42 protein-coding genes and 1 pseudogene (1 of these 43 only partly in view) are annotated in these 41366 nt (G+C 40.2%); 16 read left to right on the top strand and 27 right to left on the bottom strand.

Going from position 1 to position 41366, the window contains the following annotated elements; translation table 11 throughout:
* Positions 1-135: pseudogene (locus H6G18_RS13115) on the top strand (photosystem II D2 protein (photosystem q(a) protein)); the annotation flags it as partial.
* Positions 136-725: 590 nt separating this feature from the next.
* On the top strand, positions 726-1007 hold the full coding sequence (locus tag H6G18_RS13110; protein ID WP_190407542.1) for a 4a-hydroxytetrahydrobiopterin dehydratase: 282 nt from the start codon (positions 726-728) through the stop codon (positions 1005-1007).
* Positions 1008-1068: 61 nt separating this feature from the next.
* On the opposite strand, the gene H6G18_RS25035 is transcribed toward H6G18_RS13110, so the two are convergent.
* Complete coding sequence (locus H6G18_RS25035; protein ID WP_277875587.1) at positions 1069-1200, bottom strand: hypothetical protein; 132 nt, start codon at positions 1198-1200, stop codon at positions 1069-1071.
* Positions 1201-1376: 176 nt separating this feature from the next.
* On the opposite strand from H6G18_RS25035, the gene H6G18_RS13105 reads away from it, so the two are divergent.
* From H6G18_RS13105 to H6G18_RS13085, 5 genes are all read left to right on the top strand, one after another.
* On the top strand, positions 1377-3083 hold the full coding sequence (locus tag H6G18_RS13105) for an iron uptake porin (RefSeq protein ID WP_190407541.1): 1707 nt from the start codon (positions 1377-1379) through the stop codon (positions 3081-3083).
* 180 nt (positions 3084-3263) lie between these two features.
* A complete protein-coding gene (locus H6G18_RS13100; protein ID WP_190407540.1) occupies positions 3264-3701 on the top strand; it encodes an RrF2 family transcriptional regulator in 438 nt (145 codons plus the stop codon).
* A 137-nt stretch (positions 3702-3838) separates the two neighbouring features.
* Positions 3839-4801 (top strand): cysteine synthase A, encoded by a 963-nt coding sequence (gene cysK / locus H6G18_RS13095; RefSeq protein ID WP_190407539.1) that lies wholly within the window; start codon positions 3839-3841, stop codon positions 4799-4801.
* Positions 4802-4816: 15 nt separating this feature from the next.
* Positions 4817-5524 (top strand): J domain-containing protein, encoded by a 708-nt coding sequence (locus H6G18_RS13090; RefSeq protein ID WP_190407538.1) that lies wholly within the window; start codon positions 4817-4819, stop codon positions 5522-5524.
* A gap of 113 nt (positions 5525-5637) precedes the next feature.
* Positions 5638-6510, top strand: a complete 873-nt coding sequence (locus H6G18_RS13085) for a 6-carboxytetrahydropterin synthase (RefSeq protein ID WP_190407537.1) — start codon at positions 5638-5640, stop codon at positions 6508-6510.
* Positions 6511-6623: 113 nt separating this feature from the next.
* Here the strand turns inward: H6G18_RS13085 and H6G18_RS13080 are convergent, their stop codons facing one another.
* Together H6G18_RS13080 and H6G18_RS13075 are read right to left on the bottom strand one after the other, a co-directional pair.
* Positions 6624-6902, bottom strand: coding sequence for a LapA family protein (locus H6G18_RS13080; protein WP_190407536.1), 279 nt, complete (start codon positions 6900-6902; stop codon positions 6624-6626).
* A 65-nt stretch (positions 6903-6967) separates the two neighbouring features.
* Positions 6968-8395 (bottom strand): phosphoglucomutase/phosphomannomutase family protein, encoded by a 1428-nt coding sequence (locus H6G18_RS13075; RefSeq protein ID WP_190407535.1) that lies wholly within the window; start codon positions 8393-8395, stop codon positions 6968-6970.
* A 105-nt stretch (positions 8396-8500) separates the two neighbouring features.
* Between H6G18_RS13075 and H6G18_RS13070 the strand changes: the two genes are divergently transcribed.
* A complete protein-coding gene (locus H6G18_RS13070; protein WP_190407534.1) occupies positions 8501-9376 on the top strand; it encodes a PD-(D/E)XK nuclease family protein in 876 nt (291 codons plus the stop codon).
* Positions 9377-9404: 28 nt separating this feature from the next.
* Here H6G18_RS13070 and H6G18_RS13065 read toward each other — a convergent pair whose 3' ends face one another.
* A complete protein-coding gene (locus H6G18_RS13065; RefSeq protein WP_190407533.1) occupies positions 9405-9644 on the bottom strand; it encodes a hypothetical protein in 240 nt (79 codons plus the stop codon).
* A 119-nt stretch (positions 9645-9763) separates the two neighbouring features.
* Positions 9764-10339: a leucyl/phenylalanyl-tRNA--protein transferase gene (gene aat / locus H6G18_RS13060; protein ID WP_190407532.1), complete on the bottom strand. Its 576-nt coding sequence runs from the start codon at positions 10337-10339 to the stop codon at positions 9764-9766.
* 107 nt (positions 10340-10446) lie between these two features.
* On the opposite strand from aat, the gene H6G18_RS13055 reads away from it, so the two are divergent.
* Entirely contained in the window at positions 10447-10776 is a 330-nt protein-coding gene (locus tag H6G18_RS13055; protein ID WP_190407531.1) for a hypothetical protein, read from the top strand.
* 77 nt (positions 10777-10853) lie between these two features.
* Here the strand turns inward: H6G18_RS13055 and rpsN are convergent, their stop codons facing one another.
* The 8 genes from rpsN to H6G18_RS13015 form a co-directional block, all read right to left on the bottom strand.
* Positions 10854-11156 carry a 30S ribosomal protein S14 gene (gene rpsN, locus H6G18_RS13050; protein WP_190407530.1) on the bottom strand — a complete coding sequence of 101 codons (303 nt, stop codon included), beginning with the start codon at positions 11154-11156 and terminating at the stop codon, positions 10854-10856.
* A 77-nt stretch (positions 11157-11233) separates the two neighbouring features.
* The gene (gene nth, locus H6G18_RS13045; protein ID WP_313954434.1) at positions 11234-11905 is read right to left on the bottom strand and encodes an endonuclease III; all 672 of its coding nucleotides are present in this window, start codon (positions 11903-11905) and stop codon (positions 11234-11236) included.
* The gene (gene rseP / locus H6G18_RS13040; RefSeq protein ID WP_190407528.1) at positions 11902-12996 is read right to left on the bottom strand and encodes an RIP metalloprotease RseP; all 1095 of its coding nucleotides are present in this window, start codon (positions 12994-12996) and stop codon (positions 11902-11904) included. The genes nth and rseP overlap by 4 nt, the downstream gene beginning before the upstream one ends.
* Before the next feature lie 118 nt (positions 12997-13114).
* Positions 13115-13516 carry a type II toxin-antitoxin system VapC family toxin gene (locus tag H6G18_RS13035; RefSeq protein WP_190407527.1) on the bottom strand — a complete coding sequence of 134 codons (402 nt, stop codon included), beginning with the start codon at positions 13514-13516 and terminating at the stop codon, positions 13115-13117.
* On the bottom strand, positions 13504-13725 hold the full coding sequence (locus tag H6G18_RS13030; RefSeq protein WP_190407526.1) for a hypothetical protein: 222 nt from the start codon (positions 13723-13725) through the stop codon (positions 13504-13506). The genes H6G18_RS13035 and H6G18_RS13030 overlap by 13 nt, the downstream gene beginning before the upstream one ends.
* A gap of 74 nt (positions 13726-13799) precedes the next feature.
* Entirely contained in the window at positions 13800-15530 is a 1731-nt protein-coding gene (locus H6G18_RS13025; RefSeq protein WP_190407525.1) for a DUF262 domain-containing protein, read from the bottom strand.
* 171 nt (positions 15531-15701) lie between these two features.
* Positions 15702-16982: a serine--tRNA ligase gene (gene serS, locus H6G18_RS13020; RefSeq protein WP_190407524.1), complete on the bottom strand. Its 1281-nt coding sequence runs from the start codon at positions 16980-16982 to the stop codon at positions 15702-15704.
* Between the two features lie 101 nt (positions 16983-17083).
* Complete coding sequence (locus H6G18_RS13015; RefSeq protein WP_190407523.1) at positions 17084-17662, bottom strand: DUF3611 family protein; 579 nt, start codon at positions 17660-17662, stop codon at positions 17084-17086.
* Between the two features lie 704 nt (positions 17663-18366).
* On the opposite strand from H6G18_RS13015, the gene H6G18_RS13010 reads away from it, so the two are divergent.
* Both H6G18_RS13010 and H6G18_RS13005 read left to right on the top strand, forming a co-directional pair.
* Positions 18367-18714, top strand: a complete 348-nt coding sequence (locus H6G18_RS13010; protein WP_190407522.1) for a PadR family transcriptional regulator — start codon at positions 18367-18369, stop codon at positions 18712-18714.
* Positions 18715-18767: 53 nt separating this feature from the next.
* The gene (locus H6G18_RS13005; protein WP_190407521.1) at positions 18768-19298 is read left to right on the top strand and encodes a cofactor assembly of complex C subunit B; all 531 of its coding nucleotides are present in this window, start codon (positions 18768-18770) and stop codon (positions 19296-19298) included.
* Positions 19299-19922: 624 nt separating this feature from the next.
* Here H6G18_RS13005 and H6G18_RS13000 read toward each other — a convergent pair.
* The gene (locus H6G18_RS13000; protein ID WP_190407520.1) at positions 19923-20240 is read right to left on the bottom strand and encodes a DUF3155 domain-containing protein; all 318 of its coding nucleotides are present in this window, start codon (positions 20238-20240) and stop codon (positions 19923-19925) included.
* A gap of 280 nt (positions 20241-20520) precedes the next feature.
* On the opposite strand from H6G18_RS13000, the gene H6G18_RS12995 reads away from it, so the two are divergent.
* On the top strand, positions 20521-21942 hold the full coding sequence (locus H6G18_RS12995; protein ID WP_190407519.1) for a GAF domain-containing sensor histidine kinase: 1422 nt from the start codon (positions 20521-20523) through the stop codon (positions 21940-21942).
* Positions 21943-21949: 7 nt separating this feature from the next.
* Here the strand turns inward: H6G18_RS12995 and H6G18_RS12990 are convergent, their stop codons facing one another.
* Complete coding sequence (locus H6G18_RS12990) at positions 21950-23194, bottom strand: S-layer homology domain-containing protein (protein WP_190407518.1); 1245 nt, start codon at positions 23192-23194, stop codon at positions 21950-21952.
* Between the two features lie 553 nt (positions 23195-23747).
* Entirely contained in the window at positions 23748-24443 is a 696-nt protein-coding gene (locus H6G18_RS12985; protein ID WP_190407545.1) for a conjugal transfer protein TrbI, read from the bottom strand.
* Between the two features lie 523 nt (positions 24444-24966).
* Here H6G18_RS12985 and sbcC point away from each other — a divergent pair.
* Positions 24967-27993: an exonuclease subunit SbcC gene (gene sbcC, locus H6G18_RS12980; RefSeq protein ID WP_190407517.1), complete on the top strand. Its 3027-nt coding sequence runs from the start codon at positions 24967-24969 to the stop codon at positions 27991-27993.
* Positions 27994-28033: 40 nt separating this feature from the next.
* Here sbcC and H6G18_RS12975 read toward each other — a convergent pair whose 3' ends face one another.
* The 6 genes from H6G18_RS12975 to H6G18_RS12950 form a co-directional block, all read right to left on the bottom strand.
* On the bottom strand, positions 28034-29560 hold the full coding sequence (locus H6G18_RS12975; RefSeq protein WP_190407516.1) for a peptidoglycan-binding domain-containing protein: 1527 nt from the start codon (positions 29558-29560) through the stop codon (positions 28034-28036).
* 545 nt (positions 29561-30105) lie between these two features.
* Positions 30106-30597: an SH3 domain-containing protein gene (locus H6G18_RS12970; RefSeq protein WP_190407515.1), complete on the bottom strand. Its 492-nt coding sequence runs from the start codon at positions 30595-30597 to the stop codon at positions 30106-30108.
* Between the two features lie 126 nt (positions 30598-30723).
* The gene (locus H6G18_RS12965; RefSeq protein ID WP_190407514.1) at positions 30724-32235 is read right to left on the bottom strand and encodes an AAA family ATPase; all 1512 of its coding nucleotides are present in this window, start codon (positions 32233-32235) and stop codon (positions 30724-30726) included.
* A 256-nt stretch (positions 32236-32491) separates the two neighbouring features.
* Positions 32492-33148 (bottom strand): Nif11-like leader peptide family natural product precursor, encoded by a 657-nt coding sequence (locus H6G18_RS12960; RefSeq protein WP_190407513.1) that lies wholly within the window; start codon positions 33146-33148, stop codon positions 32492-32494.
* Between the two features lie 479 nt (positions 33149-33627).
* A complete protein-coding gene (locus H6G18_RS12955) occupies positions 33628-34728 on the bottom strand; it encodes a reverse transcriptase domain-containing protein (RefSeq protein WP_190407512.1) in 1101 nt (366 codons plus the stop codon).
* Positions 34729-35032: 304 nt separating this feature from the next.
* Entirely contained in the window at positions 35033-36076 is a 1044-nt protein-coding gene (locus H6G18_RS12950; protein ID WP_190407511.1) for an ATP-binding protein, read from the bottom strand.
* A gap of 259 nt (positions 36077-36335) precedes the next feature.
* Here H6G18_RS12950 and H6G18_RS12945 point away from each other — a divergent pair, with 259 nt between their 5' ends.
* The gene (locus H6G18_RS12945; RefSeq protein ID WP_190407510.1) at positions 36336-36539 is read left to right on the top strand and encodes a hypothetical protein; all 204 of its coding nucleotides are present in this window, start codon (positions 36336-36338) and stop codon (positions 36537-36539) included.
* A 123-nt stretch (positions 36540-36662) separates the two neighbouring features.
* On the opposite strand, the gene mdh is transcribed toward H6G18_RS12945, so the two are convergent.
* The 5 genes from mdh to H6G18_RS12920 form a co-directional block, all read right to left on the bottom strand.
* Positions 36663-37625, bottom strand: coding sequence for a malate dehydrogenase (mdh, locus tag H6G18_RS12940; RefSeq protein WP_190407509.1), 963 nt, complete (start codon positions 37623-37625; stop codon positions 36663-36665).
* A gap of 157 nt (positions 37626-37782) precedes the next feature.
* Positions 37783-37995 (bottom strand): NAD(P)H-quinone oxidoreductase subunit O, encoded by a 213-nt coding sequence (gene ndhO / locus H6G18_RS12935; protein ID WP_190407508.1) that lies wholly within the window; start codon positions 37993-37995, stop codon positions 37783-37785.
* 168 nt (positions 37996-38163) lie between these two features.
* The gene (locus H6G18_RS12930; RefSeq protein WP_190407507.1) at positions 38164-39015 is read right to left on the bottom strand and encodes a DNA-formamidopyrimidine glycosylase; all 852 of its coding nucleotides are present in this window, start codon (positions 39013-39015) and stop codon (positions 38164-38166) included.
* A gap of 237 nt (positions 39016-39252) precedes the next feature.
* Positions 39253-39465: a photosystem I reaction center subunit IV gene (locus tag H6G18_RS12925; RefSeq protein ID WP_190407506.1), complete on the bottom strand. Its 213-nt coding sequence runs from the start codon at positions 39463-39465 to the stop codon at positions 39253-39255.
* A 278-nt stretch (positions 39466-39743) separates the two neighbouring features.
* Positions 39744-40328 carry a PAP/fibrillin family protein gene (locus H6G18_RS12920; protein WP_190407544.1) on the bottom strand — a complete coding sequence of 195 codons (585 nt, stop codon included), beginning with the start codon at positions 40326-40328 and terminating at the stop codon, positions 39744-39746.
* Positions 40329-40569: 241 nt separating this feature from the next.
* Here H6G18_RS12920 and H6G18_RS12915 point away from each other — a divergent pair, with 241 nt between their 5' ends.
* On the top strand, positions 40570-40806 hold the full coding sequence (locus H6G18_RS12915) for a DUF3134 domain-containing protein (protein ID WP_190407505.1): 237 nt from the start codon (positions 40570-40572) through the stop codon (positions 40804-40806).
* A 78-nt stretch (positions 40807-40884) separates the two neighbouring features.
* Positions 40885-41366 carry the start of a phospho-N-acetylmuramoyl-pentapeptide-transferase gene (gene mraY / locus H6G18_RS12910; RefSeq protein ID WP_190407504.1) on the top strand. Its footprint extends 622 nt past the window's final position, so only the first 482 of its 1104 coding nucleotides appear in the window; it begins with the start codon at positions 40885-40887; its stop codon lies beyond the right edge, outside the window.

The raw sequence follows: 41366 nt of genomic DNA, 5'->3' as shown, positions 1-41366 counted from the left end.
CCAGAGTTTGAAACTTTCTATACCAAGAACATTTTGCTCAACGAGGGTATCCGCGCTTGGATGGCTCCTCAAGATCAGCCTCACGAAAAATTTGTATTCCCCGAAGAAGTATTACCACGCGGTAATGCTCTCTAAGCATGATTTAAGAAACATTGCTTGCCATTGTGTTAAGAACCTCCGCCGAAACGCGGAGGTTTTTCTTGTTTATGGTTAATATCTCTAAATTTGTATGCTATAGTAACTCAAGGTGTAAGCCCAGAGATTTTATCTCTGCCTTTTTGAGACTAAGACCGTTTAGGCAACAAGGAGGTGATGCCCATGATAGAAAGTAGTAAAAGCATGGGTCATCAGGTTGCAGTTAGCCGGCTGTGTGCCGGGGCTGTTCTCTAAAAGTTAGCCTTAGTCTTTTCGAGACTAAGTTAGCTCCAAAAGCTAGGCTAAAGCACGGAGTTCCTTCCGGCAGTCTGGTTGCAACCTGAAGACCCGCTAGACCGCTCTGACTTAGATTATCTGATCTAAATCAGAGCGGATAGTTTTTATGGGTAACATTTAGTATATTTATGGTTACTGCTGAAAACTCAGAGGTTCACTACGTTAAATTCGTGTAAAAGCAAAATAATAAACAAACACTCTTGCTTTTCTTAATTCAGATTTTATATACGAAATGCAAGATAAATTAATATAAGTAAAAATACACGGGTATATAAATGTAGGAGATTTTGGCAATGGCACAACTACTAAGTGATGCAGAAATTCAAGCACAAGCTAGCAACCTATCTGGATGGACAGTAGAGGGTTCTAAGTTGCAGATTACTCGCAAATTTAAAGATTTTATTGCGGCAATCGAGTTTGTAAATAAGTTAGTGGAGCCTGCGGAGTCAGCCGGACATCATCCAGATATAGAAATTTCTTATAACAAAGTCAAAATTACATTGACAACCCATGATGCAGGTGGTTTGACACAAAAGGATTTTGATGTTGCGGGGACAATTTCCCAAATCAACTAATCATTTTTTAGTAGCGTATTTAGGCTATATAAATAAATACAGAATTTTCTGTACACAAAGGCTAGAGTATTGAATACTCCCTTTTGGCATATCTTTTACTATTAAGTGTGACAGTTGATGAGGCGATCGCTACTATCTTGCCATAAGCTTGAAATGCTCTATAATAATCAGCTATATGGGTACGTTTTTGCATAAGTGAATAGCATTAATTTTTAATATATTAAGTTAATTAGTTATTAGCTTTGCAAAAACTAAAATTGTAACAGTGGCAACTATGCCTCATCAGGAGATTTCAAAAAGATGTCGCATTTTTGAGAATAGGTGCAACAAAAACAATTATCTATACAAGGTGTGAGGAGAAAAGTAAAAATGTCTAATCTATTGTGGAAATCCCTCGTGGTTAGCCCTGCTGTTTTAGGCGCAACATTATTAGTGTCGTCAACAGCGATCGCAGCTACAAATGCAACCACAGAAGTATCAACATCTGAAACAGTAGTACCTACTGAATTAGCTCAACAGCCAGAAATTGTGGCTCAAGCAGCCCCAACAACTATTGACCAAGTTAACCGCTACAGCAACGAAGGTAGAGCAAATAATTCTCTATCCCAAGTCACATCGGTTTCTCAGTTTTCTGACGTACAACCAACCGACTGGGCATTCCAAGCATTACAATCTTTGGTTGAGCGCTATGGCTGTATTGCTGGTTATCCCAACGGCACTTATCGTGGGAACCGTGCTTTAACACGTTATGAATTTGCTGCTGGTTTAAACGCCTGTTTGGATCGCGTCAACGAATTGATTGCTACAGCAACAGCAGACCTAGTAACCAAAGAAGATTTAGCTACTTTACAACGATTACAAGAAGAATTTTCTGCTGAACTGGCAACCCTGCGTGGTCGTGTAGATGCACTAGAAGCACGCACTGCGGAATTGGAAGCTAACCAGTTCTCCACAACCACAAAACTAGTTGGTGAAGCTATTTTTGCTGTTACTGATGTTTTTGGCGACAATACTGGCGACGCTAACAATACTGTCTTCCAAAATAGAGTTCGTTTAGGCTTGCAAACCAGCTTCACCGGTAGAGACGTTTTAACTACCCGTCTAGCGGCTGGTAATGCAAATAGTTTTGATTTTAGAGACAACAATAACATCCCTGTTGACGCTGGTGGTCAAGGGCTACAAACTTTCCAAGTTGGTGCCGGAGGTAACAACAACGTTACAATTGACCGATTGACATACGAAGCACCTGTTGGACCAGTTCAAGTTTACTTGGCTGCTTCTGGCGGTAAGCATAACCAGTATGCAGCAGTCAACAACCCTTACTTCTCCGACAAGAGTGACGGCGGTAATGGTGCTTTATCAACATTTTCTGCGGAAAACCCCATCTATCGGATTGGTGGTGGTGCAGGTATTGCAATCAACCTACCATTTGGTCAAGGTGGCAGTATTCTCAGACCTAGTTCCTTAACAGTCGGTTATTTGGCTTCAGACGCTAATAATCCTGGTGCTAGTCAAGGGGTGTTCAACGGTGATTATGCTGCTCTAGGTCAGTTGAACTTCAGTGTAGGCGATCGCGTGGCGATCGCTGCTACTTACGTTCATGGATATCATGGCGCAAATAGCACCTCCCTATTTAACTCTGGAACAGACAATGTTATCGTAGGTACTTCACTAGCCAATAACCCTATAGTTAGTGCATCTTCCAGCAATTCCTACGGTTTGTCAGCAGCCTTCAGACCCAGCAACAACCTGTCATTTAGTGGCTTTGTATCTTACAGTGATGTTACAGGCTTTGGTATAGGTGATGATAGAGAAGTCTGGAGCTACGGTGTTGGTGTAGCATTACCTGACTTTGGTAGGAGAGGTAACGTACTGGGTATTTTCGCAGGCGCTCAACCTTATTCCCGTCAGCCTGGTGCTAGTGATATCCCCTACCAAGTTGAAGGTTTCTACAAGTACCGCGTTTCTGATAACATCTCCATCACTCCCGGTGTAATCTGGTTGACCAATCCTAACCAGAACGGCGATAATCCAGATGCGTTTATTGGTACCCTCAGAACTACATTTACCTTCTAAGGTGTCCAAAACTCCCTAATAATTTTCAAATAAGCAAAACCCCGCTATTGTGCGGGGTTTTTTGCTGTCATTAGGAATAATGCACAAACCCCACTGCTTAACCGGAGTATACTGGAAGAAGTTAGGGCTTAAAACTTAACTCTCTATTCATCTTATTCACCACTCACTCACTGATTGCTTGTGGAACTATCGTGTAAATCAGAATACGCAATTCTTGCCTTATTAGAAATGGCGACTCATTACGACAGTGGTGAACCCATGCAAATTAGGCAAATCGCCGCCCAACAAAGCATACCGGATCGCTATCTAGAACAACTACTAGCGACCTTGAGGCGTGGAGGTATATTGAAAAGTCAACGGGGATCAAGAGGAGGCTATTTTTTAGCCCGCGAACCTCGTAAAATAACCATTTTTGACATATTTGAATGTTTGGAAGGGTTAGAGGCGAGGCCTGGTGAGGATAATGTCAAGTCTCAAACCGTAGATGGTTCGGTTATAGAGGAAATTTGGCAGGAAGCACGTCAGGCGGCAAATTCAGTTTTGAAAAAATATACCCTTCAGGATCTTTGTGAAAAGAGAGATTCCCGAAGGCAATTAGATGTGATGTACTACATTTAGTCAATAATCCATAATCAATAATCCATAGTCTATAGTCCATAGTTTAAGGATGACGAAGTCAGTACTGCGTACTGCGGATAAGAGAGAATAACTAATGACCATTGACTAATAACTAAATAACTCAATAAGGACAAATTATGCGGGTTGCTCGTAACATTACAGAACTTGTTGGTCGTACACCTTTAGTACAGTTAAATCGCATTCCTCAAGCCGAAGGATGTGTGGCTCAGATTTTGGTGAAGATGGAAAGTATGAATCCATCGTCGTCTGTGAAAGACCGAATTGGGGTGAGCATGATTAATGCGGCGGAAGAGGAGGGCTTGATTTCTCCTGGTAAGACCGTATTAGTAGAACCCACATCAGGAAACACGGGTATTGCCCTAGCAATGGCAGCAGCAGCCAAGGGTTATAGGTTAATTTTAACGATGCCAGAAACTATGAGTGGTGAGCGTCGGGCAATGTTACGGGCTTATGGGGCTGAATTAGAACTCACGCCGGGAATGGAAGGAATGAGTGGAGCAATTCGCCGGGCGCAGGAGATTGTGAATAGTACACCCTATGCTTATATGTTGCAGCAGTTCCGTAATCCTGCCAATGTGAAGATACATCGGGAAACCACAGCAGAAGAAATCTGGGAAGATACCGATGGACAGGTAGATATAATTGTTGCAGGAGTGGGTACAGGTGGTACGATCACAGGTGTAGCGGAAGTACTGAAAGCTCGTAAACCAACTTTCCAGGCGATCGCCGTCGAGCCTGCCAATAGTCCAGTTTTATCAGGAGGCAAACCAGGCCCCCATAAAATTCAGGGCATTGGTGCTGGATTTGTCCCCCAAGTCCTAAAAGTACAATTAATTGATGAAGTGATTACAATCACTGATGAAGAAGCGATCGCTTATGGTCGGCGTTTAGCTAGAGAAGAAGGGCTACTATCTGGGATTTCTAGTGGAGCCGCTTTGTGTGCCGCGATTCGTGTTGCTCAACGTCCAGAAAATGCAGGACGATTAATTGTATTGATTCAGCCTAGTTTTGGAGAAAGATATCTCAGTACACCCTTGTTCCAAGACCTAGAAACAAAGGCAACAGCTAGTATTAGCTAACGATAAATTGGATGAATGGTCGATTATAAAAAAGATTTAAGTCACTACGACACTCTCAAAGTTAATCCCAACGCCAGCCAAGCGGAGATTAAGCAAGCTTACCGCCGCTTGGTAAAATTGTTTCACCCTGATAGTAATCAGAAAACAGCAGATAAAGAGCAGATTATCCAAATTAACGCAGCTTATGAAGTTTTAGGCGACAATCAACGTCGCCTCAATTATGACCAAGAACTACGGGATAAATACCAAAAATTAAAAGGCGATCGCCTACAACGTACTGCATCAGCACAAAAACATTACCAAACAAGACGTAAAAGTGGTAAGGATGCTGACGAGCAAGTAGAAGAATGGCTACGCTTAGTTTATCAACCAGTAAATCGCCTTCTTTGCACCATTCTCAGTTCGTTGGAAGAACAGATTGAGGAACTAGCGGCTGATCCCTTTGATGATGAACTCTTGGATGAATTTCAGGAATACTTAGTAGCTTGTAAGGAAGACTTCAAGCAAGCCCAAACTATTTTTCGTTCTCAACCAAATCCACCAAGTTTGGCTAGAGTAGCAGCTCATCTTTATTACAGCCTCAATCAAGTAGCAGATGGATTAGAAGAATTGGCTTATTTTCCCTTGAACTATGATGAGCGCTATTTACATACAGGTCAAGAACTCTTCCGCATCGCTACAAGATTACATGGTGAAGCACAAGCATCGGTAAGTAGTCATTAGTCATTAATCTATAGTTCACAATTCATACACTCATGACTAATGACCAAGAAATTAGTTTATGCTGGAATATAGAGAAAGATTAAGAAAATTTAAATTTTGCTCCCAGTGTACTCATGCAATGTATTGTAAATCGCCGCGCTCAGTTTTCGGCTAGCCACCGTTATTGGTTGCCAGAACTGAGTGAAGCCGAGAATATTGAGAAATTTGGCGCTTGCTCTCGATTTCCTGGGCATGGGCATAACTATGTCTTATTTATCTCCCTAGCTGGAGAACTAGATGAATATGGCATGGTGTTGAACTTGTCTGATGTGAAACAAGACATTAAGCGGGAAGTTACCAGCCAACTGGACTTTTCCTATCTCAACGATGTCTGGGCAGAATTTCAGCAGACTTTGCCTACGACGGAAAATATCGCACGGGTTATCTGGCAGCGACTAGCTCCTCACTTGCCTCTAGTCCGCGTACAGTTGTTTGAACATCCTGAACTTTGGGCAGATTATCTAGGAAACGGAATGGAAGCTTACCTGACTATTAGTACTCACTTTAGCGCCGCCCATCGGCTTGCTCATCCCCATCTCAGTCAAGAAGATAATACGGAAATTTATGGTAAATGTGCGCGTCCCCACGGACATGGACATAATTATCACCTAGAAGTAACAGTTAAAGGTGAGATTGATCCTCGCACCGGTATGATTGTCGATTTAGGTGCTTTGAATCAGGCTATTGAAGATTATGTTGTGGAAGCATTTGACCACACATTTTTAAACAAAGATATTCCTTACTTTGCCGAAGTTGTACCAACGGCTGAGAATATCGCTCTGTATATTAGTAATTTACTGCGATCGCCTATCCAAGAACTAGGAGCCAAGCTTTACAAAATTAAGCTGATTGAAAGTCCTAATAACTCCTGTGAAATCTACAGCACAGATTCAGAATCGAATACCGTCAATACAACAAAACCTGAACCAGTTTTAGCCCGGATATGATTTACTAACTATTCACGGGGTCTAAAAAACTTATCTAGGTAAGAATAAAAACTAAAATAGAGTAGCACAGTTGCGCTACTCTATTTTTTTGCTTCAATTGGTCTTAATTTTCTTTAAAACTCTTCATCATCAACGAAAAATTCTGCGTCCTCTTCCAACCTTGAACGCCCTCCTCCAGAACCAGCGATACCCCAGAGAGGCTGTAACACAGCCATAGCCATTAACCCAATACCAGAGCTAAAAGCCAGCACTAAACCAACTGGTATCTGAACAGATTGAAATATTAAGAATTTTAAAGATACTGGTGTCGCATTTTGGACGGAAATAATAGCGATCGCCACTACCCAAATAGCTATAACTAGAGACGTGAAAAAAGGAGCCAAAATTTTCATAAAAATAACCATAAATGCACACAGATGAACACATAAGTATTAGCGTTCATCTGTGGTTGAGATTCCTATCCTAACTTAGCGATCGCACCTTCCAACTCTTGCGCCAGTTTGGTTAGTTTCTCTGGAGATTTGGTTTCTAGGTAAACGCGTACCAATGGTTCAGTACCAGAGGGACGCAGTAACACCCAGCTACCTTCTTCTAGATACAGCTTAATTCCGTCTTTACGTCCGACTTCCTTAACTTTAATCCCGGCTACCTCTGAAGGAGGATTTTTTGTAAAGGAATTAATGACAGCATTTTTGTGATCTTCTGTCAAGTGTAAGTCAAGACGATTGTTGTACAGAGGGCCATCGGCTTCAGCGATCGCTTCTTTCACCAATTGACTGAGGGGCTTACCTTCATAGGCGATCGCCTCGGCAATGAGCATATCAGCTAAAATGCCATCTTTTTCTGGAATATGCCCAATAATACTTAAACCGCCTGATTCTTCACCCCCTATAAGTACGTCAGTTTCCCGCATTTTTTCCCCAATGTATTTAAAACCTACGGCTGTTTCATAAATTGTCAAACCGTATTTAGCGGCGAAATTATCTAATAGGTGAGTTGTCGCTACAGTGCGGACAATAGCGCCGCTTTTACCTCTATTTTTAATTAAATGACGTGCTAGGACTAACAGCACAGTGTTGGGTGTAAGGACGTTGCCCAATTCATCCACAATCCCGAAGCGATCGCTGTCGCCATCTGTAGCCAAACCCAAATCTGCATGATCTCGGCGGACTGCTTCGACTAATTCAACTAGCTGTTCTCCCTTTGGTTCAGGCATTCCACCACCAAACAGCACATCGCGCCAAGTGTGGAAACTTTCTAATTGCGCGCCACTTTGTAAGAGGACTTCATCTAAATAGCCACGGGATGTAGAATATAACGCATCATACTTGACTTTTAGTTGGGCGCTTTTAATTTTTTCTACATCTAGCAATGTGTAAATAAACTGGAGATAGTCTGGTTTGGGATCGAAAGTAGAAATTGAACCTGATGGCTTGCCACTAGGCAACTCATCCGATGCACTTTCGATATTTGCCACAATAGTATCAGTAATTTCTGGAGTGGCAGGGCCAGCATAATCAGGGATATATTTAATTCCACAATAGGGTGCTGGATTATGGCTAGCCGTAAACATTAATGCCCCAGCCGAATTCAGGTGACGGGCATTATAAGCAATTACTGGTGTGGGGCAATCCCGGTCAGTAACTTTGACATTCCAGCCCAAGTCAGCCAAGACTTGCGCTGCTGTCTGAGCGAACTGGTCAGCTAAAAACCGAGTATCGTAGGCAATTAGAACTGGTCTATCTTTTGTGTAGGCTGTTTCCAGGTAACGGGCGATCGCTCTTGTCACTTTCCGCACATTGGGAAAAGTGAAATCATCGGCAATAATGCCTCTCCATCCATCAGTACCAAATTTTATCTTGCTGGAATTGCTACTAGCGCTCATATTTGCCACTGTCTCCCATTTATTTGAACACTATAGGAAGCTTCCCGCAAAGCGTGCGTAGTCGCAAGCATCCTCCACCGTATTTTTTCTCACTGCTCTTGACCAATGTCAACCCCCGATCGACTTTTTGTTAGTTATCACCTCTGGTCTTTAGTTGCCCCAGCTATAGGGCAAGAACGATGGCATTGCCAGATGAGACGGGGGTTTATCAAGGCGCGTCAACACGAACCACAAGTCAAAGCACTACTAGGGAATGCTACCGCACCCCAGCGAATTGGCATCCTTGCCCAAAAAGGTGTTTATGAGTTTCATCATAATCGACATCTGTTAACGCGTTCCGATGGAGTAGAGCAAGTAGCACAATTGCTGAAATTAAGTAACTCGACAATGCAAGTGCAACAAAGAGTGCTACAAATTTTGAAGAAATATTACAATGCGCCTTTATTATTGGGTAAAAAAATTCTGCAATTGACTCGTGGAGATGAAGGTTTTCCCAAGCCGATTTTAATTGAGCAAAAAGATGATCGTTTCCGTTTATATGCAGCGATGGATTGCGTCTTCATTGAATCTGACGACCGCCATACTTTGCACATTTTAGATTTTAAAACTGGTAAATCTGCTTTTGATAAAAGGCAAGCATTAGTTTATTTATTAGCAGCTCACTATCTTTATCCAGGTAAGGAAGCAGTTGCTTCATTTTATAATTTAGAACTAAGTCAAGAATCAGAGTTAATTAGTCTGAAAAAAAATGAATTAGAAAATTTGAAGCTTGAGTTAATAAATATAGCCAAAAAACATTACGAAGACGTACAAAAATATCACGAAGCAGCTAGAAATTTTAGTGAAATATTCCCACCAAATCCAGGTTATCACTGCCGTTTTTGCCCATTTCAATCAATTTGCGATTTTTCTACTCAAGCATCTCAAATACAATCTATGCCAATTATCAAAACTAATAGCCAAATCAGAGGTAATAGATAATTAACTAATTACCTATTACCGTTGAGTGTTACATCTTACCGTGCTGCATCACTTCTTGTAGATGATGACGAATTTCTTGTGCTTGCTCAATTTCAGTCTGGCGCAATTTTTGCAGTAATTGTACACAAGGCTGAGAGTTTGCTGCTTGTGCATCTTGGATGTAAGTTTCGTAGGCTCTCACCGCTTCCGCTTTATTCTGTAACACGGTAAGAAAATCATACTCTAAATTGCTGATAGGTTCTTGAGAATGTCCGTTACCTGTAGTCATTAATTCATCCTCCGTTAAGTTTCTAATTAATTTCTACTTAACCTCACAGAGTCATTCATCCACCCAAAAGCGTAGAAAAAAGTACAAAGCTTGCTGAAGTAATTTCTAATTCCAAATAGTTAAATTAGAGAGCAATGCCTTAGTAATGCTTTTTCTAATAGAGTTTTATATTCTTTATCCTGAATGCGGTAAGCGCCAAATCTTTCTAAATGGGGATTCATCATTTGGGCGTCAAACATGACAAATTCCCTTTGGCGTAATTTTTCTACCAACTTGACCATTGCTACTTTAGAGCCGTCAGGAATACGGTAAAACATCGATTCGCCAATAAAAGCGCCGCCAATGACAATTCCTAAAATTCCCCCAGCTAGTTTGTCACCTTGCCACGTTTCAAAACTATAGGCGTAACCCGTCTGATACAGTAGCCAGTAAATTTCTTGTAATTCAGGCGAAATCCAAGTAGTTTCACGGTTAGCACAACCAGCGACAACAGCCTCAAAATCACGGTTAATCGCCACCATAAATCTTTCTTGATTCAAAACACGCTGCAAGGACTTAGGATAGCGAAATCGCTCATCTAATGGAATCAAAGTGCGATCGCGGCTTCCGTACCATCCCAGGCAATCACTGTCATCAGCCATGAGAAAATAGCCTTGAGCGTAGCCTTGAATAATAGAGGCGATATCATATTGCATAGATAAAACTAAAAATAAAAAATATCAGAGGAACGCACTCTGATGTTATTAGTCATACTTGGCGCTCCTCTGCACTCTCCATAATATTCCTCTGCGTTGAAAAACAGATGACACAACCGATACCACCCATCACCCTACCACCAGCCGCAAATCCTAACCTCGAAGGTCAATGGTTGCAAGAGTGTTTGCTGCGCTGGCTAGATACAGAATTTATTCCCGAAGCAGTCAATCAAAAGATTGCTCAACGTGCAGCACAAATTTTTGTCCGCCAAAGGATGGAAGGAGAAAATGACCTTGGTTCTCTGGTGATTGCCATTGTCACAGAGATGCAGGCATTTGATTTTTCCAAAAGCTTTTATGGAGAGTTTGCGATCGCCAACGCTGTCAGCGATCTACTCTTAGAAAGTCTAGGTATAGACCGTTGTTGTGGACAATAAATTACAGTCCATAGTCAATAGTCCATAGTCAATAGTCCATAGTAGAAAACTTTTGACCGTTGACCGTTGACTATTAACTACCAGCTAGACTTAACAACTCCGGGTAAAAGACCTTCGTGCGCCCATTCCCGTAGGACGTTCCGAGATAGCCCAAAGTCACGATAAACACCTCTAGGACGACCAGTTACCCAGCAACGGTTACGACGACGATTAGGCGCACTGTTACGGGGTAGTTGTTGGATTTGTCGGTGAATGTCTAACTTATCTAGAGGAGATTCTGTTGTTCTGAACTCTTCTAAGAGAGCTTCCCGCTTTTCAGAATACTTTTCTACCAACTTAGCGCGTTTTTTCTCGCGCTCAATCATGCTCTTCTTTGCCATAAATTAATTGAAGAATTTAAAGACAGCATTTTCCATTCTACATTTAGGAAAGGCTAATCGCCTCTATTTCTGCCCATCTATCCAACAATAATTGTTTTAGTGGCAGAGGGGCATAAATCTGCCAATTCGCAAGCCTCGCATACAGGTGAACGGGCTTTACAGACAGATCGACCATGATAAATGAGCCGAATTGACCAATTTTCCCAATCGGGTTGTGGCAATAATTTCATTAAATCTTGTTCAATGTGAATAGGATCTGGATACTTAGTTAAACCCAGACGTTGACTGAGGCGCTTCACATGAGTATCTACCGTCACCCCAGCATTGATGCCATAAGCATGAGCTAAAACCACATTTGCTGTCTTCCGTGCTACACCAGGCAGTTTTAACAATTGTTCCATTGTGTTGGGAACCACAGAGTTATAGTCACTGACAATCATGCGACAGGCCGCTTGAATATTCTTCGCCTTATTGCGATAAAATCCTGTAGAACGTACCAAGTTTTCTAAATCTGTTAAATCAGCACTAGCTAAACTAGGAGCATCAGGAAAGCGACTAAATAAACCTGGTGTGACTAGATTGACTCGCTCATCTGTACACTGAGCAGAGAGAATAGTCGCCACCAGCAATTGCAATGTTGTGGTGTAGTTTAAGGAGCAGGTGGCATCGGGATAAAGACGCTTCAGGCGAGAGAGAATTTCTAACGCCCGTTGCTTTTTAGAAATGGATTTGCGGGTAGTAGTACTCACTGGAACAATTTCTGCACCCACTCCAATTGGGTAGTTAACTGAGTAGTTTCTTTAACAATCAGAAAAATTCCCAATCCTAAGAGTAACACCAGACCAGTCTGCATTACACCTTCTTGAATCCGGTTAGGTAAGGGTTTTCCTCGCAAACCTTCAATGAGTAAAAACGCTAATTGTCCACCGTCCAAAGCCGGGAGTGGCAGAATATTGATGACTGCTAAGTTGATGCTAATTAAAGCTGCAAAAAAGAACAAACTACCTGTATCGTTTTGGGCAATGTTAGCGCCAATTTCGACAATTTTGATGGGGCCTGCAACTTGGCTTGCTGTTTCACCAAAGTTAGTAATTAGCTGTCCAAAGCCTTTAAATGTCATCACGACAATACGCTGAAATTCGCTAGCGCCAACACTAAAAGCTTTGGTAAGACTAACGGGAAGACGTTCTACTTTGCCATTAGGTGCAAGCCCAATACCAATACTACCTCCGGCAGGTTTAGCTTCAGGAATGACATTAACTGATAGCCTTTCGTCTCCACGGGCAACTTGGAGTTGAATAGATTTACCGGGGCTATTTTTAATAATGTCTCTTAAAGCCTCTATTTCTTGCAGTGAAGTCCCAAATTCTTTTTGATTAGCTGCGAGAATCACATCTCCTGGTTTAAGTCCAGCTGCGGTTGCAACAGCACTAACCTCTGGCGCTAGCTGTTGGATTAATACCCCTGACTGGCTGGCTTGTCCAATGCCAACAAAGCTCACCTGGGCTACCAATAGCATATAAGCAAAAATTAAATTGGCGATGACACCTGCACTGATAACGATCGCCCGATCTAAAATAGGACGGTTACGCAGCAAATTTGGGTCATTGGGGGGAATATCGCTATCGGGGTCATCATCGGGGAAGCCAACAAATCCACCCAGGGGAAAAGCCCGGATAGCATACTCAGTTTCCGTACCTTGGTACTTCCACAAAACAGGCCCAAATCCTAGAGAAAAGCGGTTCACATGAATACCTTGAGAACGCGCGGCGACAAAATGCCCCAACTCGTGTACCAAGATTAATACCGCCAAGACTGCGATCGCTGCTAAAACTGACATAAAGCAAATTAATCAAAATATTCCGATATATATTTTTATTGTAGTAGTTAGGGAACGGACGTAGAGACTCAAAGCATCCTACAGTATGAAACTATGCCTAAGTTAGACTGAGCGCCCACTACTTCATCAAATGAGTATCAAGTTCAGGATACTGAGAGAACAAACTATCAACACTGGCTAACTTTGCTTGATATTCCAATGTAGTAGCAATAATCAGGCGGTCAAACGAATCTTTGTGAATAGGAGATAAATCTACAGCACGGCAGACAATTTCGGGCGTTAGGGGAAATAATGTAATATCTGCTGGCTGCAAAGCTTCCTGAAACCATTGATTAGCGGCACAGGGTAACTGTAGCCTTCCTCGCTGCTGTGCCGGTGCAATTTCATAACAAGAAATTACCGAAATGCCTACTTGTTTAGCCGTTTCGATAGCTTCTCTCCACTGAGTTGGAAATCTTTGAAATTCTTGATTAATCAACCAGAACCAAATATGGGTATCTAGGACTATTACTTCAAACATTCCCAGTCTTCTTCGTCAACGATAGGACTGACAATATCGCCTAATGTTTTACCTTTACCTGCAATAGATTCAGGGGCAGTGCGGCGTTTCTTTGATGGTAAGGTTTCTTCTATAAAGGTAACAATGACACGGGCAGTATTAACTTGAGGCTGTTCTGATATCGACTTTACTTGACCATTTTCATAAATCGCTTCGTAACTTTTTAACATGGCAATCAGGGTTTGATTAACCTTTGCGCTTTCTTAAATTATAGTTTGGGCGATCGCCACCTCTAAATCAAGCATTACACTTCTGTAATCCATATTGAATTGTAACAATATTCTGCCAAATCACTTGTTCTAGCTTTAATTTCCTCTTCTCCCCATGTTTCAGGGTTACTGGTTGCAAATTCTTGCGTTAATATAAAGTTTGATTTGTTGTATGTTTCTATTTTATCTACCAGTTTTTTAGTACCAGCTTCTCCATTTAATTTTGCTCCCAGTGGCAGTAAATTACCGATCATACCTATATAATCTTCTGTCCCTGATGACTGAGATAGTATGTGTTCTAAAGTTATGCTATCAGGCTTAAACTCATTGGTTGTTTGTTTGACAGATTCAAGATGACTAAAAATATACTGTATGAGTTTTTTATCTTTGGTATAGCTCTTAAGGTATTTTAGTTTAGAAAAATCATCTTTAAATTTATCCTTCTCAGGCAGCCGAGTCAACAATTGTTGTTTCAACTCATCTATAACTTTTCTAGCTGAGTTTTTATCTTTTGCATCAAATAATTGTCTAGTAGCTTTAGAATAACTTTGTTCAATTCCTGAAGGTCTCATAGAACATACAGCGTTGAAACAAAAATGAAATTTTTCAATAAAACAAATAATTTTTTTTACATCTGTTAGTGTTAAAAAATTTTGCTGTCGTACTTTGAATAGGTTTAATAAAAAAGGTTTATGCTGACTAACGTTGAAAGTTTTCAATGCCAACAATGATCTATATAATTCTTTTTCTTCTTGTTGTGGAAAATCTTCTACGACAGGAGAAGATATTTTTACGTATAGTTCAGCATCATTCACTAACTCATCTAAAAAAAATTCAGGGTTTATTCCACCAACATTCCATTGTTTCTTGAAATGTTTGTAAACATTATCTGCACTTGTATAGTTATATCTAGCTATCCACCAATGCCTGACAAATGTTTCCAGAGTACCTACACCATCTCTTGAAGCTATTGTTTTTCGTAATTTTTTCCATTTAGTCTTTGCATAATCATCAGGATGTCTTGTAGTAAAACTTTTAAATACTTTATTTTTTATTAAGTCAACGAAACTTAAATCCATGCCTCGTGCATTCAAAGTTTCAAATATTGTGTAAGCTTGGTCTTCTTCACTAACAGTGATGAAAATTACTTTCAAATACTTCACGACTTGATCTCTGATTGCTTTTAAAAGATTTTCATATAAATCATTTTCTATTGTAATCTGCCCAAACTTTTGTTTAAGTAATTCTTTAGAAGTGTAGGAATAAAACTCGTTATATGAATTTAATAAATTTTTCTCTTCTTCAGAAGAAGCAGATTCTTGCTTTTTATCAATATGCTGAATCGATATTTGAAAAAAAGGCTTGGGAGTTTCATTCTCTAATTTAAAGTAGTCTTTTCCTTCATCATCTTTACCGGCAATATAGTTCTCATATATAGATTCAGCCAAATTTCTTTTTTCAATTTCTATGAATCTTTGACATAGCGCAGAAAGTAATATGGTTATCGTTGTAAGTCTCTGTTGTCCGTCAACAATTTGCATTGATAGAGATTTGTCATCTCCTACAAGAACTAGTGATCCAATAAAATACTCTTCATGATTAAATTGTCCATCATTACTGATATTAATATTTGCTACAATATCGTCCCATAATTCCGAAACCTTCTCTTTTGTCCATGAATATTCTCTTTGGAATCTAGGAACAACATACTTCTTTTTTACAGAAAAAAGATCGGAAATTGTTCTGGTATATGCGTGTAGCTCCATATTCTTTAGATAAAATTCGATAATATATTGTAACCTTTGTTACCCATAACCAGTAAAAATTCGTTTTTATAAGTAAGTTTTGTAAGGTGCATTACATTTTATTAACGCACCTTATTAAGCTGTCCAGTTTTAGGATGCTTAAAGTATTAAGCTAAATGAATGGCATCATAGCTACAACACCTCACGTCCTAAGAAAGGTTGCAATACTTCCGGTATCAAAATTGTCCCATCCGTTTGCTGATAATTCTCCAAAATAGCTGCCATAGTTCTCCCCACAGCTAAGCCGGAACCGTTGAGGGTATGGACAAACTGCGTCCCTTTCTTACCAGCTTCCTTAAAGCGAATATCGGCTCGCCGCGCTTGGAAATCAAAACAATTAGAACAACTGGAAATTTCCCGATATTTACCAGAAGATGGTAGCCATACTTCTAAATCATAGGTTTTCGTTGCCCCAAAACCTAAATCACCAGTACAAAGATTAATCACCCGGTAAGGTAATTTTAAAGCCTGTAAAATTGCTTCGGCATTCCCCACCAATTTTTCTAATTCATCAAAAGAAGTGCTGGGATGAACAACTTTCACCAACTCTACTTTATTAAATTGATGCAGCCGAATTAAACCCCGCATATCCCGTCCATAACTTCCCGCTTCCCGACGAAAACAGGGAGTATAAGCACAGTGATAAATTGGTAAATCTTCCGCCGCTAGAATTTCACCCCGATAAAGGTTAGTAACAGGAACTTCTGCTGTGGGAATCAACCACAATTCATCATCAGCACACTTAAAGCTTTCTTCTGCAAACTTCGGTAATTGACCAGTTCCTGTTAAAGAATCAGTATTTACTAGCAAGGGTGGACTAACTTCTACATAACCTGCTGCGGTTTGCGTCTTCAGCATAAAGTTAATTAATGCCCTCTCCAATGCAGCACCAGCCCCTATCAGGTTGACAAAGCGACTTTGGGCAACTTTGACAGCACGCTCAAAATTGAGGATACCTAGCTTTTCGCCAATTTCCCAATGAGGGAGAATATTCGGGTTCTGGGGTAGATATTCATCACCCCAACGCCTTACCTCTAGGTTTTCTTCCTCACCCTTACCTACAGGTGTGGAATCACTGGGTAAATTAGGAAGTGCTAGTATAAGTTGTTCAATTTCCGCCTTGAGTTCTTTTTCCCGTGGTTCTAGTTCACTCAATTGGGCTTTAATCGCGTTACCCTCATCCCGTAAAGATTGAATTTCTGGGTCTTGAGGATTGACACCAGATTTCATCTTCTGTCCGACGCTTTTACCAATTTCATTACTCCGGGCTTGGAGTTGGCTGCGGTTTGCTTCCAACTCCCGTTGTTGTTTATCCAATTGCAATATGGGTTGAATGTCATATGTACCACTGCGACTATTCAACCGTTCTTGAATTAGTTGGGGATTTTCCCTTATTTGCTTAATATCCAGCACAAATTTTTCTCAGTCTTTCGCCTAGTATCTTCCTTGCCAACACATCAGCATATACTGATTTTGACTTGCCATGACAGGAAAAGCAAATACAAATATCTAGTTTAAGATTTATTAATGCGATTTAACAGCCAAAGCGACGCAACCAGCCCAGAAAAGTGTGCTGAGACTGTGTTGATGTTTGCCTGGACTACCAACATATCTAGACCGCTAATGATGCGGGTGGGGTCAAATAATTGAGTAGTTACGGCTTGGGGAGATATTGATCTGGCAACTAGTGTACCAACGATCGCCTGCGCCCCCAATAATGTCACCAGTGTTCCTCCTAAATTAATCCACAGCCCCAGACGTAATACTTGTACTGTTTCGACTTTGCGAGGACGATTACTGGGGTTGGATGATAGCAATTTATTACCAATTCTTGTATAGCGGAAGGCTAAATAAATACCCCCACCCAAAACCACCAATCCACAAATTGCTAGAAATACGCCAAACCCCGTTCCCGGATTATTGTTAGGGCTGCCTGCTCTTTGACTAAAAATGCCAAAAAGTAACACAATAATGCCAGAAATCACACCTAGAACTAGCTGAATCCAAAAGCTAATCCAGCCTGTGAGACGAAAAGTCTGGGCAATTGTTCGGAGATTAGAAGAAGATGATTGAGCATCGGGGTTTTGTGACATACTGCTCACCAACTGGCTAGTATAAAAAGCACATAAAATAGCCACAAGATTGGCTCTATGCTGCTCTAAAATAGTACCTTTATTTTTGTCATGCCGTGCTAAACATTTGCTAGTTTTTGCAAATCATTTACTGATGGGCTACTAGATTCCAGACATTGCTAAAAAATCGGGTATCTAAAGACTCGTAACTTCTCATCACTTATGACACACACCACTGGCGGTTCAACCTAAATAACACTTTCTGACTACAATACTTAAGTCCATAGGTAAAATTTGCATTAAGTAATTTTATGCTCGTAATTCAAAGGCGTTGGTTGAATAAACGCCAAAGCATCTATTTATGAACTTTTACAGAATTACAGACAAAAAAGCATTTTACCTGTAAAATTTCATCGATAGCATCTTACGTTTCAGCAGTTCTAAACCAGCTCGGCATTACTTGACACCAAGATAGTGGCAAACCTACTGTCTTGACTGCTCCTCACCACACTAATTAGAGCTAGGTAGGGGCGCAATTATTTGCGTTCCCAAGACTTTTGTGTGTGTCCTTCACTGTTCACAGTGTCGGTCATCATTCATTGTTTACACTTAGTAAATTCTGTCAAAGTAGCGCTATATACTTACTCAGTTGGATGTAGCGTCATATACTGATTACAAAGCTGTAGCTTCCACCTTAAGGGATACTTTTAGCCATTAACTAACTTATGAAACTTGAGGATATATATCAATTCTTTGAAAATCCTCCGCCAACTTACCTGTGCCAGGAAGTCGCAATTTGTTACATTCTGTATGTTTTACTCCAAGGTGAATCCTACGGAACTGAATTAATTCAGCAATTAGAAACTGAACACCCAACCTATCGGCTTTCGGATACTGTACTCTATAGTGCAATCAAATTTCTGGAAGACAATAGGGCTATTACTGGGTATTGGAAGAAGCTAGAAGGGAGAGGTCGCCCGAGGCGAATGTATCAAATTTCTTCAGAATGGCAGGATCAAGCGGAAGACTTAGCTCGGCTTTGGCACAATTACATTCATGGGAGGACAAATTAAACAATAATTGATAATGAATAAATCTCCTCCTGTGAACCATTAATTAATTAGTTATGGATACTGCTATTCTGCCATCAACGTTTTTACTCACCTTGTTGCTAGCGGTTGGGTTGTTGTTCTTTATTCGGGCATCCACTAAAGACCGTACACAAACAGCACAACTGATGTCTGAGCAAGAGGAAGCAGTTTTCATGCCACAATTACAAAAATATTTCCTTTCTCGGTCTTACCGAGTGGCAGAGGTAGACCAGGAAAAAAACCAAGTCACTTTTGAAGGGTTCGTGAAACCCAGCATATTCCTAGCTGTTTTCCTTACCTTGCTAGCATCTGCTGGACTAGTTTGTTTGTCTTTGGTTTTGTTTTTTTTGTTCCCTAAGTTCGGTAATATTTTCTTTGGATTGGTATTATTTTCGCCGTTGAGTGGACTTTTTTATTGGAAAAAAGCCGGAAGACTAGAAAAGGTGTTAGTTAAGCTAGAACCTATTACTACTGGGCCACAATCTTTTAATAAAATTACAGTCATTGCTCACCGTGATGAACTAACTGAGCTACAAAAAGTACTATCTTTAACGCCTATGGAATAAATTAGGTTGTTATTCAGTATGCAGAGGCAGGCTGTGCGTCAAATTTTTAGCAAATGGAGGTTTATTAAATAGAACATCGGGAGAATCACTAGTACTAAACGGCCGAATTAAAACTAAATCACAGCAATCCTCTACAATCCAGCAACAAATTTAAGAGCAGAAACCCTTGTAATAGTGGGCTTTCTTTTCTTTCCTGCGGGACGCTAACGCGAACGAGACGCTGCGCGAAGATTTTGAATTGATATGACCCTATTTTTTGCCCTTTGCTTTTTACCCGTGCCTTTTGTACTAGTGTTCTTTTTCCCTACGATCTTAAATCGCAGGGAAAAGTGTATGTGTTGACAGAGTTTTCTGGACAATCCACAGGAGGAAAGTAAAGTTTAGCTCTCGCTTCTTTGTGTTTTTTGCTCTATCCTGATTCTCTTCTGCATCATGAGACCAGAAATCAACCCATACAAACCAACTTGGTCTGTTGAGAGTTAACTTTCCAATTACTTGGACTAGCTCTACTGGCAAATCAGTTACAAACTTAAAAAAATTGGAAATTTTGCATAAACTGAACATTTTTGCCAGTTAAATGATTGTCAGAAGCTGCATTCAACACGTAAGATAATCATTTATAAATCAGCGACTGCCTACTGCCACTGGTTCCGTGCCTGCGGGAGATTCTAATACCCGCAGGCTAGGAAATAAGAAATGATTTTCTTCTACGTATTGAGCGCCAAACAGCCCTTTCTCTGCCCAAAAATAACGGTCTGTAGTGTGTTCGTTTCGCTTTACGAGTAGCAACGCTGGTGGCAAGATACCTTCAGCTTGAATAAATTTCCTGGCTGCTGTCACAGGTTTCTCTTCGCCGCTTTCGATGCTATATTGAGGCACGTGTTCCAAAATCCGTCGTCCTTCCTGGCGACGACGACTTTTCCTTTTACGTCTTCTTGCCAACCTATTTTCCTCCTCTTTCAAGCTATAGATTGTAGTTATAGCTACAAAATCCGTCGTAATTATATAAGTTCTAGTTCAAAAGATCAATAGTTTTTAAACTTTAGATACAAGAAAAGTATTACTATTGACGGTAGATAAATCAAAAGCTGATTGGTACATCATTTTTTGGGAAAAACTATTACTGAAAAGATTTAGTTAAGCTTTATTAAATAACTGAGGAAAAGAAAGTATCTTCTTTTATCTTCTCTCAAATCCCGTGATCCTGAGTAAGAGCTGAAAAATGTTAATGTCTGCCAGTTCAGATTTTGTAGCTCTATGTCGAGAGCAAATAGCACTACTTACCCAAGGGCTAGGAGCCTCTTTAAGTGTAGTTTATTTAACCCAAGAATTGGTGGAGTCGCCAACAGGGGAGGCGAAACTTATTCCTGTGGTTGTTTACCCAGAGACGGCATTTATACTACCTGGAGAAGAGATTGCTGAGGTGACTGGACGGCAACAATTACAATTGGGTGATGAGTCGTTGCTACCTCAACAACAGGGACAATTATTGACAGTAGAGCCAGTCGAAGAGACACCAGAAACAGAGCGATGGTCTTCTCTACGTTCGCGGAGTGTGTCGAAGACAGACGCTCCGCGAACGACCGACCAGAGGTCATCGCCTACAGTGGGCGGAACACCATCGCCTTCTGGAGATGAATACTTACTCGATGAACGCCAAATAGTCTTACCTCTAATTCATGAGGGTGTGATGATGGGATTATTGGTGACAAGCAGGGACGATCGCCCGTGGAATGAACAAGAGCAAAGCCAAGTGCAGAAAGTTGGACAAACACTGGCGATCGCTTGTATTTTGGATCAGCGTCGGGCATGGTTGCAACACCAACTGCATCAACAACAAATTCTGCAAGAACAGCAGCGAGATTTGTTAGATAATTTATTGCATCAATTTCGCAATCCGTTAACAGCCTTACGAACTTTTGGTAAACTGCTATTGAAAAGATTGCGTTCAGGTGATCCAAATCGGAACGTAGGGGAGAATATTGTCAGAGAGAGCGATCGCCTCAAAGAATTGTTGCAAAAATTTGAACAAGTTATTGATTGGACAGAGGCAGATTTAGCTACGCTTTTACTACCAGAAAATGAAGACTTTGTAGAAGCAACTGTCCACAAAGAAGCAAAGCCTGCCTTATTATTACCTGGAACAGGGGAGCAAGTAACTGATTGTTATGTAGCTGATTTATTAACACCATTGTTAATGTCAGCAAAAGCAATTGCCCAAGAGAAAAATATTAAGCTGAAAGCAGATATTCCTCAAGATTTACCCTTAGTAAAGGTAAATATGAAAGCCTTGCAAGAGGTACTAAGCAATATCATTGATAATGCTTTAAAATATACTCCCACAGGTGGCAAGATTTATATTCAAGTAGGACAAGAAAAAGTGAATTTTCAAGGCATTGCTATTAGTGACAATGGCCCTGGCATTCCTCCAGAAGATTTAGCTCATCTGGGCGAAAGACATTACCGAGGCGTGCAAGCTCAAACAAAAATTCCTGGTACAGGCTTAGGGTTAGCGATCGCTAAACAATTAATTGAGCAAATGCAAGGCGAAATAGAAATTTTCAGTCCAGCAATTAACTCTAAATTAACTTCGCCTAATGCACCAGGAACGACGTTTATTATTTGGTTGCCAATTAGTCAATAGTAGTTGACTATCTCTGGGAAACCAGTAGGTTTTGATTAATTGTCATTTGTAAATCGGTGTCTGGGTCAATGGCGATTAAGTCCACACTATTTCTACCGAAGAACAGGCCGATTAATCCACCGATCGCTGCACCGCCTAAGACTTCTTCTGTAGCGATCGCGCGATCGCCTGTGACAGCAGAAACCGCCGCCGCCGCGCCCGCACCTAACACAGTATTTCTGAGAATTGTACCCGTACTAGTACCCTTTCGCACGGTTTCTGTTTTGCTAATTACTTCAGAAGTCGCATTGAGTTCGTACTCTTCACCAGTGGTTAAAACTAGCTTTTGAGCAACGAATTGTGAACCACCTTGAGCTGGTCTGAGTTGACCAATTACTCGACTACCAGCCGGAATAACTACAGCACCTTGTTGAGTAACTACATTTTGATCTACTGTCAATGTCAGGGGTGCTGTTTCATCCTTGGTTACTAGAATTTTCTCAGCCTGGTCATATTTGACCGGGATTGTAGTTCCTTGAGGGATGGTGACAGCTACGGGTAATCTGGGCGTGTTAGGTTGAGTCGCAACAATATAGGGTGAGCTGATTGCTGAGGCTTGGTTAGAACTAACTAGGGCTTGGTAGATGAAAGCTGCTACCTGTGCGCGCGTGGCTGTTGCTGTGGGATTTAAGAAGTTGACATTGGGGTAGTTCACCACAATTCTTTGCTCTGTAGCTGCGGCGATGGGGCTACGAGCATAACCAGCAATATTAGCAGAGTCATTGAAGTATTGCAGAGTACTTTCAACATTACTACCGGGAGTATATTGCAGACCATTGGCAAGGGAAACTAATACTTGCTGGCGAGGAATGGCTTGATTAGGCTCAAAACGATTGCCTGGGTATCCTGAGAGGAACCCGATGGTATAGGCTTGCTGAATGGCGCTGGATGCCCAATAGTTACTTGGCACATCAACAAATCCGATGGCTTGCCGTTGTGGTGTTTTTTGGAAAGCTTTGTTGACCATTGCAGCAAATTGAGCGCGGGTTACTGGTTCCTCTGGACGGAATGAACCATCAGGGAAACCTGCTATTACACCTCGCTGTGACAATTGTTGAATAAACTGTGCAGCCCAATAATTTGAGGAAACATCATAAAAAGTAGTTTGAGCTAAAGATGGAGAAGCTACTAAGAAAGGGGCTACAGTTCCTGCGGTGACACTCAAAGCCATGAGTGCAGATGTGCCAGATTGCCAACGATTTAAATTAAACATATACTTTATTCGCCTCAACAATTATTTGTTTTTCTTTGTTAATTACCTAGACCATTTATTAAATTAAAAGTTCCTTTTTTATCTGTAGTTATGAACGTTTTTATTAGTAGAGTAAATTATAAATAATGGCTATATCACAGGTATTATAATTTAAGTAATAGTGCTATTACTGATAAGAAGATTATTCACATATAGATATAGGAATCCGATTTGATTTATGAAACAATCTCAGTAGAGGTAGGGGAGGCAAATTGCAGTGTAGATTTTCCTCCTGCAATATTGCCGTTGTGTTAGGCGTAAACCTTAACACACCGAAGGCTTTAGGGAAGGAAGGTGCGTTACGCTGTCGCTAACACACCCTACTGGACTATTTATCTGTTCAAAAATCAAATATGAGTTCTATAGATATGAATGAAGACGTGAATGGATTAAAATAGTTACCTGAAATATGAATTTTGCTAGATAAAAATTAAGCGATCGCCTACAAATAGTTTGAGTGGCGATCGCGCAAATAGGGATAATTAAATTCACAGTTTAATCTTAGTAGAGATGATTAACGGAAAGTATCCACTACCAAGTTAGAATTAAGAGCTAGTCGCAAATCTTGTTGTGGTCGAATCACAAATACTTCTGCTTCTTGTCTGCGTAGTAATACACTAGCTAAAGCACCGGCTGCTGCACCACCTACAGGCTCTAGAATTTCTATTCTACGATTACCTGTAATTAGAGAAATTGCTGTAGCTGCACCTGCACCAATAGCAGCATCGGTTAATATTCTACTAGAGTTATTTCTGCTAATTTTTTCTAGTCTAGTAATGGTTTGAGAACTAGCATTAATTGACTGTCGATTACCAGAAGAGTAGATTAATTCTTGTGCTACAAACCTAACACCCCTGACATTACTTTGGTCGTTTCTGTCTCTGGAAAAATTGCCGTTGAAATATACTGGTTCTAGTCGTCCGACAACTTCGGTTCCTGCTGGAATCAAAACGTTTCTATTGTTATCGATAATATTGTTAGCTATTCTCACGGTTAAAGATGTAGTTTCTCCAGGACCCACAACTACTTGATCTTTATCGTGGGTAACAGGGAAAGTCACCCCAGCAGGGATAGAAACTCTACGGTTTTGATTGAGAAGTTGAGCATTGGCCGTGGGTGCAAAAATAATCATGGGGGCGACAGTACCTGTGGTGACTGTCAAGGCCATGAGTGCGGCGGCTCCAGATTTCCAGTGATTCAAGCGAGTCATCATAGTTTTGGGTTTTCAGCGATTATGTATTTCTTGACGATGCTTTACGGAGATTGTTTCTTACTGTATTTAAACCTTTCTCTGGGCATATTCCGCAAGAAATGAGTAGTGAGTTATGAGTCAATACGGTTCAGTTAACGTGATTAGTCAATCAATTTGTGGAGAACCAAGATTTGGGGGATTCTCCCCCAAGCCCCCTATTGGGGGACGGTTGCGTCCCCCAAACCCCCTCCAAAAAAGTCTATCTGCTGTATTGGCAGTAATTGATTTTATTCTTAACTGAACCGTATTGAGTTATGAGTGGTGAATTGATCATGTCAATTTTGGCTTTGGGATATTTCTATTTTTTCTGTAGATGAGAAAAATATTTTGCCAAATAAGAAAGACTGATTTAGAAAATTGTTAATTTTTGTAAAATTACAGACTTTAAAACTAGAAACCTGATATTTACCTAGTTAAACTAACAAGAGTGCATCTGTACTGTTAGTTAATAAAATAATGTAGATGTGGCGCTATAGCCTCAATGATTCCAGTACAACTTGTCCTCAAAAACTTTCTGAGTTACCGTGATGCAACGTTAGATTTTCGGGGTTTGCATACGGCTTGTATTTGTGGTTCTAATGGAGCAGGTAAATCGTCTCTACTCGAAGCCATTACATGGGCGCTGTGGGGTGAAAGTCGTGCTGCGGTGGAAGATGATGTGATTAATTCTGGTGAGAAAGAAGTTAGAGTCGATTTTACTTTTCAAAATAATCAGCAAAGATATCGTGTAATTCGTAGTAGAGTCCGGGGTGCATCTGGCATTCTGGAATTTCAAATCGAAACACCTTCCGGATTTCGGGCAATTACTGGTAAAGGTATCAAAGCGACTCAAGATTTAATTTTAGAACACATCAAGCTTGATTACGATACTTTTATCAACTCTGCTTACTTGCGTCAGGGGCGAGCAGATGAATTTATGCTCAAACGTCCCAGTGAACGTAAGGAAATTTTGGCGGAGTTGTTGAAACTCAATCAATATGATGAATTGGAAGAACGAGCCAAAGAGTCATCACGTCAATTCAAAGCTAGGGCGGAAGAATTAGAACGTTCTTTAGAATCGATTAAAACGCAGCTACAACAACGGGAAAATACTCAAACCCAACGCGCCCTCTTAGAAGCAGAAATTAACCAACTACAACAATTGCAGGCTGTTGAGACAATTCAGTTGCAGAATCTACAGGTTATTCAGCACCAAAGACAAAATAGCGAACAGCAACTAAATTTTGTTAGGCAACAATACCAAAATCTTACCCAAGACTGCGATCGCCTCCAACAAGAGCAATCAGTTGTCAAAACCCAGCTAACAGAGCTAGAAACTATCTTACATCGAGAAGCAGAGATTAAAAACGGTTACAGTCAATATCAAAGTCTGCAATCTCAAGAAGAAGCTTATGCTGTCAAATTTGATCAACACACCCGCGCCACATCTCTACGTCAACAAAAGCAACAACAATTAACTAAACAAATTCATGAACTCGAAAGACAACTCCAACAAGTCCAAGGACAACTAGAAGCTTTAAAACAGCAAGAACAGGAAATTCAACACACTCTCAGTAAATCAGGAGAAATAGAAGCCGCATTAGTCCAATTAACCGCAGCTCGTCGCCATCTGGCTCATCTTGATGAATTGCAAATGCAGGTTTCACCTTTGTTGCAACAGCGCCAAACTTTGCAAAGTTATTTAGATCGGGTTCATGCGGGGTTAGTTGCTAGGTTAGAACAACTACAAGCTACCGAAAACCAACTACAAAGGGCTTCCCAACGCCAACCACAACTGCAACAAGCAGTCATGGAAGTGGCGCTACAAATTGATCAAATGGAGAAAGATCGGGTTTATTTGCAACGTGTTCAGGAAAAAGGCCATGAAAGAAGGCATTTTATTGAACGGTTGCAAGCCCAACAACGGGAATATGAAAGATTATTGGGAGAAATGGAGCAGAAATTGCAAATGCTCCGCAACCCTGATGCTATCTGTCCCTTGTGTGAACGTCCTTTAGATGAGCATCATTGGAATCGGGTAGTAGATAAAACTAAAGATGAATATAAAGAGACTGAGGGGCAGTTATGGGTGTTTCGTGAGCAGATGGCGGTATCAGATCGAGAAATTCAGGTATTGAGGCAAGAATATCGGGAAATAGCCCAAAAATTAAACGCTTATGATACTTTAAGGGAGCAGAGAGGACAATTAGCTGCTCAACTGCAATCTACCAGCGATGCAGAGGAACAGTTACAACAATTAGCATCTGAAAAACAACACTTAGAGCGATCGCTGCAAGCTGGTGAGTATGCCCTTGAGCAACAATCACAACTGCGACAATTAGAACAGCATCTGCAACAATTAAATTACAATGAGCAGAACCACGCCCTCGCTCGGAGTGAGGTGGAAAGGTGGCGATGGGCAGAAATTAAGCAAGGGCAAATCAAAGATGCTACCAAACGCCTAGCTACATTAGCAGCCCGCAAACCAGAATTACAAGCCCAAATTGCTCAAATAGAAACCAGAATCCAGCAAGATCAAACTGATTCGGAATGTGCTAAACAAATCGCTACCCTTGAGCAGCAAATTACAGAAATAGACTATAGTTCTGAGCAGCATAACAACCTGCGTCTAGCTGTGCGTCAAGCTCAATCTTGGCAATTGCGTTACCAGCAGCTTTTGTCAGCCCAGCAACAGTATCCCCAACTCCAGAGCAGGTTGCAAGATTTGGAAGCGTCTAAACTGACGAGATTGCAGGAACGGCAACAACTCGCCACCCAAATTGACAGTCTTGTGCAGCAGTTAGCCCAAGCCGCTAACCCCATTGAGCAAATTCAAGCTTTAGAACAGCAATTAGCAACTAGACGACGACAATTAGACGAAAGCATTGCCCAGTTAGGACGTTTAGAACAGTTGGTGCATCAGTTAGAAACACTGCAAACTCAGTATGAGGAGCAGCAGCAACAATACCAAACTTGCAAGCGCCAACATCGGGTATATCAGGAATTAGCACAGGCTTTTGGTAAAAATGGTATCCAAGCTTTGATGATTGAGAATGTGTTACCCCAACTGGAAGCTGAGACAAATCAACTCTTATCAAGATTGAGTGCGAATCAATTACACGTACAATTTATTACCCAAAGAGCAGGGAAGGGTAGTAAATCTACTAAGAAAAATGCCAAACTCATTGATACCTTAGATATTCTCATTGCCGATGCCAGAGGTACAAGAGCTTATGAAACCTACTCTGGTGGCGAAGCATTTAGAATTAACTTTGCGATTCGTTTAGCCTTAGCAAAACTATTAGCACAAAGAGCCGGGGCTGCATTACAACTATTGATTGTGGATGAAGGTTTTGGGACACAAGATGCTGAAGGATGCGATCGCCTAATTGCGGCAATTAATGCGATCGCTAACGACTTCGCCTGCATCCTCACTGTTACCCATATGCCCCATCTCAAGGAAGCTTTTCAAGCCAGAATCGAGGTAGATAAGACTCAACAGGGTTCAAGAATCAGGTTGTTAACTTAGCTATGTTATGGGAATAGGGAACAGGGAACGCAGACCCTAATTAAAAATACTGCACTCTCGCATCTAAACCATTAGAGCGTAACATCCTAGACATTTGTTCTGCGGCTGCGCGATCGCTAAAACTTCCCGCATTCACAAAAGTTCCTAAATTAGAGCTAGCCGTGAAAGCATTGGGAACATAACGGCGCACTTGGTTGAGAGTACCACCATTACTGATTGGCACTACGACTACATAGCGATTATTGCCAGGAGTGGTAGGAATATTCCCTATAGGAGAGCCGTTTAAGTTCAGTGCTTGCCAAGTTTGCCAATCTACGTTACCTGTGGGATTAAGTTGTTGGCGTTGCTGGAATGCCACTACAGATGCTCTAGTATAGTCATCAAAATAACCATCTAGACTGCCATTAAACAAGCCGAACTCCGACAAACGTTGTTGGACTGCTCTGACATTGTTACCGCGATCGCCTACAGTCAGTAAATCTCTATTGGGCTGATTAGCATATCTTTCTTCCCAAACTCTGCTGACCGCCTGTAAGATTTGTAAATCAGCAATGCCATCGGCTGTAAGTCTATAGTCTCGCTGAAATCTGATAATTGCATCCCTCGTCATCGCACCAATTGTGCCGGTGGGATTGCTATTAAAGTAACCCAAATCCCTTAGACGTTGCTGTAAATCTCTTACCTGTTGAGTCGATAAACCTGGTCTATTGGGGGCTTGAGAAACACCATCTAAAGCGTTCCAAGTTTGGACGTTGACAACTCCGGTAACTGGTAAACCAGCATTACGTTGAAAGGCAATTACTGCGTCTCTGGTGATACCCCGAAAATTTCCCGTGGGATTGGCATTGAAATAACCCAACTGGCGTAAACGCTGTTGCAGTCTAGTGACAGCCGGGCCTGTACTACCTTCGGAAAGTACAGGATATTCACCACCTACGTTACCAGTAGTAGCATTTCTGATAGCTTGTGCAGTCTGACTACCAACAATACCGTCAGCAGCTATGCGATTAGCGCGTTGAAATTTGATGACTGCTTGCTGAGTTGCTGAACCGAAATAGCCAGTGTTGGGGCCGTTAAAGTGACCCAAACGTCGCAAGTTCTGTTGTAGTTGGGACACGGCTGATCCTCTACTACCTAACCGCAAGTCACCACCAGTATTATTCCCAGCAGTTCCACCACGGCACGCTCTTTGTAAAGCTGATTGTGTACTACTACCAACAATGCCATCAGCAGTGAGTCTATTGGCTCTTTGAAATCCAATCACTGCGCTTTGGGTGATGCTAGCAAACCTGCCGTTGACAGGGCCATTAAAAAATCCTAACTGTTTTAAACACTTCTGGATATTGGCAACTTCTGGGCCATTACTGCCGACTTTTTGCAATGCTAAAGCTTCTCCAGCTACACCCAAAATACTTATAGTCAGTGCTACAGATAAAAGCCTCATGGCTGCACTGCTAGACAGCTTCGAGGATTGCCAAAATTTCAGATTAAGGCTTATGGGAATTATTTCTATATTTTCAGATGCCTCATAAACTGAAGCAAGATGAGAATAACTGATAGTGTCCATAGATGACCTGCATTTTTTGGTGGTAGAAGAATTCCCTGATCAGGGTTATTGCAAGGATTAAAATCACAACGATCAGATTATTTTCCGGTAATTCAGCAAAGTTACTTAATAATATATAAAATTAATATACCACCATTGATTCAATTGTACAGATATTTACTATGTCTGCACCTATTTACTAGAGAAAAATATACTACTTCCTCAGTATTTAAGGCGAACTTAATGTAATGTTTCCAATCTTAAGTAGATGTGGCGTTACTCAAAAACATCTCTTTGAGTAAAAAAACTGGATTCCAACTCAAAACCTCTATTTACTTCGTAAAGTTTTGCAATCCAGAGAAACGCTAAGGTAAACGCAGCGAAAAGTTCCTCGTACCACTCCGTGGAAGCAAGTTACGCATAAGTGTTCCGTAAAGCCTGCGGCATAGCTACGCTTAGGGCAAAGCCGCTTGTAGAGAAGGAAAGCCGAGTTTCCCGGCGTAGAAAATTTTTCCAGACAGAGTTACCCTGATTCTTGGTAAAAACATTTAAGTTTGAGTTAAGTTTTATTCATCAACTCGTTGAATATTCCCTATTTTTGTCCAACCCTCTAGTTTGGTACTTTCAACGCGAATCTTTATCCAAACTTTATCCTGGTTTTCTTCTAAGACAATAATGTTCTCGTTAAAACCAGCCCCACCTACACGTTGAGAATCTTGAGTCGGTTCAGATCGCAAGCTTACGCCTTGAGGCCAAGTAATACGTCCTCTGTAAGTGCCTGGTGGCAATGGCTCTGCTGTTTCTGTAGGGGATGCAGAAGGTGTGGGAGTCGGAGTAGGAGAAGTTTCAGGTTTAGCTGGAGATGTAGGGGTGGGTTCTGCCTTAGTCTGTTTGATATTCGGATCTTTGAGTGCAGGACTATCATTAGCATAAATAGGCTTGGTAGGGGGTATGGCGGTTCTGTTCATGAAATAGAGTGCTACAGCAACACCACTACCTAATAAAACTGCGATCGCTAAGAATATTCCCAATATGAATTTGAGTATGCCAGAAAACATAATTTAAAACCTCATTACCAATAGTCAATAGTCAATGGTCAATGGTCAATGGTCAACAGTCAATAGTTTTTGACTCTAGACTATTGACTTTGAACTAATTAATTATGGCAACTGACGCTGAAGATGTTAGCGTAGCTTACCGAAGGTGTCACTCAACGGGCTTTGTTTTGAGGCTAGACGCGCTCTTCCGGCTGCGGCCCATTCTTGTAGTTCTTGAATTTGTTCTACAGCTGTGCGTGCCAAGGGGATAATTTGACTAGCAGCTTCTAAAACATCGTCGGTAGTAAAATCTCGATTTTGACTAAAACCAATGTGCATCGCCTCAATTAAAGTTTGCTCAATTTCTGCGCCCGAAAAATCTGGTGTTTCATAAGCTAATCGTTCGATGTCATAATTTTTCAAATTGTGGGGGCGCAGTCGGGATAAATGAACATTAAAAATGGCTTTTCTCTCTTCTTGACTAGGTAAACCGACAAAGAAGATTTCATCAAACCTGCCTTTCCGTAGCATTTCTGGGGGTAAGGCTTGGATGTTGTTGGCGGTGGCGACAACGAACACTGGGGAAGTTTTTTCTGCTAGCCAAGTAATAAATGTGCCAAAGACGCGGCTAGTAGTACCCGCATCACCTTTACTACCCAGTCCTGAAAAAGCTTTATCGATTTCATCAATCCACAGAATGCAGGGAGCGAGGGCTTCTGCTACTTGAATCATTTGCCTGGTGCGGGATTCTGATTCACCCACCAAACCCCCAAATAATCGTCCTACATCTAGGCGCAGTAGGGGTAAATGCCAATGATGAGCGATCGCTTTTGCGGTTAAGGATTTACCAGTGCCTTGAATCCCTACCAATAATAAACCCCGTGGATGGGGTAATCCATACTGGCGGGCGCGATCGCTAAATGAACCACCACGGCGCAGTAGCCAATCTTTGAGGTTATCTAGTCCTCCTATATCAGAAATCTGCTCAGTGGCTGGATAAAAGTCCAGGATTTGGGTTTGGCGGATAGTTTGGCGCTTTTCTTCCAAAACTAAATCTACGTCTTCTGGTTGCAATTCTCCGTGGGTAGCGATCGCCTTGGCTAAAACCCGTCGAATCCTTTCCATTGATAGTCCTTGACAAGAACGTACTAAGTCATCTGTAACTTTCCCAGAAAGAGAATTACCAGTGGCTTGCAGTAAACGTTCAATTTCTATTTTAATTTCTGGGGCATTAGGTAGGGGAAACTCAACAACTGTTAAAATTTCCGTTAAATCGTCGGGAATAGCGATGCGTGGCGATAATAAGACAATATTTTTCGGTTGGGACTTGAGCAGTCTGGACAGATTGCGGAGTTTGCGAGCGATCGCTACATCATCTAAAAATCGATGATAGTCTCGCAAAATTATGACTGCTGGTGCTGATGCTGGTAACTTCTCTAAAAATTCTAAAGCTTGCAGGGGATTACGTCGCCCAAATCCCACATCATTGGGGTTTCCTTGGTATCCATCGACAAAATCCCAAGTATACACTGGGCGATTACCTTGATTGGCTGCTTCTTCGCGGATGGCAGTTTCTACCCGTTCTTCTTCGTAGGTAGGGATGTAAATTAAAGGATAACGCGCTCGCAGTAGCAGTTTAAACTCGTCACGGAAGTTCATATCTAGGGTTTAGTGGTTAATTGCTCTTGATGGCAATGTACAACTTTCTTTAACCAAAATCCCATCTGAATCATGCGATCGCTTTATTTTGACGAGGGAGAACAGTTTAGTGTGCCAATTTTAGATTTTAGATTATTTAGGTTCATGCTCTGCCCCTGGTAGGCGGAACAAATCCAAAATTTAAAATCTCCAAGCCCCTTATCCTAGTAGCCAGGGACAATCCAAAATCCAAAATTTAAAATCTACAGTTGATTGACTAATGACTAATGACGAGATGTTGTTTAAAGTAGCTCTTGGGTAAAAAACAGCGATCGGGTAAAAAAGGATTATCGACATATTGGGATAAGAAAGTCCCTGGTTGGACTCTATGGCAAAATGGCGGTACAATTCCCCACTCTTCTGCCAACCAAATCCAATATCCTATTTCGATTTTACCGTAGTTGGATACAGTTAAAATTTCCCCAACGCTATTGTTAATGGATACTAGCTCAGGAGATGATTTAATTTCAGTTAATAACCAAGCTAACTCATCTATAGAAAAGTAATAGCCATAATCAGCAGCGATTTTGGTGAAATGTTGCGGATTTTTTGCTGATAATAATTGATCTTTTAGCAATGGTGTTTTTTGGGCTAAATCAAATAAATTCCAAATCTGTTTTCTGGTAATGAGGAACCAAGCCAGTTCTTCTGGTTTTAAGCAATATCCATTATCTCCAGCTAAATCAATAAACCGTCCCAGGTTATCAACTTCTCCTAATTGATTTTTTAAGAAAAAGTTTTGCTCTACAAATGCAAAAAAATCAATAACTTTCTGCCATGTTAATTTATTAAAATCATTGTAAATATTTATTTCTTTTTTCCAGAAAATATATTGGTCTTCTTTCAAGAAAAAATTCCATATTTGATAATACATACTTTATATTTCCTCGTTTTTGTATTTGTAGAAGTATTATTAAGCATCAGTGTAGTAATTACAAACGTGTATATTCGACAGTATTTATAAAATTTAATTTGTAAATGAAATCACACAGGGTACAAGTATTTTTTAGATGTAAGAAATATAGCTAATTAAAAATATACTGAAGTGATTTCATTGGCGATCGCTAATTTCTTATTGTTAAAAAAGGTAATAATATAAAAATATATCGCAATATTTATACAACTTATTTAGTATTTTTTAAATAAAACTTTATTGGTAAATTGTGGAGGTGATAGAGGCGATCGCTAATTTTTAACTATGATTTATCTGTAGACACAGAGTATCTCTGTAGTTGAAAATTAACCACAGAGATACAAAAGTAAAATTAATATGCGGTGCTAATTTTAGTTTATTGGTAAATCGCGGAGGTAGTAAAAGCGATCGCTTTTCTCCTGAAATGATTTACTTAACTACTAATTTTCTGAATCTACTACAATTGCGTTATCAATTTCTTTGTTTTTTAATCCATGAAAAATACTCAGTAACTTTTGATAAATAGGATCTTCTTTACCCCTGACACTACCGACAAATTCGATTTTTCCACGTAAAGAATCTAAAAAAGTTGGGACATCTTTTTGGGATAAAATTGGTTGCTTTGCGTATTTAGATATATAAGTTTTTACAGATTCTTCTAAACCATATTTCTCCCAAGCATGAAGAGTGCCAAATATGTTACGTATATACTTACGATTAACGTTAACATTTTTATTAACAATCAAACCTGTAACTTCCTGCCTTTGTGTTCTATGAGCTAATCTCACTTTTGAATTATTTATTTGAAATCCATTCTGCTCTATGATTGACCGCACCTCATTTCCTATAACTACTTGAGAGAATCCCTTTTTATATGAAGCAACTAATTCTGAAGGTAACTCATCTCTAGTTAGAGACAAGGTTAAGTCATCAGCATATCTTGTATAAAATAAACTATATTCTTTAGCAAATCTCTGGAGTTCACTATCCATTTTTGAACAAATGAGATTTGAAATAATTGGCGAGCTTGGCGCTCCTTGAGGCAATTTATTATTAAAACAACAAATTTGAGCTAATATAGTTGCTACTTTTTCGTTAAGTTCATAAGGTTTGGCCATAAAAAGACCTCTAACTCGACCGAAATTTATCGAATCAAAAAAATCTTTAATATCTATATTGAGAATAAATTTTTTTTTAGTGTGAGCTTGAGCATTAGTAATTATGCTTCTTTTAGCCGCAAACCCATGAATTGAGGGTCTAGGTTTATAAACAGCATATAAAATCTGACTGAGTTTCCTCTGAATAATTGCTAATGATTTATGAGGAGAGCTAATTACTCTATAATCACCAGATTTCTTAGGTATATTGAAAGTTCTATATCTTAAACTTTCATCTTTTCTGTAAATAGCGTAAATTAAGTAATTATATGGAATTTGCAGTAGTCTAGCAACATCTCTGGGGGATTTTAATTGTAGGAATTTACTGGATAAATCCTCACAACTATCATAAAGTAATGGAGAAAGAGATATATTCTTTTTCACAATAGGTTGCTAACTTCGCTTAAAAATACCTACTTTGAGCATTCACGCTTAAAGCATTAAGTCAGCATTGCCATAGCTCTCCTGACTGCGTAAAGCTAACATAAAAATACACCGTTGCAGTATCGTCAACGGAAATCAATGCCCACTAAGTAGGTACTTGTATCATCATAACATAATAAATTTACTATTTACCCTATTATTTTAAGAATAAGAGCATTTATACTTGTCATAATTAAGATATCTAGAATATGCAGAGTTTTATTATTAGGATTTATAAAAAAGATAAAATAAGTAATCGTAAATTTTATTGATTTATATTGCTTTTTGTACGTTTTAGAAACATTTTGTAATATGTTTTTTGTCTTTCATATTTTGCAGCTCTATAACCAGGATATTTGGAAAGAGCGTAATTAAAAAAATAAATAGATTCTTTATATTTACATAATTCTCTCAGTATAATACCAATTTGAGTAATGACTGTATAATCATCGGGATTATTATTTAAAGCTTCATGATATGATTGCAGAGCTTCTTCTATATTATTTGAACTCAGAAGAATTGATCCTTTTAATTTTAATACAGCAGAATTATTCTTATCTAATTTAAGGGCATCATTAAGAATAGATAGCGCACCATCTAAGTCACCAATACTTTTATGTGCAGATGCGTAAGCAACTCTTGTTGTAGAATTTTTAGGGTTTAAGTCAATTAATTTTTCATATATTTCATTCATCATATCTACATTACCCATAAATCTATATATTTCTGCTTTCTTCCGTAATAAAGTCTTATTTTCAGGCTCTCTGTCTAACTGAATATTAATTTTTTCTAGTTCTCTTTTTAAAGATTTTTGGTGACGGTTTTTCAATTCTTTAGCTAATTCTTCAGGTGGAAGCTCCATGCAACTTGCTTCTTTTTTTAAATAAGTATTGCCTCCTGATGTCTTATAAAAATATTCCTCTTCAAATTCTAATTTGAAAACATGAATACGTACAACATATAAATTTTCTATTTCCATCGATTCAGTATCATAAACAGTGTAAAAATTTACTTGATAGCACGATTGAATAACCGACGGCTTAGTATTTCTTAATTTATTAGGGATGGTTCTAAGTATTTCATCCTTGTCACTTCGGTTAATAATAATGCCTGATATTTTTCCAGAGTCCTGTATGCCCAGATAAATATCTCCTTCTACAGCAGCATTAAGAAATCCTGTTACGTATTTTTCTGTATAAGCCAAAATAGTATTAACAGGATTTTTAGAATTAACCTCTTTAAATTCAATATTTTGACCTTCTGTTTTAGAAAAAATTGTGTCTATTATGAACTTGATTTCTGGTGTCATAGATAATTAGTGTTGTAAAACAGATACAAGTATAGACTAATTTTTCTATACTCTTGATAATTTATATGAGCGCACTTAAATTCCCACTCCATTAAAAGACTCTCCCTTGAGAGCGATCGCAATGTCTCTCAAAGGTGGGACGGAATATATAAGAAATCAGATCACCATATACAGTTAAACGTTGTGAAACAAAAGCTATTACATAGCAACATTTTTAAGAGTTGGTATAAAACACAGGAATTTTCCCAGGAGATAGATAATGGTAGGTGATTTTTTGCGAAAAGCGAAAGATTTTATCGGCGGGTCAAAAGATGAAGAACGTGAAGAAAATGCTGGTTATCGGGAGCGTTGGGAAAATAGCGATCGCCGTTCCCATAATGACCGTGATGAGGATGAGGAGTATTCTGGTAATGTCCGCCGCTCCCGCAGAGACCGCGATGATGACGAAGACGAAGACGAATAATAGAGAAAGTTTGTTTTGATACAGTAATAAATTATGTAATACCAAATAAGGTAGTAGCTTCAAATGCCACTGCCTTTTGTTTTGGCTGCTATATCTGAGTTGTAAAAAGTTCGTTTATTGCTGCTAAATTTCTGGCGATCGCTGAATATTTTTTCGCACAGATTGAGCCGAAAAATGCAAAGCTTCTCTTTCACTATCACTGAGATTCAACTCTAAAATACTCTCAATTCCATTTAATCCCAACCTGCAAGGAACACCAATCACCACATCTTTTAAACCATATTCACCTTGCAGATATGCAGCCACAGGTAACAGCCGTGACTGATTCAACAATATTGATTCCACCATCACACTTGTCGCCGATGCAGGAGCAAAAAATGCACCGCCAGTCTGCATCAATTCTACAATTTCCGCGCCGCCGTTGCGAGTTCTTGTGACCAAGCGTTCAATTGTAGCGGCATCTAACAATTCTGTAATTGGGATACCGTTAACTGTAGCGTAACGAGACAAAGGAACCATCAAATCCCCGTGGCTACCTAATACCATTGCTTTGACATCAGCAGGTAACACCCCTAATTCTAAAGCAATAAAAGTTTCAAACCTCGCAGAGTCTAATACTCCAGCCATACCCATGATGCGATTACGAGGTAAACCTGTCGCTTGCCAAGCCAAATAGGTCATCACATCCAAAGGATTGGTGACTACGATAAAAATAGCATGAGGAGAATAGGCGATCGCTTGCTTTGCCGCCTCGACAACAATCTTGGCGTTAGTTCTTAGCAAATCATCCCGACTCATCCCCGGCTTGCGGGGAAGTCCGGCTGTAATCACCACGATTTGCGAACCAGAAGTATCAGCATAATTATTCGTCCCGATAATCTGACGATTATGTAATTCAATTCCCCTAGCTTCTAATAAATCTAGTGCCAATCCTTGAGGCATACCACCAACAATATCTAATAGCACCACATCCGCCAGATTTTTTTCAGCAATGCGTTGCGCTAAAGTGCTACCGACCCTACCAGCACCAATAATGGCGACACGAGGTAAACGACACAGAGTAGGGGAGTCAAGGGAAGAAGACATAATTCGAGTAGAAGTGCATCCTTACACCACCCACGTTAACAAGTCCTACTAATTCGTAATTCGTAATTCGTAATTCGTAATGGAATGAGTAGGCTTGAAGCAAGGAAACTCAAAGTTAGCCAATTTAAAGTCTCTTCTCCCACTCCCAATGCCCCATTTAGAATGATTCAAGTTGATCCAAACGTAACCATATATTAGGTGTTGGCACTTGTCCAAACATCACAAGAGCGTAATCACCTTTGATATCTACAACTTCACCCCTAGTTTCAAACAAGTAAGCAGGAAAGCGAGTATCGCTAGCTTTAGCTTCTACACTATTTTCCAGTTTCTCGCGGATAGCACGAACCATTTCTCCCTTTTTAACTGGCATAAATCCCCTCTAAAATTTTTACATTGCTTCATAGAGGATTTTAGCTTGCAGCCGAGTATAAAACTTAAAGTTACTTGAGGTTCGATAGATATCAATACTTTCGATGGCAACAATTATTTTTTCAAATAAATATTAGTTCTCCCCCTGAACTCCTACACTCTCACACCCCTAACGTTGACACTGGCTGCAAAAATGACTTGATCTTCCACCTAACTTGATGCGCTGAATGACATCACCACAAACTCTACAGGGTTCTCCTGCACGGTTGTAAACCCAGGCGACACCGCCATAATTACCGTTGACTCCCTGAACATTGAGGAAATTACTAAAAGTTGTACCTCCAGCCTCAATACTGGTTGCTAGTACCTGAATAATCGCCGTTCGCAAAAGCTCAATTTGCTTTAACTGCACATCTGTACATAAAGTTTCTGGTAACACACCACTTTTAAACAATGCTTCATCAGCATAAATGTTACCTAATCCCGCGACGACCGACTGATCTAATAGTGCCGTTTTGATAGGACGACGACGATTCAGTAGCTTATTAGCTAGATACTCAACCGTGAATTCCGGTGAAAAGGGATCTACAGCAAGTTTACCTAAACCTGTGATCACACTTTCTACAGCTACCTCTGGCGGAACCCACCACATTTGACCAAAAGTGCGCTGGTCAACAAACCGTAATTCCTGGTTATTCTCAAAAAATATTCTTACCCGCGTGTGCTTGTGTAAAGGTTCATCTTGGTTTAGCCAGAGTAATTGACCAGTCATTCGTAGATGTACACCTAGCCAAGCGGTGGAGGTTATAGGAGGAGATTGAGAGAGTTCAGCGAGGAGATATTTACCGCGACGATGCCAAGTACTAATAGTACTGCTGGTAATTCCATTAACAAATTCACTAACAGAAAAAGGGTGGGCGATGGTGCGATGAAGCAACACATCTCCACCCGTAATTTTTCGGTTAAGGGTTAGTTGATTTAAACCCCGTCTAACTGTTTCAACTTCAGGCAATTCAGGCATTTAAGCTGATGAACAAGCGATGGAAATATTTTTGGGAAATCGAGAAAGAGACAGGGTATAGACACTTTCACTTTTGGTTGCACTACTAAAGAGAATCCGTAAATCTCCGCATGGCGGTTTTTATACGGTAGAGTAGGCTGGAATGAAGAATGAAAAAATTATAATTTCATACTTCGCATCTATATTTAACTCTTCTCTTCATCATCCCATTAAATAATCCCTTTGAGGCTTGGCTGCTTATTTTTTAGCCTTAGCCTTAGGTGCTTCCACTTCGATTAATTCATCTACCGCAAAGTTGTTGGTGTTGATGCCAGCGTAGTTTACCTTCTCAAAGCGGACAATTACTGGGTATTTGATGCCACTTTGGTCAACAGAAGCTACAGTTCCGACATCTTGGAACCAGTAGGATTCTGGGCGGAGAATACGTACTTTAGAACCACGTTGAACCATGATTATCTTCCCTTTTAGTGATCAATTGCCAATATATAGGGCTATTTGATTTCACTCTACATCTTGAAGGTTGTCACTAGAGCCTTTGTTAAGTTATTTGTCTGATTGGTCATTAGTCAAAAGTTATTCTCCCCTACTTCCCTAGTCTCCAATCCCCAATCTCTTCCTTTAGTCGCTTTCTCACTCTCAAGCTCAACCTTAATATAGGGTCAGACCCTCCTTGACAAAGGTCAAACGATCGCATAACTTCGTTCGCAAATACATTTTTCAGAAAAAACTTATGTTTTGCTTAAAACAAACACGCTACCCTCGTTACCCCTGCCAATCCGCAAATCGTTATCTATGTAGGTGATATCTAACCAGCCCTTTTGTGTATCACTTTTGATGGGTACATCTAGAGCAGTAAATTTTTTACCAGCTTCAATTTTTTGGATAAACTCTTCTGGGGAACTATAGCCGATTAATCGTTGTAAACCGACGATAGAACGCTGAAATTTGACTTGGACTCGTCGCTCGGAAACTGGCTCAAATTTAGCAGCTACACTGACTAATCCTTCAAAATAAGGTAAGCCATAAATCTCTGCTATGTTGTAAACGCTGGTAGTTTCTACCCGAATACATTGATAAATTTGTCCTAGTTTATATACAGGTACACGATCTAAGTTTAAAAGAGCCTTACTAGTGGTATAAAGTAATCGCCAATTGCCTTCTAGCAAGTTGGCAGCCTCCACCGGACGGGGTGTAGGATTGAGGTCTTCTAATGTGGCGATCGCCCCTGAGATAGCCTGCTTCTGTTGTTCACTAGCTAATAAACCGCGATTTGTCCCGGCGATTGCATTTAACAAAGCTGTTTTTTTCAACATCATATTTCCTCTAAAATCATGCCAATTAAACTCACATTAAGTTGATATTAATGTCCTATGTATGGAACCAGAAAAATAACTAAGAATCTATTCCCAATTGGTTTATCTTTATTAAATAAATTATTTTGGTCAGCTTACGGATCTATCAATCTAAGAGTTGAAGAAATAACTAAATTATCCCGTCTCAAGTGATAGACTGCTTAATGTCTAGTTACATAAGTCTTTTTCGGTATTTCTCTATATGTTGAATTCTCCTTTACGTGAAGAACCTCGTAACCAACGCGCTGCTGTCATCCCCCTAAAGCAAGAGTCATCCCTATTGGATTGGTTGCAAGCTAATGGCCGTCTGATCGCGCGTGATGTTCATGAACCTGATTTTTCCGAAGAAGAAGAAGAAATCTCAGAGTTTCTTGGTGGAGAAGACGGCATCGACTACCTTGATGATGATGATGACGAAATCACCATCGAGGAAGATTAGTCTTGTGAGACTGGGACTCAGTTATACATAGTCCCTATGGTTCAGTTTTATTTAAGTGTGGAGTGAAGGGAAACTTTTGTGGACGCTAAATTATCTCCTAATCAAGGATTAAACATTTCTGGCATTGGTCTAGCTTCTTCCCTAGCCGCCGGCTTAGGCATAGCAGCTTTAATTTTGGATTGGCTGGCAAACAGAAACCCTTGGCATGGTATGTCACTTACCTTGCCTCTGTTGCTATGCGCCATTACCTCATCTGTTGTAGGTTACTTTGTAATACCTTTATTACAAGCGCTCAAAACTGGTCAAATCATTCGTGAAGATGGCCCCCAAGCCCATTTGAAAAAAGCCGGCACACCCACAATGGGCGGGATATTTTTTATTCCTGTGGCGTTGCTAGGTGCTTGTGTATTGTCTAACTTTGCCACCGAAGTACTTGCAGTTTCTGCCCTCACCCTCAGCTATGGGCTAATTGGCTGGATTGATGATTGGCAAATTCTCCGTCGCAAGTCAAACAAGGGCATATCCCCCCGCATGAAACTGGCTTTGCAAATTGGTTTTGC

This window comes from Anabaena subtropica FACHB-260 (assembly GCF_014697105.1).
Classification (GTDB): domain Bacteria; phylum Cyanobacteriota; class Cyanobacteriia; order Cyanobacteriales; family Nostocaceae; genus Trichormus; species Trichormus subtropicus.
The sequence above is the reverse complement of the archived record's forward strand: the minus strand, read 5'-3'. Positions and strand labels throughout refer to the sequence as shown.

What these genes read in the sequence shown, in the direction of transcription:
- H6G18_RS13110 (WP_190407542.1), top strand. Translation starts at nt 726, where the DNA reads ATGGCACAACTACTAAGTGATGCAGAAATTCAAGCACAAGCTAGCAAC.
- H6G18_RS25035 (WP_277875587.1), bottom strand. Translation starts at nt 1,200, where the DNA reads ATGCAAAAACGTACCCATATAGCTGATTATTATAGAGCATTTCAAGCT.
- H6G18_RS13105 (WP_190407541.1), top strand. Translation starts at nt 1,377, where the DNA reads ATGTCTAATCTATTGTGGAAATCCCTCGTGGTTAGCCCTGCTGTTTTA.
- cysK (WP_190407539.1), top strand. Translation starts at nt 3,839, where the DNA reads ATGCGGGTTGCTCGTAACATTACAGAACTTGTTGGTCGTACACCTTTA.
- H6G18_RS13090 (WP_190407538.1), top strand. Translation starts at nt 4,817, where the DNA reads ATGGTCGATTATAAAAAAGATTTAAGTCACTACGACACTCTCAAAGTT.
- H6G18_RS13085 (WP_190407537.1), top strand. Translation starts at nt 5,638, where the DNA reads ATGCAATGTATTGTAAATCGCCGCGCTCAGTTTTCGGCTAGCCACCGT.
- H6G18_RS13080 (WP_190407536.1), bottom strand. Translation starts at nt 6,902, where the DNA reads ATGAAAATTTTGGCTCCTTTTTTCACGTCTCTAGTTATAGCTATTTGG.
- H6G18_RS13075 (WP_190407535.1), bottom strand. Translation starts at nt 8,395, where the DNA reads ATGAGCGCTAGTAGCAATTCCAGCAAGATAAAATTTGGTACTGATGGA.
- H6G18_RS13070 (WP_190407534.1), top strand. Translation starts at nt 8,501, where the DNA reads ATGTCAACCCCCGATCGACTTTTTGTTAGTTATCACCTCTGGTCTTTA.
- H6G18_RS13065 (WP_190407533.1), bottom strand. Translation starts at nt 9,644, where the DNA reads ATGACTACAGGTAACGGACATTCTCAAGAACCTATCAGCAATTTAGAG.
- aat (WP_190407532.1), bottom strand. Translation starts at nt 10,339, where the DNA reads ATGCAATATGATATCGCCTCTATTATTCAAGGCTACGCTCAAGGCTAT.
- H6G18_RS13055 (WP_190407531.1), top strand. Translation starts at nt 10,447, where the DNA reads ATGACACAACCGATACCACCCATCACCCTACCACCAGCCGCAAATCCT.
- rpsN (WP_190407530.1), bottom strand. Translation starts at nt 11,156, where the DNA reads ATGGCAAAGAAGAGCATGATTGAGCGCGAGAAAAAACGCGCTAAGTTG.
- rseP (WP_190407528.1), bottom strand. Translation starts at nt 12,996, where the DNA reads ATGTCAGTTTTAGCAGCGATCGCAGTCTTGGCGGTATTAATCTTGGTA.
- H6G18_RS13035 (WP_190407527.1), bottom strand. Translation starts at nt 13,516, where the DNA reads ATGTTTGAAGTAATAGTCCTAGATACCCATATTTGGTTCTGGTTGATT.
- H6G18_RS13030 (WP_190407526.1), bottom strand. Translation starts at nt 13,725, where the DNA reads ATGTTAAAAAGTTACGAAGCGATTTATGAAAATGGTCAAGTAAAGTCG.
- H6G18_RS13025 (WP_190407525.1), bottom strand. Translation starts at nt 15,530, where the DNA reads ATGGAGCTACACGCATATACCAGAACAATTTCCGATCTTTTTTCTGTA.
- H6G18_RS13015 (WP_190407523.1), bottom strand. Translation starts at nt 17,662, where the DNA reads ATGTCACAAAACCCCGATGCTCAATCATCTTCTTCTAATCTCCGAACA.
- H6G18_RS13010 (WP_190407522.1), top strand. Translation starts at nt 18,367, where the DNA reads ATGAAACTTGAGGATATATATCAATTCTTTGAAAATCCTCCGCCAACT.
- H6G18_RS13005 (WP_190407521.1), top strand. Translation starts at nt 18,768, where the DNA reads ATGGATACTGCTATTCTGCCATCAACGTTTTTACTCACCTTGTTGCTA.
- H6G18_RS12995 (WP_190407519.1), top strand. Translation starts at nt 20,521, where the DNA reads ATGTTAATGTCTGCCAGTTCAGATTTTGTAGCTCTATGTCGAGAGCAA.
- H6G18_RS12990 (WP_190407518.1), bottom strand. Translation starts at nt 23,194, where the DNA reads ATGTTTAATTTAAATCGTTGGCAATCTGGCACATCTGCACTCATGGCT.
- H6G18_RS12985 (WP_190407545.1), bottom strand. Translation starts at nt 24,443, where the DNA reads ATGACTCGCTTGAATCACTGGAAATCTGGAGCCGCCGCACTCATGGCC.
- sbcC (WP_190407517.1), top strand. Translation starts at nt 24,967, where the DNA reads ATGATTCCAGTACAACTTGTCCTCAAAAACTTTCTGAGTTACCGTGAT.
- H6G18_RS12975 (WP_190407516.1), bottom strand. Translation starts at nt 29,560, where the DNA reads ATGGACACTATCAGTTATTCTCATCTTGCTTCAGTTTATGAGGCATCT.
- H6G18_RS12970 (WP_190407515.1), bottom strand. Translation starts at nt 30,597, where the DNA reads ATGTTTTCTGGCATACTCAAATTCATATTGGGAATATTCTTAGCGATC.
- H6G18_RS12965 (WP_190407514.1), bottom strand. Translation starts at nt 32,235, where the DNA reads ATGAACTTCCGTGACGAGTTTAAACTGCTACTGCGAGCGCGTTATCCT.
- H6G18_RS12960 (WP_190407513.1), bottom strand. Translation starts at nt 33,148, where the DNA reads ATGTATTATCAAATATGGAATTTTTTCTTGAAAGAAGACCAATATATT.
- H6G18_RS12950 (WP_190407511.1), bottom strand. Translation starts at nt 36,076, where the DNA reads ATGACACCAGAAATCAAGTTCATAATAGACACAATTTTTTCTAAAACA.
- H6G18_RS12945 (WP_190407510.1), top strand. Translation starts at nt 36,336, where the DNA reads ATGGTAGGTGATTTTTTGCGAAAAGCGAAAGATTTTATCGGCGGGTCA.
- mdh (WP_190407509.1), bottom strand. Translation starts at nt 37,625, where the DNA reads ATGTCTTCTTCCCTTGACTCCCCTACTCTGTGTCGTTTACCTCGTGTC.
- ndhO (WP_190407508.1), bottom strand. Translation starts at nt 37,995, where the DNA reads ATGCCAGTTAAAAAGGGAGAAATGGTTCGTGCTATCCGCGAGAAACTG.
- H6G18_RS12930 (WP_190407507.1), bottom strand. Translation starts at nt 39,015, where the DNA reads ATGCCTGAATTGCCTGAAGTTGAAACAGTTAGACGGGGTTTAAATCAA.
- H6G18_RS12925 (WP_190407506.1), bottom strand. Translation starts at nt 39,465, where the DNA reads ATGGTTCAACGTGGTTCTAAAGTACGTATTCTCCGCCCAGAATCCTAC.
- H6G18_RS12920 (WP_190407544.1), bottom strand. Translation starts at nt 40,328, where the DNA reads ATGTTGAAAAAAACAGCTTTGTTAAATGCAATCGCCGGGACAAATCGC.
- H6G18_RS12915 (WP_190407505.1), top strand. Translation starts at nt 40,570, where the DNA reads ATGTTGAATTCTCCTTTACGTGAAGAACCTCGTAACCAACGCGCTGCT.